Origin of the sequence: uncultured Bradyrhizobium sp. (assembly GCF_936928535.1) — a bacterium.
In the GTDB taxonomy this organism is placed as follows: domain Bacteria; phylum Pseudomonadota; class Alphaproteobacteria; order Rhizobiales; family Xanthobacteraceae; genus Bradyrhizobium.
The window spans coordinates 1-56,994 of sequence record NZ_CAKZHY010000165.1 but is presented as its reverse complement, the minus strand read 5'-3'; the positions used below and the strand labels follow the sequence as shown (position 1 = coordinate 56,994).

The window sequence follows — 56,994 nt, the reverse complement described above, 5'->3', positions numbered from 1 at the left end:
CGCTCAGCAGGAACGAGAAGGTGCTGGCCGAGGACACCAGCGTGCCGGGCCAGCCATGGGCGCGCTGCAGCTCGGCGAGATACACGCCCTGGCCGTAGAGGCCAAAGCCGAACATGAAGAAGGCCATCAGGAAACAGGCCAGCACCACGCGCCAGCCGCGGTAGCGCAGCGAGGACTCGTCAACCCCAGTTGCGGCAATCATCGTCAAATATCGGCCTAATAGAAACGAGACGGCTGATCGTGACGTACAACCACCGGTTTTTCAAATGAAACGTTGTAGCCAATTGTTGCAATGCGCAAATCGCCGCAGGAGACGAGACACAGCCTTTACGCTGTTTGTTCCATCGACCAGTGCGGCCGCCTGGCGGGTGTCATGCAACCACTCAACGGCGTCATGGCCGAAATGATTGGGCCTGCAGGATTGGCACGCCTGCGGGATCATGTAGGCTGAGCTGTGCCAGGACTCGCCGACGGCAGGCGCCGCGGCGACCGCAGGGAGTACTTATGCCGAACGGCAATATCATCGTCGCCGACGAGCGCGGCACGCGCGTCATCACCCTGCGCCGTCCCGGAAAGAAGAACGCGATCACGCAGCACATGTATCGCGAGATGAGCCGCGCGATCGACACCGCGCAGAACAATCCCGATATCCGCTGCATGATTATCACCGGCGGCTCCGGCGTTTTCACCGCCGGGGACGACATCGACGACTTCATGCACGCCGATGCGGCGCGTCCCGAGACGTTGTCGGACGGTGCCAAATTCCTCTATTCGCTGGCACTCAACGTCAAGCCGATCATCGCAGCCGTGGACGGCGCCTCGATCGGCATGGGCACCGTGATGCTGTTTCACTGCGACTATGTGCTCGCCTCCAACGCTGCGACCTTCTCGGCGCCCTACATCAATCTCGGGCTCGTTCCGGTCGGTGCCGCCAGCCTCTTGATGCCGAGCACAATGGGTTACCAACGTGCCTTCGCCATGCTGGTGATGGGACGCAGCTTCAGCGCCACAGAGGCCCATGCCGCCGGCTTCGTCAACACCGTGGTGTCGCCGGGACACACCGAGGTCGAGGCCCGCAAGGTCGCGCGCGATATCTGCCGCCTGCCGGCCGAGGCCGTCGCGACCTCGCGCAAATTGCTGCGCACATCGCCGGAAGAGCTCACCCGCCGCATCGACCAGGAGAGCCATCTGTTCGGCGAACGGCTGAAATCGGACGAGGCGATCGCCGCGTTCAACGCGTTTGCGAACAGGAAGAAGAGGTGAGTCCTCCCCTCTCCCCTTGTGGGAGAGGGTGGCTCGTCGCGAAGCGGCGAGACGGGTGAGGGGTTTCTCTCCTCGCGCTCACACGTCTCCAGCGGATAGATACCCCTCAACCGGCGCTTCGCGCCATCTTCTCCCACAAGGGGAGAAGGAAGAAAGCTTCGTGAAATCTTCGCGCGGAGCGACTAGTCTGGTTCCATGCGATACCAATCCATCCTTGCCGCACTCGCACTTGCATGCGCCCTTCCCGCCGCGGCCGAGACTACAGCGCCCGTCCAGCTGCGGATTCTCGCGATCAACGATTTCCACGGCAACCTGCGTCCGCCGCCGGGCGGCATCCGCATCAATGACCCCGAAGACCAGACCAGGAAGGTGATGGTGGCCGCCGGCGGCGCCGAGTACATGGCGACGCTGGTCAAGCAACTCCGCGAGGGGCACAAGAACACCATCTTCGTCGCCGCCGGCGATCTGATCGGGGCGAGCCCATTCCTGTCGGCGATGTTTCACGACGAACCCTCGATCGAATCGCTTTCGATGATGGGGCTTGCGATCACCTCGGTCGGCAACCACGAATTCGACGAAGGCAAGACCGAGCTGCTCCGGATGCAGAATGGCGGCTGCCATCCGGAAGACGGCTGCCAGGGACCGCATGTGTTCACTGGCGCCAAATTCCACTATCTCGCGGCGTCTACCATCGAGACCGCGACCGGCAAGAGCGTGCTGCCGCCCTACGAGATCCGCGAGTTCGAGGGCATCCCGGTCGCCTTCATCGGGCTGACCTTGAAGGAGACATCAGGCATCGTCTCGCCCAAGGGCATTGCGGGACTGGAATTTCGCGATGAGGCCGAGACGGTGAATGCGCTGGTGCCGCAACTGAAGGCGAAGGGCGTGGAGGCGATCGTGGTGCTGATCCACCAGGGTGGCGAGCCCGCGGGCGACTACAACGAATGTCCGGCGATCACAGGCCCCATCGTCGACATCGTGAAGAAATTCGACCGCGCCGTCGACGTCGTCGTCAGCGGCCACACGCACCGTGCCTATGTCTGCGATATCGACGGGCGGCTCGTCACGAGCGGCGACAAATACGGCACGCTGGTCACTGCGATCGACCTCAAGCTCGATCCTGTGACCCGCGACATCATCGGTGCCAAGGCCGAGAACGTCATCGTCGCCGACGCCTCGCTCGCCAGGGATCCCGAGCAGACCGCGCTGATCGAGGCCTATGACAAGCTCTCGGCGCCGATCGCCAACCGGCCGGCCGGATCGGTGACACAGACGCTGTCGCGCGTCCCGAATGACGCCGGCGAAAGCGCACTCGGCGATATCATCGCCGATGCACAGCTCGCCGCGACCAAGGATGCAAAAGATGGCAGCGCTGTCATCGCACTCACCAATCCCGGCGGCATCCGCACCGATCTCGTCCCGAAGGAGAACGGCGCGGTGTCCTATGGCGATCTGTTCGCAAGCCAGCCGTTCCGCAACCGCCTCGTCACCATGACGCTCACAGGCAGGCAGCTCAAGGACATGCTGGAGCAGCAATGGCTCGATCCGAAGCGGCCGCGGATCCTCCAGGTCTCGATCGGATTCAGCTACAGCTGGGACGGGTCAAAGCCATTCGGCGAGCACGTCACGCCCGACAAGATGACGCTCAACGGCAGACCGATCGAGCCGGCCACCTTCTACCGCGTGACCGTCAACGACTATCTGGCGGTCGGCGGCGACGGTTTCACGATCGCGAAACAGGGCGCATCGGCGCAATATGGCGGCTACGATTCCGAGGCGCTGTTTGCCTTCTTTAGGGCGCATGGTCCGATCGGCCCGTTGCCGCCTACCCGCATCCTGCGCGTGAATTGATCTGGATCAAACGAGCCCGAACGGGCGGCCCTTTGCCATTCCCCCGAGAACGCCTAGATTGGGTTTTACATTGCGTTTTGGCGCCGGATGCGCCAAGCGACGCCGAGAGTTCGCATCTCACTGAGGCCGACCTGATGAGCACGCTTCTCCTTTCCCACAAGGCCTGCCTCGACCATGTCACGCCGCCGGGTCACCCCGAGCGCCCGGATCGCCTGCGTGCGGTGGAAGAAGCGCTGTCGGTCGAGCGCTTTCAGTTCCTGGCGCGCGATCTGGCGCCCGAGGGCGATCTCGATCTCGTCACGCTGTGCCACAACGAGCATTACGTCACCGAGCTGCGCCACATCGCGCCGAGCAGCGGTCAGGTCTATCTCGACGGCGACACCTCGATGTCCCCCGGCACCTGGGAGGCGGTGATGCGCGGCGTCGGCGGCGCGGTGGCGGCGACCGAAGCCGTGATGAACGGCGAGCACCGCAACGCCTTCGTGGCGGTGCGCCCGCCCGGCCATCACGCCGAGATCGGCAAGCCGATGGGCTTCTGCTTCTTCGACAATGTCGCGATCGCCGCGCGCCATGCGCAGCGCAAATACGGCATCGAGCGCGCGGCCATCGTCGATTTCGACGTCCATCACGGCAACGGCACCCAGGACATCTTCTGGTCGGATCCCACCGTGATGTACTGCTCGACCCACCAGATGCCGCTGTTTCCAGGCACCGGCGCCAAGGGCGAGCGCGGCGATCACGACACCATCGTCAACGCGCCGCTGGCGTCCGAAGACGGCGGGCCCGAATTCCGCAGCGCGTTCGAAAATCTGATCCTGCCGCGCCTGACCGAGTTCAGCCCCGAGCTGCTGATCATCTCGGCCGGCTTCGATGCGCATTTCCGCGATCCGCTGGCCTCGCTGAATTTGCGCGCGGAGGATTATGCCTGGGTGACGCGCAAGCTGATGGATCTCGCCGACAAGTCCGCCGGGGGACGCGTTGTTTCTGTGCTCGAGGGCGGCTACGACCTGCAAGGACTGAAAGAATCTGTTACGGCGCATGTCGGTGCCCTGATGGGCGCCTGAGACACCCGCCACATTACGCCCGCAAAACTCTGCTGTTTTGCAGCAGCAGCGAATCGGGCAATCGGAAACGGATATGGCCGAAAACACTCAAGTCGATGTCAGCAGGCTCACCTTCGAGCGCGCGATCGAGGAACTCGAAACGATCGTGAAGCGGCTCGAGGACGGCAAGGTGCCGCTCGAGGAATCTGTCACGATCTACGAGCGCGGCGAAGCGCTGAAGCGGCGTTGCGAGGAGCTGTTGCGTCAGGCCGAGGCGCGCGTCGACAAGATCACCACCGATGCCAGTGGCCAGGCCGCCGGCACGGCGCCGCTGGACGTGCAGTAAGGGCGCGCAGCCACCCGCCTCGCGCATCGGCCGCCTGCAATTTTTCAGAATCGCACGCTCTCATTTTCACCCGCGGGGGCAGGCATCGGGGCACCGCCGCTGAAAAGTTCCCGCGTCGACGTTTTCCGTCCCGGAAATCCCCACAAAAACGCTGTCTTTCCGCACAAAATCCTGCCATGGAACCGGGCAGGATTGGAACTTTTGCTCCGGCGCCGGGATTAACCAAATTGGCCCGCCGGTTGCACCTGCATACCCGCAATCGGTCCGCCGGGTTGGCTTTGGCCCAAGCTTTGGTGTAAAGCTGCGCGGAGTGTGGCTTTTTGTTAGCCTTGACGTGGGGGCCGATTTCCGACGACAAGCGCCTCAAATCGCTGATGAAATTGGCTGGGACGGACGAAGCCGATCTAAGTGACAGGGATCACAGAGACTGAACCGGAGCGCACTTAAGCTCACCTAAGCTTGAAGACGGGGCTTTGCCCCATGCAGGTGGCTCCGACGGTTTAAGGACTCGCGCTGCGCCGATATTATGCAAACCCATCGCGCACCGGAATGACTTTCCGGCGCTGACAAATTGGAAATCGCCGTGAACGCATACAGTAAAACGCCGCTGCTCGACACCATCAAGACGCCGGAAGACCTGCGCAAGCTCAAGATCGAGCAAGTTCGCCAGGTCGCCGACGAGCTGCGTCAGGAGACCATCGATGCCGTCTCGGTGACCGGTGGTCACTTCGGCGCGGGCCTCGGCGTGGTCGAGCTCACCACCGCGATCCATTACGTTTTCGACACGCCGCGCGACCGGCTGATCTGGGATGTCGGCCATCAGGCCTATCCGCACAAGATCCTCACCGGACGCCGCGACCGCATCCGCACGCTGCGCACCGGCGGTGGCCTGTCCGGCTTCACCAAGCGCAGCGAGAGCGATTACGATCCGTTCGGTGCCGCGCATTCATCGACCTCGATCTCCGCCGGTCTCGGCATGGCCGTCGCCCGCGACCTCGCCGGCGGCAAGAACAACGTTATCGCCGTGATCGGTGACGGTGCGATGTCGGCTGGCATGGCCTATGAAGCCATGAACAATGCCGGCGCCATGAACTCGCGCCTGATCGTGATCCTCAACGACAACGACATGTCGATCGCGCCTCCGGTCGGCGCCATGAGCGCCTATCTGTCGCGGCTCTACTCGGGCAAGACCTACCGCACGCTGCGCGAGGCGGCCAAGCAGATCAACAAGCGCCTTCCCAAGATCCTTGCCAACCGCGCCAACCGCGTCGAGGAATATTCCCGCGGCTTCATGATGGACGGCGGCACGCTGTTCGAGGAGCTCGGCTTCTATTACGTCGGCCCGATCGACGGCCATAATCTCGACCATCTGCTGCCCGTGCTGAAGAACGTGCGCGACATGGAGACCGGCCCGATCCTGGTCCACGTCGTGACGCAGAAGGGCAAGGGCTACGGCCCGGCGGAAGCCTCCGCCGACAAGTACCACGCCGTCGTCAAGTTCGACGTCGCCACCGGCACGCAAGCCAAGGCCAAGCCGAATGCGCCGGCCTACCAGAACGTGTTCGGCCAGAGCCTCGTCAAGGAAGCGCAGAAGGACGACAAGATCGTCGCCATCACCGCGGCGATGCCGTCGGGCACCGGCGTCGACATCTTCAACAAGGCCTTCCCCGACCGCACCTTCGACGTCGGCATCGCCGAGCAGCACGCGGTGACCTTCGCCGCCGGTCTTGCGACCGAAGGCTACAAGCCGTTCTGCGCGATCTACTCGACCTTCCTGCAGCGCGGCTACGACCAGATCGTCCACGACGTCGCGATCCAGAACCTGCCCGTGCGCTTCGCCATCGACCGCGCCGGCCTCGTCGGCGCCGACGGTGCGACGCATGCCGGCTCGTTCGACAACGCCTATCTCGGCTGTCTGCCGAACATGGTGATCATGGCGGCTGCCGATGAAGCCGAGCTCGTGCACATGGTGGCGACCCAGGTTGCCATCAATGACCGTCCGAGCTCGCTGCGCTATCCGCGCGGCGAAGGCCGCGGCATCGAGATGCCCGAGATCGGCATCCCGCTCGAGATCGGCAAGGGCCGCATGATCCGCCAGGGCAACAAGATCGCCCTGCTCTCGTTCGGCACGCGTCTGGCCGAATGCGAGAAGGCGGCCGACGAGCTCGCCGCCCACGGTCTCTCGACCTCGATTGCCGACGCGCGCTTCATGAAGCCGCTCGACACCGAGCTGGTGCTCAAGCTGGCCCGCGACCACGACGTGCTGATCACGGTGGAAGAAGGCTCGGTCGGCGGCTTCGGCTCGCATGTCGCGCAGTTCCTGACCGATCAGGGCGTGCTCGACACCGGCATGGTCAAGTTCCGCACGATGGTGCTGCCCGACGTGTTCCAGGATCACGACACGCCGGCCGCGATGTACGCCCGCGCCGGTCTCGACGCCAAGGGCATCGTCGCCAAGGTGTTCGAAGCCCTCGGCAAGGACGTGAAGACCGAGACAGTCAAGCTGGCCTGATAGTGAGTTCACCTCTCCCGCTTGCGGGAGAGGTCGACGCGAAGCGTCGGGTGAGGGTTTTCTCCTCTTGGGGGTTCTCGCCTGCGGAGACACCCCCTCCCCGACCCTCCCCCGCAAGCGGGAGAGGGAGCGCAGCTTTCGCCGCGGCTGGTAGCTCACCCAATTTCTCTGAAGCAATCACCCATGAGAATCTATCTGGCAGGTCCCGACGTGTTCCTGCCGGATGCCGTCGAGATCGGCCGCTGCAAGGCCGCGATCTGCGCGGCGCACGGGCTCACCGGCCTCTATCCCCTCGACAACACGGTCGACCTCACCGCCTCCGACGCCTCGCGGCAGATTTTTTGCGGCAATGAGGCCATGATGGACGGGGCCGACGCCATCATCGCCAATCTCACTCCGTTCCGCGGCGCCGGCGCCGACCCCGGTACCGTCTACGAGCTCGGCTACATGGCTGGCCGCCGCAAACTCTGCCTCGCTTACTCCAACGATCCCGCCATCTATGCCGACCGCGTCAGCCGCTTCATGACCGTCACCTCCGAAGATGGCCGGCTGGTCGATGCGCAGGGCCTGACGGTCGAGGATTTCGGTCTCGTCGACAACCTCATGATGATCCACGCGCTGGAGCTGCATGGCTGCCCGCTGGTGACGCCGGCCGCACAGCCGATCGACGTCTGGCACGATCTCGCCGCGTTCGAGACTTGCGTCCGGATGGCGGCCGCGCGATTGATCGCTACATAGAGCATGGTCCGGACCCGCAGGGCCGCGTTAGCGCAAAGTGTGCAGCGGTTTTCCGATAAGATCATGCTCACTTAAGAAGATCGTCTTTCGGAGAGATCATGTCCCCTGCCCGCAAGCGCGCGGATGTTCTGCTGGTCGAACGCGGCCTGTTCGAGAGCCGGGCGCGGGCGCGCGCGGCGATCGAGGCCGGGCTCGTCACGGCCGATGACAAGCAGGTTTCAAAGCCATCGGAGACGATAGCCGAGGACGCGGTGATCCAGGCCGAGCCGGCCCATCCCTACGTTTCGCGTGGCGGCGTCAAGCTTGCCGGCGCGCTGGAGCGTTATCCGATCGACATCGAAGATCACGTTTGCCTCGATGTCGGCGCCTCTACCGGTGGCTTCACCGAGGTGCTGCTGGCAAACGGCGCGAGCCTGGTCTTCGCCGTCGATGTCGGCACCAGCCAGTTGCACACCTCGCTGCGCGGTCATCCCAAGATCGTGTCGATGGAGGAGACCGACATTCGCGCCTATGAAGGCAAGCGCCTGCCGGCGCGGCCCGACGTCGTCGTGATCGACGTCAGTTTCATCTCGCTGAAGACCGTGCTGCCGGTCGCGCTGTCGCTCGCGGCCGCACCGATGAGCCTGCTTGCGCTGATCAAGCCGCAATTCGAAGCTGACAGGAAGCACAACAAGAAGGGCATCATCCGCGACGCCGCGGTGCATCGGGAGGTCTACGACGACATCTCGGCATTTGCAGCCTCGCTTGGCTGCACGGATATCGAGGTGTTTCCCTCCCCGATCGCGGGCGGTGACGGCAATATCGAATTCTTCCTGGGCGCGCGCCGTGGTTGAACGGCTCACGATCGATCATGTCGGCCATCGCGGCGACGGCGTCTCGCTTGGGACGGGCGATGCGGTCTATGTGCCCTACACGCTTGGCGGCGAGAGCGTCGAGGTCGATCACGTCGCCGGCCATCATCCGGATCGTCGCAAGCTGCTGGCCGTGGATGTCGCGAGTCCGGAGCGCATCGAACCGTTCTGCCCGCATTTCGGCGTCTGCGGCGGCTGTGCGATCCAGCATTGGGCGGCGGAGCCCTATCAGGCCTGGAAACGCAACATCGTAGTCGAGACGCTGGCGCAGGCCGGCATCGAGTGCGAGGTGGCACCGCTGGTCGACGCGCATGGCGCCGGGCGCAGGCGCGTCACGCTGCACGCCCGCTTCGGCACGCACGACGTGCTCAAGGTCGGCTTCTCCGCGACAAGCTCGCATGACGTCATCCCGATCGACCGTTGCCCGATCCTCGATCCCGCGCTGGAAGGCGCGCTCGATGCCGCCTGGGCGCTCGCCGAGCCGCTGACGTCGAAAATGCCGGTGACCAAGCCGCTCGATATCCAGGTCACGGCCACCGCCAACGGCCTCGACATCGACGTGCGCGGCTCCGGCCCGCTGCCGACACCCCTGGTCACGGCACTGTCACGCATCGCCGAGGAACATCGTCTGGCGCGGCTGACGCGGCATGGCGAGCTGGTGCTGCAACGCATGCCGCCGATGGTGAAGATGGGCCGCGCGGAGGTGACGCTGCCGCCGGGCTCGTTCCTGCAGGCCACGGTGGCCGGTGAAGAGACGCTTGCTTCACTCGTCGCCGAGCGCGTCGGCAAGGCGAAGGAGGTCCTCGACCTCTTCTGCGGTGTCGGCCCGTTTGCGCTCAGGCTTGCCGAAAAGGCCCGCCTCACCGCCTATGACAGCGATGCCGGCGCCGTCGCCGCGCTCGCCAAAGCCGCACGCACGCCGGGCCTGAAGCCGATCAAGGCCGAGCCGCGTGACCTGTTCCGCCGTCCGCTGGTGCCACCGGAGCTGCGCGATTTCGATGCCGTGGTGTTCGATCCGCCGCGCCAGGGCGCACAGGCCCAGGCGGTGAAGCTCGCCGCGAGCAAGGTGCCCGTGGTGATCGCAGTCTCCTGCAACGTCGCCACCTTCGCGCGCGACGCACGACTGCTGATCGATGGCGGTTACAGGATCGAGGGTGTCGTTCCGGTCGATCAATTCCGCCACACACCCCATGTCGAGATCGTCGCGCGCTTTACCCGGTAGGGCGCGACTTCGGGATCGAGCCAGCACGTTCCATTGTTGATTCTGCTCAATCGCCCTGTTCCTTGCCGGCGCTAGAAGCGTCCTTGGCTTGGTCTTGGGCTTTCGGACTGCCGAGCAGATATTTGTGGTTGATCGACGACAGTTCATCGCGGCCGCGCTCGGGCTTTCTGCGGCGACCGCCTGCGGCCTTCCTGCCGGTGCGGCCGGCATGACTTACGACGAGGCCGTCGAGACGTCACGCGCCCCGCTGAGACCGGCGCCGCGGGACCGCGAGCTCGTGCGTTTTGCGACGCTTGCGGCCAACAGCCACAACACGCAGCCCTGGATGTTTTCCGCTGACGGCAACGAGATCGCGATTGCGCCCGACTTCAAGCGCCGCTGTCCGGCCGTCGACCCCGACGATCATCACCTCTACGTCAGTCTCGGATGCGCCGCCGAAAATCTCAGCCTCGCCGCTTCAGCGCTGGGCTGGCGCGCCAGCTCCTTATTCGATGGCGAGCGGATCGTGGTCGCGCTCGAGCAAGCTCCGCCGGCAGCATCGGCGCTGGCTGACGCAATTCCGGTCAGGCAATGCACACGCGCGGTGTTCGACGGCAGGCCGGCCGCGCCCGAAATCCTGCATCAGCTCGAGAACGCCTGCCGCGAACCCGGCGTCGCCGCGATCCTGATGACCGACCGCAACGCAATCAAGAAGGTGACCGACTATGTGCTCGAAGGCAATTCGGTACAGATGCGTGATCCGGCCTTCATGCGCGAGCTCGTGAGCTGGATGCGGTTCAATGAGACCGATGCGCTTGCAACGATGGACGGTCTGTTCTCGCGTGTCTCGGGAAATCCATCGCTGCCCGCATGGATTGCCCGGCCGCTGCTGAGGCTTTTCTTCACCGAGGACGGGGAAAACAAGAAGTACCGCGATGAGCTCGACAGCTCTGCGGGCGTTGTCGTGCTCGCAGCCGATCGCAGCGACAAGGCGGACTGGATCGCGGTCGGCCGCGCCTGCCAGCGTTTCGGTTTGCAGGCAACCGCGCTCGGCCTCAAATATTCCTTCGTCAACCAACCGGTCGAGGTGACGGCGCTGCGAGGGCAATTCGCGGCATCACTCGGGCTGGGCGAACGGCGCCCCGACATCGTGATGCGCCTCGGAACCGGGCCGGATTTGCCGAGGTCGCTCCGGCGTCCCCCGGAGTTGGTGATACAGCACTAGCGCCGTAGCTGGCCGAGCGCCGGCGACTCGCCGGGCAGCATGTCGGACCTGATATCGCTGTCCATGCGGCCCGAATCCCGCTGGGTGAAGCCGGCGCCGAACGACAGGCTGAGGTTGGACGTCGGCCTGAACTCGACGCCCCCAAATGCGCCATAGCCGGGCCCGGCGGCGGAGGTCAGCGGCGCAACCGAGCTGCCGATGCCGTTGCCGTATTTCAGCGTGTCGAAACCGGCAAAGAACGTCACGGGCGAACCGCCCGCGGTCTTCATGTTGTAGCCGAACTGCGTGCTGTCATAGGAGAGCGCGCTGAAATTGCTCGCCGGTCCCGCCTGGCTGAAACCGCTGAGACCGAGATTGCCGCGCTGGCCTCCGACGAAGAAGCCGGGGCGGAAATCATAGCCGCCGTTGGCATCGCTGCTGTTGAAGTTCGGAAAGTTGCGGTAGCTGTCGGCACCGCCGCCATAGCCGAAAGCCCCGCCCGGAAGCCAATATTGCAGAGGCGCGACCTGGGCATGGACAGGCGCGCCACCGAGGCAGAGCACCGCGAAGAGAGTTGCAAGAGCGTAGAAACGAGCAAATCCGGGCATTCGGCTAACCGTCAGAAAGGTGCGTAAATTATACGCAACGCACGCCGGAAACACCAGCGGAGCCGGGGCGGGCATCAAGCGGTTCCAGTAACGCCCGTCCCGAACGTGACCTGATTGCCGTCGGCATCGACCGCGCCGAAGGCGCGCTTGCCATGATCGAAGCAGCCGTCGGCGGCTACGCCGTCCGGTCCACCGAGGATGACGAATCCGCCGGCGGATATTTCGTCACGGGCACCATGAAGGATTTGGTGCCGACCTGGTAGATGACCTTGCCGTTCTGCCCGTCGTCCGTCGCGATCTGCGACTGCCCGAACATGATGACGTTCTTGTAGACGATGCCGGTGCCCTGGCGGGTGATGCCGTCGGTGGTGACGCTAACCTGCGCTTCGTTGCCGTTGACGGAGAGCACCTTAAAGCTCGCGCTCTTGCCGTTGTCGCTGGAATAGCCGCCCCAGCTTCCCATGAGGCGGCTGTCGGACGCCGGTGGCGCCTGCTTCTCGAGATTCGCTGTCTGCTTGCCGGCGCCCCCGAACGAGAACAGCAGCACCATGTTCTTGCCGTCCTTGGTGCCGACCGTGACGCCGCCAAAGGTGATCAGCGTGCCCTGGACCTGGGCAAAGCCGCGCTCGGTGTGTCCGTTATGGGTGTACTCGACCTGCGCCCGGGCACCCCTGATGTTCACGACCTTGAACTCGACGGGCTGGTTGTTGCCCACCCAATTGCCCTTCCAGTCGCCGACCAGAGCGCTCTGGTGATACAGGCGCTCGTTGGCTGGCGAAATCTGGCTGGTGCTCGAGGAGATGACGGCCATTGGATTGCTCGCAGGCGGGATCTGACAGCCCGCTTTCCCTCACTTCGGGCGGCAATGTCAGGACACCGGAAACAGATTGAAACAATCCAATTAGGGCCATGCGGCGGTTAACGAGGGGTTAATTCAACCGCTGGGCGCGACGGGCAAATGGTCTCATCGCGGATGCGTTTCAGCGGCCCCAGCGATCCGACCAGATCTTCTCGCCGATCAAGCAGCTCACGCGCGGCTCCTTGTCCTTGTCCGCAACGCGCACCACCGGACGCTCGGGGGTACGGCCCGCGACCTCCTGCAAGAGCTTGGCGTGGATCGCCTCCTTGAACTTGTCGCGATCCTTGATCGCAATCACGAAGGAGCCGGGCCCGCCGATCACGCAATCCTCGTAATAGAAATCGAGATTGTCGATATCCATCGTCGAATAGGACGGCTCCTTCACCATGATCGGCAGGCCGTTGATGATGATGCCCTTCTCGAGCGCGAGATCGCGCGCCACCGTGACAGGGCCGCCATTGTTGTTGGGACCGTCGCCCGAGATGTCGATGACGCGGCGAAGGCCGTGATATGGATCCTCGTCGAACAGCGGCATCGCAAATCCGATCGCACCCGAGATCGAGGTGCGCGAGGCGCGCCGGATCGGCGTCCTCATGATCTCGGCCGAGACCGCATCCGCCGTCTCGGGTCCGTCAATGAGGCGCCAGGGGATGATGATCTTCTGGTCGTTGGATGCGGCCCATTCGAAATAGGTCACCGCGATCCTGCCGTTGGGGCCGGCCTTGAGCGCCTGCAAGAACTCCTTGGACTGGATCGCCTGGGCGTAGCCCTCGCGCTGGATCGCAAGCTCGTCCATGTCCATGGAGTAGGAGACATCGACCGCGAGGATCAGCTCGATATCGACCGACTGCGCATCACCGTCGGCCGCCTGCCGCTGCTGTCGTTCGAGTTTTGGCGATCCGAATTTCGGCGGTTCAAGTTTAGAACTTGGTGCCGCGATGCCCGCGACGTCCCCTCCGGCAAGCACGCCGGCCACCAGCACAGCCCCGATCGAGAACAGCAAGCGCATCGCAGTCTCCCGTCGTATGACGCGATGGTGACATGCAAACGCCTTGCCGCAAAGCGCGAAGATCGGCCGTGCTTCACATTCAGGTTAGGATTTTCAAGCGCCTGCGCGAAAGCGCCGTCACGTCGCCACGCTTACGCGGCCACGTGCTTGCGCCGCCCATTTGTTCCCCGTCATTTCCATGCTAGGCTGACCGGACAGATGGGGATGGAGTCCCCCGACAACCGCCCGGCGGTCGCGTGACTGTAATGGGCTGATGACTCCTGCTCGAGGTGAGGCAATCAGCCTCTGCCTTTGGCGGGAGCATGGACAAACCCGCCGCTGGCGGGTTTTTTGTTGCCTGAAGCGAAGGCCAAGGAGACGTCGACGACGTGACGACGACCACACCGAATGCTGCCCACGCCAAGCTGCCCAGGGGGATCTGGGTGCTCGGCTTCGTCTCGATGCTGATGGACATCTCCTCCGAGATGATTCATGCGCTGCTGCCGGTCTATCTCGTTACCGTACTCGGCGCCTCCACCCTCACCGTCGGTTTCATCGAGGGCATCGCGGAGGCCACCGCCGCGATCACGAAGATCTTTTCCGGAGCCCTGTCCGACTGGCTCGGCCGCCGCAAGCTGCTCGCGGCCCTGGGCTATGGCCTCGCCGCGCTGACAAAGCCGTTGTTCCCACTTGCACCCAGCGTGGGCTGGCTGGTGGCAGCGCGCTTCATCGATCGCGTCGGCAAGGGCATTCGCGGCGCACCGCGCGATGCACTGATCGCCGATATCTCGCCGAAGGGCCTGCGCGGCGCGAGCTTCGGCCTGCGGCAGTCGCTCGACACGATCGGCGCCTTCGTCGGACCGCTCGCAGCGATCGGCCTGATGTGGTGGACATCAGATCATTTCGTCGCCGTGTTCTGGGTGGCGGTGGTGCCGGCCTTCCTGTCGTTCGGCCTGATCGCGTTTGCGGTGGAGGAGCCGGAGCCGGATGCGAGCCGCGAGCCAGCGAAGAATCCGCTGAACTCCGCCGCGATGCGGCAGCTCGGAGCGGTCTACTGGCGGGTCGTCGCCGTCGGCGTCGTCTTCACACTGGCACGTTTCAGCGAGGCCTTCCTGATCCTGCGGGCGCAAAACATCGGGCTCAACGCGATGTGGGTGCCCGCGGTGCTGGTGCTGATGAACATCATTTACGCGCTCTCGGCCTATCCGGCTGGCGTGCTGTCGGACCGGATCAACCGGACCGCCCTGCTCGCGCTCGGCCTCGTCTGTCTCGCCGGCGCGGACCTCGCACTGGCGCTGCTGCCGAACCTTCTCGGCCTCGGGCTCGGCGTCGCGCTGTGGGGCCTGCATATGGGATTGACACAAGGCTTGCTCTCGGCGCTCGTCGCCGATACTGCACCGCCAAGCCTGCGTGGCACCGCGTTCGGCTATTTCAACCTGTTCACGGGTGTTGCGATGCTGGCCGCAAGCGTGATCGCGGGCGCGCTGTGGGATGCCTATGGCCCGGTCGGCACATTCCTTGCCGGGCTCGGCTTCGCACTGGCCGCACTGGTGGGACTGCTGACCGTCGGCAATGGTTTGACCGCGGAGGAGAAGCAATGACGGGGGACTGTTCATCGTGCTGAGCGGAATGATCGCCATCGTGGTCGGCAGCGTGCTGGGCGGCTGCACCCGCTATTTCGTCTCCGGCGCGATCGCGCGGCGGCTGGGCGAGACCTTCCCCTGGGGCACCATGACCATCAACGTCACCGGTGCCTTCCTGATCGGCATTCTCGGCGCGCTGGCGACCCATCCCGGCTCGGTGTTCGCGACGCCCAATCCGTGGCTGTTCGCGGTGACCGGCTTCCTCGGCTGCTACACCACGGTGTCCTCGTTCAGCCTGCAAACGCTGACCCTGGCGCGCAACGGCGAGCCGGTGCACGCGCTCGGCAATGTCGTGTTCTCGGTCGGACTGTGCCTTGCGGCCGTGAGCTGCGGCTTCCTCCTTGCAGACAGTCTCGGAGGATAGAGGTCGATGAACTCTTCCTCCGCCGAGCGCTGGCGCATCGCGATGCTTTATGCCTGGGTTTCGGCCGGCAGCATCGTCGGTGGGCTGACGCGCTATCTGGTCGGGCTCGCCCTCGATACCGGCCCGGGCTTTCCCTTCGCCACATTGTTCATCAACGCCACTGGCTCGCTGATCATCGGCTTCTATGCGACGCTGACCGGCCCCGATGGCCGCATGCTGGCGCGGCCGGAGCACCGGCAGTTCGTCATGACCGGCTTCTGCGGCGGCTACACGACGTTCTCGACCTTCAGCCTCGAGACCTTCCGCCTGTTCCACGGCGGCATGAAATATACCGCCATCACCTATATCGCTGCGTCCATCGTCTGCTGGCTGGTGTCGGTATGGGCTGGGCATATGATAGCAAGCCGCTACAACCGCTTGACGAGGAGTTGACCATGCAAATCCCCAATCAGGCTGTTTCGCTGCGGATCTTCATCGGCGAGAGCGACCATTACGACGGCAAGCCGCTCTATGAAGCGATCGTGACGACTGCGCGCGAGCGGCACCTCGCCGGCGCCACCGTGCTGCGCGGTCCCATGGGCTTCGGCAAGTCGAGCCGGCTGCACACCTCGAAAATCCTGCGGCTATCGGAGGATTTGCCGCTGCTGATCGAGATCGTCGACAGCGAGGACAACATCAACGCATTCCTGCCCATCCTGGATGGCATGATGTCGAGCGGCTTGATCACCTTGGAGAAGGTGCAGGTGCTACAATATGGTGCAAAGACCGCGAGCTGATCGCTCCGGCTGGGAACCCAAGCCCGCCGTGTCCAGGAGGCGGAATGAACGACACCGTTACGACGCCGAAAACCAGGACGAAGACCAAGGTCGAGCGGCCAAAGCTGCACAAGGTCATTCTGATCAACGACGACTACACCCCGCGTGAATTCGTCACGATGATCCTGAAGGCCGAATTCCGCATGACCGAGGATCAGGCCTATAAGGTCATGATCACCGCGCACAAGCTGGGCGCCTGCGTCGTCGCCGTCTTCACCAAGGACGTCGCCGAAACCAAGGCCACCCGTGCCACCGATGCCGGACGAGCCAAGGGCTATCCGCTGCTGTTCACGACCGAGCCGGAGGAATAAGCGGCGCCTCTCGCGACTCTCGGGGATCGTTGCCTCACGCCATCACCACAGGCGTCTCCTCGCCAAGCCCATACACACGCTGCGCCTTGGAAAATCCTGCGATCGGAAATTCGCCGAGATTGCGCCAGTCGTGCTGGCAGACCTTGGCGAAGCCCTCCGACACCACGATGGTGCGCCCCAGCCGGCCGGCGATCTTCTCGAGCCGTGCGGCGAGATTGATGGCGGGGCCGATGCAGGTGAAGTCGAGGCGGTTGCCGCCGCCGATATTGCCGTAGAGGATCTGGCCGACATGCAGCGCGACGCCGAAGCGGAAGCGCTCGACGACGTCTCCAACCGGATGCGCCAAGGCCTCGACGCTGGCGCGGGATTCGCGCGCGGCCTCCAGCACGCGCGAACAGACATGCGCGGCATCGCCGACATATTCGTCGATCGGGAACACCGCGAGCAGGCCGTCGCCCATGAACTTCAGCACCTCGCCGCCATGACCGCGGATCGCGGTCACCTGACAGTCGAAATAACGATTCAGGATCTCGACGACCGTCTCCGCCGGCAGCCGGTCGGACAGCGCGGTGAAGCCACGCAGGTCCGACAGCCAGATGCCGGCCTGCATGGTATCGTTGTGGCCGCGGCGGATCTGGCCGGCGAGGATACGTTCGCCCGCGCGGTTACCGACGTAAGTGTCGAGCAGCGTCGCGGCAGTCCGGCGCAGGGTGACGATCTCGCTGACGCGCGCGAGCGGCGCCACGATGGAGCGGATCGTCGCGATGTCGTCATCGCTGAAACCGCCTGGATGCCTGGTGGTCCAGCTGATGGCGTGGACCGAACCGTCGAGAAATCGCATCGGCGTCGCGATGTAATCGGTGACGCCTTCGGCACGCATGTCGTCCAGAAAGGGAAAGCGCTTGCTGTCGGGGTCGTCCATGCGTCCCCTCACCTCCAGGCCTTCCTCGAACACGATGCGTAGCGGGCTCCTGGCGAATTCAGGCGTGGCGAGGATCTCGAAATCGACGGTGCCGATCTCGACCTCCTCGCCCTGCCGCCAGATGAAGTTGCGGCCGAAGATTTCAGGATGCAGGGTGCGGATGAAAACGCCGAACCGCCACAGCGGCAGGCCAGCCGCAACCATCTGCTCGCAGGCATCCGAGATCATCTCGGCCGACCCGCGCGACGAGCGGGCGCCGTCGATCAGCCAATTGATGATGCGTTGGAGTTCGGAGCTTTCCATGCCCCGCATTTGCGGACGAAGCTGTGCGATCGTCAAGCCGCGCGGTGGATTAGTCTCATGTTCGCCGCGTTGGAGAGTCACGCAGCTCCGTTGATTTTGCCGGATCCAGGCCCGGGCTCGATCGCGCTTGTGGCGCATCGTTCCACTGATTTTGCTGCAAACTGGTACGAACAGGATTCGTTGTTGAGACTCCCTGATTGAAGGTCGCTGAAAGGCAGGCCCCGGGGTGGGCTTCACGCCGACCGGGCGGCTGTGCCCAATAAGCTGCACGCCAGTCTCGGCCTTCGCCCGGGGCCCTGGAGGGCCTGATCGAGCCCGGAGCGCTGGTGTCATGTCCACGCTTGTGGCAAGCTCGGAGCGGACGCCGAGGAAGACACCATGCCTTCGTGACTCTTGTGGGGGCGATCCGATGTTGAACCATCGTTTCGAGCGGCATGATTAGCAGCTTCGAAGTGCTATTGGGCGACGTGCTATGGGGCGATGACGACCACGTCTTTTGCCATGCCTCGCGCGATGACTCCGATGGCGCCCGCGATGCTCTCCTGGCAGTGCTTCCCGCAGCGAAGAACGCCTCTTACGCCACCATCGATCGGCTGGCTCACGAATACGCGCTGAAGGACCAATTGGACGGGGCTTGGGCCGTGCGGCCGCTCGAACTGGTGCATGATCGCGGCCGCCCCGTGCTGCTGCTTGAGGACCCGGGCGGCGAACCGCTGGAGGGACTCGTTGGCGAGCCAATGGGAATCGGGCCGTTCCTACGGCTCGCGATCGGGATCGCGACGGCTCTGGGCAAGGTGCAGCAGCGCGGTCTCGTCCACAAGGACCTGAAGCCGGCGCACATCCTCGTGAATTGTAAGGACGGACAGGTCCGATTCACCGGATTTGGTATCGCCTCGCGCTTGATCCGCGAGCGCCGTCCCCCCGCACCGCCCGAGTTCATCGAGGGCACGCTGCCCTACATGTCGCCCGAGCAGACCGGGTGGATGAACCGCTCGCTCGATTTCCGCAGCGATCTCTATTCGCTGGGCGTCACCTTCTATCAGATGCTGACCGGCTGCTTGCCGTTTGCCGCGGCGCACCCGATGGAGTGGGTGCATTGCCATATTGCCAGAAGGCCAGCCACACCCAGCGAGCGGGAGAGCACCGTACCCGCTGCGATCTCGAACCTCGTCCTCAAGCTGCTCGCTAAGTCCGCCGAACAACGCTACCAGAGTGCCGCGGGCCTCGAGCGTGACCTGCGCCACTGCCTCAGCGAATGGGAAACCTCGGGTCACATCGAAGAGTTTCCGCTGGGTCAACACGATACGGCCGATCGTCTGCTGATTCCTGAGAAGCTCTACGGACGAGAGAGCGAGATTGAAACTCTGCTCGCTGCATTCAACCGCGTGATCAAGAGCGGCTCGCCGGAGTTGGTGCTGGTCTCCGGCTATTCGGGCATTGGCAAGTCTTCGGTGGTGAACGAACTGCATCGTGTACTCGCCATGTCGCACGGTCTGTTCGCATCAGGAAAATTCGACCAGTACAAGCGGGATATCCCCTATGCGACGCTGGTGCAGGCCTTTCAGGGCCTGGTGCGGTCCCTTCTGAGCAAGAACGACGAAGAGCTGACCGTCTGGCGGCGCGCGCTCCAGGAAGCACTCGGTTCAAACGGACGGCTCGTCGTCGACCTCATCCCCAAGCTGCAATTGATCATAGGCGAGCAGCCGCCGGTCCCCGAGCTTCCGCCGCAAGAGGCACAAAAGCGCTTCCATCTGCTGTTCCGACGAATCGTCGGCGTATTCGCACGACCGAACCATCCGTTGACACTGTTCCTCGACGATCTCCAGTGGTTCGACGCAGCGACGCTCGATCTGATCGAGGACCTGCTCACCCAATCGGATCTGCACCACCTGATGCTTGTCGGCGCCTATCGCGACAACGAGATCGACAGCGCTCATCCCTTGAAGCGGAAGCTTGAGGCGATAAGAAACGCCGGCGCAAAGATCGAGCAGATTACTCTTGCGCCCCTGACGAGCGAACACATTGCCCGCTTGATTGCCGATACTCTTCGTTGCGAAATAGGCAGCGTCGCGCCCCTGGCGCAGCTGATACATGACAAGACGGCCGGCAACCCGTTCTTTGTGGTTCAGTTCCTTTACGCGCTGGCCGAAGAGGGCATGGTCCGCTTCGACTACGACACCGGCTGCTGGTGCTGGGACCTCAATCGCATTCAGGCAAAGGCTCATACTGACAACGTCGTGGATCTGATGGTCAGCAAGCTGACTCGTCTGCGGCCGGAAACGCAGTGTGCTCTGCAGCAACTGGCCTGTCTCGGCAACATCGCCGAAATACCGACACTCTCGATCGTACTCGGGCGTCAGGAGCAGCAGGTTCACACGGCATTGTGGGAGGCCGTCCGTCAGGAGTTGATCGAGCACCCGACGGGGGCCTACAGGTTTGTCCACGACCGAGTGCAGGAAGCCGCATACTCGTTGATCGCGGATGAACATCGCGCGGGGCTTCATCTGCGGATCGGTCGAAAGCTGCTGGCACACACGCCCCCCGAGAAACGCGATGAGACGATCTTCGACATTGTCAATCAGCTCAATCGCGCCGCCGCCTTGATCAAGGCGCCGGAAGGACGCGTCGAACTCGCCGAGCTCAACCTTACGGCCGGCTTGCGCGCGAGGACGTCGGCGGCCTACGCATCGGCGCTTAATTATATGTCCGCTGGTGCGGCATTGCTGCCGGCCGACTGCTGGGAACACCAGCATCAGCTCGCCTTTTCCTTGGAATTGCATCTGGCCGAATGCGAATTCGTCACCGGCGCCGTGACGCAAGCGGAACGACGTTTGTCGGATTTGGCAGAACGCTCCGCGAATGTCAGTGAGCAGGGTTTTGTCGCGCGCCTGCAAGTGGACGCGTATATGGCGCTCAGTCAGCGTGACCGCGCGGTCAGTGTCGGTCTCGACTACTTGCGACGGCTCGGAATTTCCTGGTCGGTCCACCCGGACGCAGACGACGTGCGACGTCAATATGAGAAGGTATGGTCTCGAATCGGCGATCGGACGATCGAGGATTTGTTCGACCTGCCGCTGATGACTGATGCAGTTGCGCTGGCGACCCTGGATCTTTTGACGGCGCTGATGCCGCCGGCGTTCTATACAGATGCCAATCTTCGTTCGCTCGTGGTCCTCAAGGCTGTAGAACTCAGTCTGGAATGGGGCCACAGCGAAGCATCGTGTGTGCATTACGTCATGTTCGGCGCGATCGTCGGCTCGCTTTTCGGCGACTATCAAGCAGGGGCTCGATTCAGCAATGTCGGCATCAGGCTCGTGGAACGGCGCGGACTTTCCCGCTTCAGGGCGCGGACATATCTGAACTATGGCAATCTCGTCCTGACATGGACCGAGCATCATCGCCGCGCGCGCGAAGCATTTCGTCTCGCGTTCGAGGTCGCGAATGCCAGTGGCGAGATCACGTTCGCGGCCTTCAGCTGTTCCAGCCTGAACGCGAATTTTCTTGCGGCGGGCGATCCGCTTTCCGAATCGCAGCGCGAGGCGGAGTACGGCCTGCGATTCGCCCAGAAAGCGAATTTCGCGTTGCTCGTCGACATCGTGAGGCCGCAGATCGGCCTGATCCGGATGTTGCGGGGCTTGACGCAACGGTTCGGCAGTTTCGACGATGCTCAATTTGACGAGCGCGCGTTCGAACGCCGTCTCTCTGCCGATCCGGCCTTCGCGGTGCCTGAGAGCTGGTACTGGATTCGCAAACTGCAGGCCTTGTTCTTTTCAGGTGACTATGCGCTGGCGATCGAAGCCGCATCGAAGGCGAGACGTTTGCGCTGGTCACCACCGCAGCTGTTCGAGACGGCAGAGTACGAATTTTACGCTGCGCTGTCCCACGGCGCATGCTGGAGTGCGGCCACGGGCGACGAGCGCGATCAACATGTCGAGGCAATGTTGGCCCATCACAGCCAGCTCGATGCGTGGGCGCAGAACTGCCTCCAGAATTTTGCGGACCGATCCGCCCTGATCGGCGCCGAGATTGCTCGCATTCAAGGTTGGGAACTTGAAGCCGAACGTCTTTATGAGAACGCCATCCGCTTGGCCCGGGAAAGCGGTTTCATACACAACGAGGCTATTGCTTATGAACTCGCCTCCCGCTTCTACGCAGCGCGCGGCCTCGAAGAGTTCGGCCGCGTCTATCTGAGACATGCTCGCGACAATTATGCTTGTTGGGGAGCCGACGGAAAAGTGCGGCAACTTGAGAACACATTCGCTCATCTAAGGAAGGAGAGATCGGAGTCCGGCACGATCAGTACGATTGGGGCCTCGGTCGAGCAACTCGACTTCGCGACCGTCGTCAAGGTGTCTGAAGCGGTGTCGGGTGAGATGGTGCTGGACAAGCTCATCGACGCACTGATGCGCACCGCCATGGAACAGGCAGGGGCAGAGCGAGCTCTGCTGATTCTATCGCACGACACCGAGCCCCGCATCCGCGCAGAAGCCACGACCCATGGCGAGGAGGTGAGCGTGTCGCTGCAAGACCTGGCGATATCCGCCGCGGAGCTTCCGGAATCGGTGTTCCAATACGTCATGCGAACCCGGGAGTGCATCATTATTGACGATGCGGCCGTCCAGGTTCCGTTCGTCGCGGACCCATATGTCAGCCAGCGGCACGCTCGGTCCATTCTCTGCCTGCCCTTGCTCAACCGCGCCAAGCTCATCGGCGCGCTCTACCTCGAGAATACGTTGACACCGCACGTTTTCGCGCCGACGCGAATTCCGGTGCTCAAGCTTCTGGCCGCGCAGGCCGCGATCGCGTTGGAGAACGCCCGGCTGTATGCCGATCTGCAGCGGGAGAACAGCGAGCGCAAGCGCGTGGAGCAGGCTCTACGACAAAGCGAGCAGCGCTTTCGGGACTACGCTGAGACGGCCTCCGACTGGCTTTGGGAGACCGGGCCGGACCACCTCTTCACCTATATTTCGGAGCAGTTGAGTGCCTTCGGCATCGATCCGGCGGGATTGATCGGAAAACGCCGTTTCGATACGGCCTCCGACCGGGAGGCCCGGCTGCAGAAATGGCATGAGCATACGGCGCTGCGGGAGCGACACGAGCCCTTCCGAAATTTCGGGCACACATGCCGCGACCTCGCCGGGAATCAACGCCATCTCAGGGTCAACGGTCGTCCCGTCTTTGCCGCCGACGGGCGCTTCATGGGGTATCGCGGAACGACCACCGACCTGACCAGCCAGCACGAGGCCGAGGAGCGGTTGCGCCAATCGCAGAAGATGGACGCCATTGGGCAGCTCACGGGCGGTGTCGCGCACGACTTCAACAACGTTCTCACCGTCATCACGGGAACCATCGAGATCCTCAAGGAAGGCGTCCCGGATCGACCGGAACTTGCCACCATTGCCCAACTCATCGACGACGCTGCGACGCGCGGGGCGGAGATCACATCTCAGCTTCTCACCTTTGCGCGCCGCCAACCGCTTGAGCCGCGCAAGATTGACGTCAACAATTTTCTGATCGAAACGGCGCGGTTGCTCAAGCCCACTTTGGGGGAGCACATCGAGCTTAAACTGGCGCTGGCGGAGGATGGGTGGTTTGCGCTCGCCGATTCCTCGCAGCTTTCAGCGGCGGTGATCAATCTCGCGGTGAATGCGCGGGATGCTATGCCCGGTGGCGGCGCGATCACGATCGGGACCGCCAATGTCGCCGTCGATGAGGCAGAGGGGGCAGCTATCAGTGAGGTGGACCCCGGAGACTTCGTGATGATCTCGGTCAGCGACACGGGAGAGGGTATCCCGGCCGATATCCGCGAGCGCGTGTTCGAGCCGTTCTTCACGACCAAGGGAATAGGCCGCGGCACTGGCCTTGGACTGAGTATGGTCTACGGCTTCGCCAAACAGAGCGGAGGCACGGTCAAGGTCGACAGCGAGCAAGGCCGCGGCACTACCATCAGGCTGTATCTGCCACGAGCGGAAGGGACGGCACCGGTAAAGGCTGCGCCTGCGCATGCATATGCGCTAGCGCCTGCTCACGAGACGATCCTGGTCGTCGAGGACGATCCACTCGTCAGGGGGTACGTGATCGCCCAGCTTGGCAGCATAGGGTACCAGACGCTTGCGTCCGCCGACGGGCCGGCGGCCCTCGCCCTGGTCGAACAAGGCGCTGCGTTCGATCTCCTGTTCACCGACGTCATCATGCCGGGAGGAATGAATGGTCGCGAATTGGCTGAAGCCGTGCTCAAGCGGCGCCCTGGTGTGCGCGTGCTCTACACCTCCGGTTACACCGAGACCACACTCCTCCAGGGAGATCGACTCGATCCCGACATAGTGCTTCTCAGGAAGCCTTACCGGAAATCCGATCTGTCGCGGAAAATCCGCGAGGTACTGGAAGGTGCGCCCGCGTCCCCAGTCACAGGTTCGTAATGATGGATCCGCATCGGATTGGTGTCGCTGTTCTAACGAGCGCGGTGAACAGCGAGGGTGTCTTCGATAGCGGTCTAGCGACTGGTAACCGCGACTCAAAGACCTGGCGCTAGCGCCGCCCGACCTGGCCGCGGTCGCGCAGGAAGTGGTCGGCGAGCACGCAGGCCATCATGGCCTCGCCGACCGGGACGGCGCGGATGCCGACGCAGGGGTCGTGGCGACCCTTGGTGAATATCTCGGTGTCGGCACCCTTGCGGTCGACGGTGAGGCGCGGCTGGAGGATCGACGAGGTCGGCTTCACCGCGAAACGCACCACGATCGGCTGGCCCGTGGAGATGCCGCCGAGAATGCCGCCGGCATGGTTGGACAGGAAGCGGGTGCCGTCATTGCCGGTGCGCATCTCGTCGGCGTTCTCTTCGCCGGTCAGCTCGGCGGCACCGAAGCCGGCACCGATCTCGACGCCCTTCACCGCGTTGATGGTCATCATCGCGCCGGCGAGATCGGAATCGAGCTTGGCGTAGATCGGCGCGCCGAGGCCAGCCGGCACGCCCTCGGCAACAATCTCGAGCACCGCGCCGATCGAGGAGCCGCTCTTGCGGATGCCGTCGAGATAGGTCTCGAAGAAGGCGGCCTTGTCCTTGTCGGGACAGAAGAACGGATTCCTCGCGATCTCGTCCCAGTCCCACTTCTCGCGATCGATCTTGTGCGGCCCGATCTGCACCAGCGCGCCGCGCACCTTCACGTCGGGCAGCACCTTGCGCGCGATCGCACCGGCGGCGACGCGCATTGCGGTCTCGCGCGCCGAGGAGCGGCCGCCGCCGCGATAGTCGCGCAGGCCGTACTTGGCTTCGTAGGTGAAGTCGGCATGTCCAGGACGAAACTTGTCCTTGATCTCCGAATAGTCCTTGGAGCGCTGATCGGTGTTCTCGATCAGCAGCCCGATCGGCGTCCCCGTCGTGACCTGCACGCCGGTCTCCGGATGGGCCATCACGCCGGACAGGATCTTCACCTGGTCCGGTTCCTGGCGCTGGGTCGTGAAGCGCGACTGGCCCGGCTTGCGGCGATCGAGATCCTGCTGGATGTCGGCCTCGGTCAGCGGGATCATCGGCGGGCAACCGTCGACCACGCAGCCGATCGCCACCCCGTGGCTCTCGCCAAAGGTGGTGACGCGGAACATATGGCCGAAGGTGTTGAAGGACATTGCGAACTGCCGCCTATTTCTGACGTCTTACACAAACGTTGGATGTCAACGTCGTAGCGCCGAGGGCCATTGGGTTCAACCCTAGTTCCGTCATTCCGGGGCGCCCCAAAGGGCGAACCCGGAATCTCGAGATTCCGGGTTCGATGCTTCGCATCGCCCCGGAATGACGGGCTTGGGCTTAACTATGCTTCTCCAGCCGGCCGTCGCGGAACACGTAGACGGCGCCCTGCTCGATATAGAGCTCGGCGGCGCTGGCCGGTGTTTCCAGGCCGAGCGAGACCATCAGGGCCCGACAGGTGCCGCCATGGGCGACCGCGACCGTGTCGGCCTTGAGCTCATCGTACCAGGCCCGGACGCGGACCTGCACGTCGGCATAGGTCTCGGCGCCTTCGGGCCCCACGGTCCATTTGTCGGCAAGGCGCCTGGCATAGATCTCGGGATCTCTCGCCTCGCTCTCGGCCAGCGTCAGCCCTTCCCAGACGCCGTAGCCGATCTCGCGCAGGCGATCGTCGAGCGCATAGTCCGCAACAGGCAAGTCGAGCCTGCCGCGCGCGAGCTCCATGGTCTGGCGTGCACGACCGAGCGGGCTCGACACATAGGGCAGATCAGCCTTGTCGCGACCGTCGCGTCTGAGAAGATCGGCCAGAATGAGGCCTGCCTGCGCGGCCTGATCGCGGCCGCGCGCATTCAGCGGAATGTCCCTGGTGCCCTGAAGCCTGCCGAGCGCATTCCACTCGGTCTCGCCGTGGCGAAGATAATAGATCGTGGGCACGGGCATTTCGGCTGGCGATTAGTCCTTCGACGTGTCCGACGCTTCGGGCCGCATCATGCCGAGCACGTTGTAACCGGAATCGACGTGATGGATTTCGCCGGTGACGCCGCGCGACATGTCGGACAGGAAATACACCGCGCTGTCGCCGACCTCCTCGATCGTCACGTTACGCCGCAGCGGCGCGTTGAGCTCGTTGTACTTCAGCAGCAGGCGTGAATCGGCGATGCCTGCGAAGGCCAGCGTCTTGATCGGCCCCGCCGAGATCGCGTTGACGCGGATCTGCTTCACACCGAGATCGGCGGCGAGATACCGCACGCTTGCCTCCAGCGCCGCCTTGGCAACGCCCATGACGTTGTAGTTCGGCATCCACTTCTCGGAGCCGTAATAGCTCAGGGTGACGATCGAGCCGCCGTCGGTCATCAGCTTCTCGGCGCGCTGCGCGATCGCGGTCAGCGAGTAGCAGGAGATCAGCATCGACTTGGAGAAATTGTCCGCGGTGGTGTCGACGTAGCGGCCCTCGAGCTCGTCCTTGTCGGCGAACGCGATCGCGTGCACGACGAAATCGATCTTGCCCCACTTCTCCTTCAGCACGTCGAACACCGCATCGATGGTCGCGGCATCGGTGACGTCGCAATGGCCGAGTATGAGGGCGCCGAGCTCTGCCGCGAGCGGCTCGACCCGCTTCTTCAGCGCATCGCCCTGATAGGTGAGCGCGATCTCGGCACCGGCCGCCTGGCATGCCTTGGCGATGCCCCAGGCGATCGAGCGGTTGTTGGCAACGCCGAGGATGACCCCGCGCTTGCCCTGCATCAGACCTGAATTCTGCGCCATTTGCTCACGTCCTGTAGCTCTCGTTGAGGTCTGGAGGTACACCAGCCCTCCCCTGCGGTACAGTCCTAATCCGGGGCGTTAACGCTGTTTCCCGCCGCCGGAATAGCCGTTCCGTTCGGGTGTTATCATCGCTATGGGCGCTCGCGCCTGATGTGAAGGACGTCAAGACGGCATGAGCGCGTTTCGCCAAAGCGTGGAAGCCATGATCCCGGCGTTGCGCCGCTACGCCCGCGCGCTGACGCGCGATGCGGATGCGGCCGACGATCTGGTGCAGGACACGCTGGTGCGTGCGCTGCGTTCGGAGCGATTGTTTCTAGGAGGCGACGTCAGGAGCTGGCTCTATACGATCCTGACCAACCTCAACAAGAACCGGCGGCGCTCGCTGGCAAGGCGGCCGCAATTCATGCAGCTGACGGAGAACAACCCGGATGCCAGCGGGACGGAGGCCGAAGGACGCGACATCGAACGTGCGCTCTCGACGCTCGTCGAGGAGCAACGCTCGGTGCTGCTGCTGGTGATGCTGGAGGGCATGAGCTACCGGGAGGTCGCCGACATCCAGGGCGTGCCGATCGGCACCGTGATGTCCCGCCTGGCGCGCGCCCGCGCCCACGTCAAAGCGTCGCTGGAAGGTGAGCGCCCGGCGCTCAGGCGGGTGAAATAATGGCAGGATTGATGCATCGCGCGTGCCGCGTCCCCCGCACGCAGAGAGAAGCAGCGCAGTTGAACCGCGTCGGATATTTTGGGCCGCAGAGCCAGAGACGATCGATATGAACGACCACAATATTCCAGTGACCGAAGACGAATTGCACGCCTTTGTCGATGGCGAGTTGCCGCCCGAGCGCCGCGCCGACGTCGAGGCCTGGCTTGCCGCCCATCCCGACGATGCCGAGCGGGTCCAGTCCTGGCGGACCATGGCCGAGATGCTGCACGCCCGTTACGACGGCGTCGCCCAGGAGCCGGTACCCGCCCGGCTGGAGCTCGAGCGGCTGGAGCGCCGCCCGCGGCAATGGCTCTATGGCGCCATCGCGGCCACGCTGGTTGCCTTCGTCGCCGGCGGCACGGCCGGCTGGGTCGCGCATGGCGCCGCCAATGCGCCCTCGACCTTCCAGAGCTTCACCGAGGACGCACTCGATGCCCACCGCCTCTATGTCGTCGAGGTCCGCCATCCCGTTGAAGTGCCCGGCAACGAGCGCGACCATCTCCAGGCCTGGCTGACCAAGCGCTGCGGCTGGACGGTATTCGCGCCGAACCTGGAGGCCAGCGGGCTGAAGCTCGTCGGCGGCCGGCTGCTGCCGGGACCGAACGGCCCGGCGTCGTTCCTGATGTATGAGGGCGCCTCGGGCGAGCGTTTCACGATCTACACCGCCAAGACCGAGAGTGGTGCGACCCAGATGCGCTACGCCAAGGAGGACAAGGACGGATCGCTGTTCTGGGCCGATCGCGGCGTCGGCTATGTCGTCACCGGCGGCGCCGACCGCGATCGCCTGACCAGGGTGGCGCAGGCCGTGTACGACCAGGCCGAGAAAAACGGCGGCTAGACAACCGCGCAAACGCCGTGCCCTGATTCCGTCATTGAAAATTTGGAATCAAGACATGGGCGCGTCTCATTATCGCACCGGATGCTCACGCGAAAATGAGCAGCGTTCGATCCGCCGATCGACGCGGGCGGCCTCGATTGGGGTTTTTGGTACCGCGCTGGTCCCCCTCTCGAGGCCGCACCTATTTATCGACTGCCCCGCCGGACAGCCGACACGTCGAGCAACGAAGCGCTACCACGCCTCGCGTGTATGATGAGCATCATCTCCCGGATGATGCTCTAGGCCTTTAGGAGAAAACCCCTTCAGTTCCGAAATTAGCCAAGCCCGCTACGAGGATTGTAGGGGTGCTGGTCCCGCCACTTTTCCATCAATGCTTCAAGCTCGGCGTCGTTCCCGTCCGGTAGCATAATCCTGATGGTGACGAAGAGATCCCCGGTTCCGCCAGATTTTGGCAGTCCCTTGCCTTTGAGGCGGAAGGTCCGGCCACTCGACGTGTTCTTCGGGACTGACAATTCCACGGCATTGCCTAGCGTAGGCACGCGGACCTTGCCGCCGAGCACAGCCTCGTAAAGCGTGACCGGAAGGTCGATCCGGAGGTCGGAGCCCTCGATCTTGAAGAACGGATGGGCTGCGATGGTGATGGTGATCAGGAGGTCGCCGGGCGGATGGCCTTGCGCGGTCTCACCCTGTCCCCGCAGACGGATCTGCTGGCCCTCGATGACGCCAGCCGGAATCTTGACGTTGAGCTCCTTGCCGTTCGGCAACCGGACGCGCTTCTCGCCGCCCTTGACCGACTCTTCCAGAGAGACGGACATGGCGACATTGACGTCGAGATCGAGCCCGATCCCACCGGTGTCGAAGTCGAACTGGGCACCGCCGCCGGCTCCGGGTCGCGCACCGCGCACCCCGCCGCCGAACATGCTGTTGAGGATGTCCTCGAACGCGCCTGCGCCCTGGCCGGGGCCTGCGCCGCCACGGAACGTATAGCTCTCGAAGCCGCCGGGACCTGCGCCGGCGCGCCCGCGCGGCCCGCCGCCACCCGGAAAGCCCTGGAAGCGCGGCTTGCCCTCGGCGTCGATCTCGCCGCGATCGAACTGCTTGCGCTTGTCCTCGTCGCCGATGATCTCATTGGCCGAATTGATCTCGGAGAAGCGCTCGGCGGCCTTGGGATCATCCTTGTTGCTGTCAGGATGATGCTTCTTGGCCAGCTTGCGATAGGCGCTCTTGATCGCGGCAGCGGTCGCGCTCCGCGGCACCCCCAAGACCTCATAGGGGTCGCGCATCCGTCACGTCTCCTCTCGGGAAATCGAAATGTCTAAAGGGCTCCCCGCCCCACCTGAGCCTCATGTGGGGGGCGAGTGGCATTTTTGCAACTAGTCGATGGAGCTGATTCCTAGCTCCGCCATGGCTTTAGCGTATGAATTTCCCAACGGCCACGGCTGCTTTGGCAACCGGCGCCCTGCAGCCAGGTTTCCGTGGTGCCGTTGACGTAGCTTGCCAGGAAATCGCGGCACTTGCGGCCGTCCTCGGCCGCGTAGGATTGCGCGATCGGCGTCACCGAGCCGCGCGCGCCGGTTTCCGGATTCTCCCAGTGCTGGCTGGCGTCCTTGTCGCCGATGCTGAGCACGTCGGAGGCGGCGTTGCGGGCAAAGGCGAGATCGGTCTCGGTCGGTGCGGCGTCCTTCGGCCGCGTGATCGAACCGGTGAGATCGCTGTCGTCAGCCTTGGCGTAGGCTTTGGTGTCGGTGCGGGACATGCTGCAGCCGCCAGCGCCGAGCCCGATTAGAATCATTGTCAGCGCGAGGCCCGAGGGCCGCATCACCGATAGGCCAACGCGTCCCCATGCCCTATATAGGGCAGTAGCAGACAACAGCGCGCTTTTGGCCGCGGGACGCAATTCGGACTCCAGACATGACCGACACGACCTCGATGAAACACCAGACACCCTTAACATCCGGTGATTTCACCGCCGCCGACGAGCCGTTCGCGCTGTTCGAGGCCTGGTTGAACGAGGCGATCAAGAGCGAGCCGAACGATCCGAACGCCATGGCGCTCGCGACCGTCGATCCTGACGGCCTGCCCGACGTGCGCATGGTCCTGATGAAGGGCTTCGATACCGAGGGTTTCGTTTTCTACAGCCACATCGCGAGCCAGAAAGGCCGCGAACTCGCCGCAAATCCTAAAGCGGCTTTACTTTTTCACTGGAAGTCGCTGCGCCGTCAGGTCCGCATCCGCGGCAACGTGACGCCGGTGACGGATGCCGAGGCGGACGCCTATTTCGCGACACGACCGAAGCAGGCGCAGATCGGCGCCTGGGCCAGCAAACAGTCGCAAGAGCTGGAGAGCCGCTTTGCCTTCGAGCAGGCCATCGCCAAAGTCGCGGCCAAGCACGTCATCGGCGAGGTGCCGCGGCCGCCGGGCTGGAGCGGCTGGCGCATCACGCCCTCGCGCATCGAGTTCTGGCACGACCGCCCATTCCGCCTGCATGACCGCATCGAATTTCGTCGTGACGCAGCCGGCCAGCCGTGGTCCAAGACGCGGATGTATCCCTAGAGCCTTATCTCGATCTTTGGGCCGACCTGAAAGATGTCCATGCCGCATTCGTCCAATGCGCCGCGCCGCACGCTGCTCCTGACCGGAGCAAGCCGCGGTATCGGCCACGCCACCGTGATCCGCTTCTCGTCGGCGGGCTGGCGCGTCATCACCTGTTCGCGGCATGCCTTCCCGGAGGATTGCCCGTGGGACGCAGGCCCCGAGGATCACATCCAGGTCGACCTCGGCGATCCCCAGGACACCGCACGCGCCATCAACGAGATCCGCAGCCGGCTCGAAGGCGGCATGCTGCACGCCCTCGTCAACAACGCCGCGATCTCGCCCAAGGGCCCGGGCGGCTCAAGGCTCGGGTCGGTCGACACCGATCTGGACACCTGGACACATGTCTTTCACGTCAACTTCTTCGCGCCGATCATGATCGCGCGCGGATTGATCGAGGAATTGAAGGCGGCCAAGGGCTCGGTCGTGAACGTCACCTCGATCGCGGGCTCGCGCGTGCACCCCTTCGCAGGCGCGGCGTATGCGACCTCGAAGGCCGCGCTCGCATCGCTGACGCGCGAGATGGCCTCCGACTTCGGCCGCGTCGGCGTGCGCGTCAATGCCATCGCACCGGGCGAGATCGACACCTCGATCCTGTCGCCGGGCACCGAGAAGATCGTCGAGCAGCAGATTCCGATGCACCGCCTCGGCACGCCCGACGAGGTCGCCAAGATCATCTATGTGCTGTGCACGGACACCAGCTCCTACGTCAACGGCGCCGAGATCCACATCAACGGCGGCCAGCACGTCTAGGCCAGCTGAAGCACCAAGGGTGAAGCATTGAGGTGACGCATGGGCCGGTTTGCGAGCACGGCGTCACTTTACGAGCATTTGCGGCCGCCTTACCCGCGCGAGTTTTTCCGCACCGTTGCAGAACAGCTCGATCTCACCAGAAAGAGCAGCCTCATTGATCTCGGCACCGGACCGGGCCTGCTGGCGCTGGGCTTCGGCCCTTATGTCGGCCGTGTCGTCGGAGTCGATCCGGAACCTGCGATGCTCGACGCCGCGCGGCTTGCCGCATCTGGGCGACATCTCACGCTGATCGAAGGCAAGGCGGAGACGCTCCCTCTCGGCATCGGCACGTTCGACATCGTCACGATCGGCCGTGCGCTGCATTGGATGGACCGCGAGGCGACACTTGCGCGGCTCGAGGAGCTGGTCGCGCGCGACGGTGCGATCCTGATCTGCGCCTCGTTCTCTGTCACCGACGGCCGCAACCCCTGGCTTGACCGCTACAACGAGATTCGCCGCCGCTGGTCACCGGAGAAGCTCTGGGAGGAAGCCGGTAAAGGTGCGCGTACCCATCGCAACTTGGCAGAGTTCTTTCGCGGCAGCGCGTTTGCCCCGACCGAGCTCGTCGCCGTCGAGACCAGCCACGCGGTCAGCGTGCAGGACCTGACGCAACGCGTGCTGACTTACTCGTCGTCTTCACCGGAGGCATTGGGCGACAATGTCGAAGCGGCGCTGCGCGATGCCGAGACCCATCTGGCCTCGTTCGCCCGCGACGGCGTCATCGCCGAGACCATCGTCTCGACCGCCGAGGTCGTGAAGCGCTAGGGGATTTGCCGCGAAAGGCGGGAAGCAAGGCGATCCAGACAACGCCGCCGCAAGACTGGATCGCCCGCCCTTCCTTCCGCTTCTCAGTCCAGGCGAATCCGACGCGACCGTTCGCGCAACCTTGGAGCAGCGGCTGCGTTGAATGCGGTCGAGCAATCGTCATCGTTCTCGCCATCGAGCAGCGGAGCACCACAGTGCCGGCACATGCGTGCCGACAACGACGGCGCCTTGCCGCTCGCCATTACCTGACGATAGCTCGTCAGATCGATGACGTTGGGGGGCGTCGTTATGTGTTTTTCAACCATGGTTCTTCCTCGCGGCTAACCCGCTGCTTATCGCAGACAAGTTTCGCGCAACCGTTCAGCCCAATGCTCAAATTTTACCGGAGGAATTGGGGCACGGCACACACATCACGGCGCAGCCGCAATGACGCTCTATTCTGCGACACCATCAGCCCTGTCTCGACGACCGGCGTAAGGTCTCGGTCACTATTTCGAAAGCGCGCGCCGGATCAGAGCCACTTCTTCCACTTGAAGATCCAGTACGGGACGATCGCGGCAAATACCATCAGCACCAGCGCGAACGGATAGCCGTGTGTCCATTCCAGCTCCGGCATCGACTTGAAGTTCATGCCGTAGATCGAGGCGATCAGCGTCGGCGGCATCAGGACAACAGCCATGACCGAAAACAGCTTGATGATGTTGTTCTGCTCGAGGTTGACGACGCCGAGCATGGCGTCGAGCACGAAGGTGATCTTGCTGGAGAGATACGAGGCGTGGTCGGTCAGTGAGGCGACGTCACGCTGCATGGTCTTGAGCTGCTCGCGCATGTCCTTGGACCATTTCACCCCCTCGACCACCGCCGACAGGAAGGTGACGACGCGGCCGATCGAGACCAGGCTCTCACGGACCTTGGAGGTCAAATCGCCCTTGCGACCGATCGAGATCAGAATCTGCGAGTACTGCTTGGCGTGGCCGTGGCGCTCGCTCTCCGGCTCGAAGATGTCGTGGCTGACCTGGTCGATCTCCATGCCGCAGCGTTCCAGAATGTCCGCGCAGCGGTCGATCACGGCGTCCAGCAGCTCCATCAGCACCATCTCGCCTGTGATCGCAGGGGTGCAGGACCGCGCCAGCTTGTTCTCGACCAGGGCGAAAGGCTTGGGCTGGTCGTAGCGCACGGTGACCAGGCGGTGGTCGCCGAGAATGAAGGTGACCGCCGTGGTCCGGGGCATGTCGGTGTCGGAGTGGCACATCAGCGTCGCGGTCATGTAGCGCGCGCTATTTTCGATATAGAGGCGGCTGGAGATCTCGATCTCCTGCATGTCTTCGCGGGTCGGGATCGCGATCCCCAGCAGCCGTTCCACGGCCTTGTCCTCGGCCGCGGTCGGATTGACCAGGTCGACCCACACGGCGTGATCAGGCACCGCCTCCAGATCGTTGACGACGGCCTTCTTCAGGGAGGAGTCGGTGGGAACGAACACAGAAAACATGAACAACTCCAGGAGAGGGCCTGCGACAGAATGACTGCCCTTAACGCGATTCTGACAAGTTCATGATGACAACCACATTAACGGAGCATTTGCATTTGTGGCGGCCGCATGGCCCAACTGTGGCACGGAATCGACAGCTGAGCTTTTCGCGCCAGAAACCCAGCCTGGCGACCCAAAACTTGCGGCAAAAAAGCCACAGGTTGGGTCTCGCAGCGCGGGATAAGCCCCGAAACGCTGGAATTGTGGCAGATTTCAACGATAATGAAATCAACGGAGTCGAAGGCCTTGGGTGCTACGCTTAAGGACCTGCGCGGTATTTGTTTGATTGGAACCAAACCATGTCGTCGCTGAAAGTTATGTTGGGGGTTGTCGCTGCCGGCTTCATGCTGTCGGGCTGCATGCAGGCCACCCATTACGAGGCCACCAATACCCAGAATTTCAAGCCGAAGGACAAGGAACTCCTTGCCAAGATTCGGTACGAGAATACGCCGGTGGCAGAGCCGTTCCGTCGTGCCATTGTCGATTACCATCGCAAGGAATCGCCCGGCTCGATCGTGGTCGATTCAGACAACCATTACCTTTATTATGTGATGGATGGCGGCAAGGCGATCCGTTACGGCATCACCGTCGGCGAAGAGGCCATGGCCTGGTCCGGCATCGCCAAGGTCGGCAGCATGACCGAATGGCCGGCGTGGCACCCGACCCCGGGTGAGATCTCGCGTCTGGGCGTTCCGACCTATGTCGCCCCTGGCCCGGACAATCCGATGGGCTCGCGCGCGATGTACCTGTACTCGGGCGGCAAGGACACGCTGTTCCGTATTCACGGCACCAATCAGCCCGAATATATCGGCGCCTCGATCTCGTCGGGCTGCATCCGCATGACCAACGAGGACGCGATCGACCTCTACAGCCGCGTCAAGATCGGCACCATCGTCGTGGTGCTCGAGCCGAAGCATGGCGACTCGCCCTATAATTCGCGCCTCGCGCTTCAGGGCGGCGGTGTTTCGACCCCCAACTAACCTTCGACTGATCGGAAGGTTTTCGAAAGGCGCCGGTTTTACCGGCGCTTTTTTGTTGCCGGCTTGCTCTTGCCGGCTGTCGGATGGTCCGCCGACGCGGCGGGGTTCTGCGGATCGTCGGTCCCATCCTTGGCGCCCTCCGACTTGGTGCCTTCCGATTTAGTACCATCAGACTTGCCATCTTCCGACTTGGCCGCGACCTCGCGTGGCGGCGCCTCCTCGGGACGCTCGGCTGGCAGCAGGGGGGCGACGTGGGGCAACGGATCCCAGACGTTCCATTGGCAGATCCGGTAGTCGTTGCGCCGCTGTGCCAGATCGAGGTGGATGTGATCCTCGTGGTACCAGTCCGATCCCGGGCCGAGCACCGTGGAAAAGCGCGAGCAGACCGAATGCAGCACGCGCTCGCGCACATCGCGCGACACGGTGCGGTCGGTCAGAGCGATCGACTGCCCGTTGGCCAGCTTGAGCGAACGGACGTCGAGCGCGTTGGCCTTGCCATGCTCGGACAGCATCGCGCCGACGACGCGGTTACGACCGCGGCACTCAAAACTGTCGAAATTGTCGAGGTCGGTGATGGTCGAGCCGAGGCTCGCGGCCAGCGGCACCATGTCGGTGCGCACCCAATCCGCAATCGCCGATGCCATGGTGCAGCGGAGGATCGCCGCCGGCTTGACCGCGACCTTGCGCTGGTCCGGCAGCACAATGGCCTCCAGCCGCACCAGATCGTCGCCGCCACAGGCGCCGGGGCCGTGGATGTCAGGAATGGACGGCGCGACCGCGATCTCCTCGGTCAGGGCAAGTCGGCATGCCGACAGCCGCTTCTCGGGAGGTGGCGCAGCCTCGGCCGGCTTGTTGCCGCCAGGCTTGTCTGCAGTCGACTTGTCCTGGGAAGCCTTGTCGTCGGCCTCCGGCGCGGCCTCGTCGGTTGCCTTGCCTGTTCCTTTGGGAGCCTCCTCGGGGCGAGGCTTTGGTAGCGGTATCTTGGTGGACCGAACATGCCTGTGCGGCCGTGGCGTGCCAAAACCGAAGATATCGAGCGGTGCAGCATAGTTTCGTGCATCCACAGGCTCAGGCAGTACAAGGGATAGCCCAAGCGCAGCGGTAACCATTGCCGCGCCGGCGGACATATTGCCGCGATAAGACCATTTGCGGCGAAAGTCCGGCAGGCTAAAACTCATGTCAATTCTTTGGCCCTGCGCTGAGAGCGGTAATACGCCCAGCGATTTCTCGGAGGAACGTCTGAATGCTCGGTTTGATGCAAGATTGGCCCCTGCTCTGCCACCGGATCATCGAACACGCCGCCAAGATTCACGGCAAGCAGGAGGTCGTCACGCGATCGGTCGAGGGGCCGATCCATCGCACCACCTACGCCGAAATCCACAAGCGTGCGCTCAAGGTCTCGCAGATGCTGGATCGCAACGGCATCAAGCTCGGCGACCGCGTCGCCACGATCGCCTGGAACACCTGGCGCCATCTCGAAGTCTGGTACGGCATCATGGGCATCGGCGCCATCTGCCATACCGTCAATCCCCGCCTTTTCCCCGAGCAGATCGCCTGGATCATCAACCATGCGCAGGACCGCATCGTGATGGTCGACCTCACCTTCGTGCCGGTCGTCGAGAAGCTCGCCGACAAGCTGCCGAGCGTCGAATGGTACGTCATCCTCACCGACAAGGCGCATCTGCCCGAGACCAATTTGAAGAACGTCGTGGCCTACGAGGACTGGATCGCCGAGGCCGACGGCAAATTCAAATGGAAGGACTTTGACGAGAACACGGCGGCCGCAATGTGCTACACGTCGGGCACGACGGGCGATCCGAAGGGTGTGCTGTATTCGCACCGCTCCAACGTGCTGCACGCGCTGATGGCCAACAATGTCGATGCGCTCGGCACCAGCGCCTCCGAGACCATGCTGCCGGTGGTTCCACTGTTCCATGCCAACAGCTGGGGCATCGCCTTCTCCGCACCCTCGCAGGGCACCAAGCTCGTCATGCCCGGGCCCAAGCTCGACGGCGCCTCGGTCTACGAGTTGCTCTCAACCGAAAAGGTGACGCACACCGCTGGCGTGCCGACGGTGTGGCTCATGCTGCTCCAGCACATGACCGCCAATAATCTGAAGCTGCCGGACCTGAAGATGGTGATCTGCGGCGGCTCGGCGATGCCGCGCTCGATGATCAAGGCCTTTCTCAACATGGGCTCGAACGTGCGCCACGCCTGGGGCATGACCGAGATGAGCCCGATCGGCAGCGTCTCGGCCCTGAAGCCGCCGTTCCACAACGCGACCGGCGAGGCCCGGCTCGACGTGCTGCAGATGCAGGGCTATGCGCCCTTCGCGGTCGAGATGAAGATCACCGACGATGCCGGCAAGGAGCTGCCCTGGGACGGCAAGACCTTTGGCCGCCTCAAGGTGTCGGGCCCCGCGGTCGCGAAGGCCTATTTCCGCCTCGACAACAACATCCTCGACGAGGAGGGCTTCTTCGACACCGGCGACGTCGCGACCATCGACGAGGACGGCTTCATGCGGATCACTGACCGTTCCAAGGACGTGATCAAGTCCGGCGGCGAGTGGATCTCCTCGATCGACCTCGAGAACCTCGCGGTCGGTCATCCGGCCGTGGCGGAGGCCGCCGTGATCGGCGTGTTCCATCCGAAATGGGACGAGCGCCCGCTCTTGATCGTGCAGCTCAAGCAGGGCCAGCAGGCCACACGCGAAGACATCCTGAAATACATGGACGGCAAGATCGCCAAATGGTGGATGCCCGACGATGTCGCCTTCGTCGAGGGCATCCCGCATACCGCGACCGGCAAGATCCTGAAGACTGCGCTGCGCGACCAGTTCAAGGACTATCGCTTCCCGAACGCGGCGGCGTAGAGCCCGCCGACGGCACCACCGAAATCGGGCCCCTGCCCCTAGCAGGGGCCTTTTTCGTTGGTGGTGTCGCGACCAAAGACGAATTGGAGCCGGGCTGGCAGCTCCCTAACGTCGCACCGCACTTCAAGCCAATAAGAGGAACACTCAAGATGAAATTGTTTGCGCTGCGAATGCTGCCGTGGCTGCTGGCCGCATCGATGACAGCCATCACCGCCGCGAAGGCGGCCGATAACAAGGTCGTGATCGGCGATATCGACGATATGTCCGGCCTGTACGCCGACGTGATCGGCCCTGGCGGCGTCGAAGCGGCCAAGATGGCGATCGAGGATTTCGGCGGCAGCGTCCTTGGCAACAAGATCGAGTTCATGGTCTCGGACCACCAGAACAAGCCCGATGTCGGTGCGCAGAAATTCCGCGAATGGGCCGACCGCGACGGCGTCACCATGATCCTCGGCGGCTCCAACACCGGCGTCAGCCTGGCGATGAACAATGTCGCCAAGGAGAAGAAGATCCCGTTCATTGCGATCGGTGCCGCTGGCGCATCGCTGACCGGCAAGGACTGCACGCCCTACACCGTGCACTACGTCTACGACACCACGGCGCTCGGCAACGGTACCGCCAAGACCATGGTGAAACAGGGCGGCAAGACCTGGTTCTTCCTGACGGCGGACTATGCCTTCGGCACGCAGTTGCAGGAAGCCGCCTCGAAGGTCGTCGAGGCCAATGGCGGCAAGGTCGTCGGCGCGGTGCGCGTGCCGCTCTCGACCTCCGACTTCTCCAGCTACCTGCTTCAGGCCCAGAACTCGGGCGCGCAGGTGCTGGGCCTCGCCAACGCCGGCAACGACTTTACTAATTCGATCAAATCCGCCGACGAATTCGGCATCGGCAAGACGATGAAGCCGGCCGCGTTGCTCGCCTTCATCAGCGACATCCACAGCCTCGGCCTCAAGACCGCGCAGGGGCTCTATCTCACGACCGGCTGGTACTGGGACCTCAACGACAAGACCCGCACCTTCGCCAAGCGCTATTACGAGAAGACGAAGCGCGAGCCCACCATGAATCAGGCGGGCTACTATTCGGCCACCATGACCTACCTCAACGCGGTCAAGGCGGCAGGCACGACCGATTCCGACAAGGTGATGGCCGAGCTCAAGAAGATGAAGATCGACGACATGTTCACCAGCAACGGCAAGATCCGCGCCGACGGGCTGATGGAGCATGAGATGTACATCATGCAGGTAAAGAAGCCCGAGGAATCCAAGCAGCCTTGGGACTACTACAAGCTGGTGCAGACCATGTCCGGCGAGGAGGCATTCGGCAAGCTGTCAGACTCGGCCTGCCCACTGGTCACGCACTGACGCGGGGTCCAAAATCAAGCACGGATTCGATGCAATGCGGCCCCCTGAAGGGGCCGCATTTGTTTTGGGCCGCTCACAATTGCGAGCAGCGGAAGCCAACCTCCGGGCTGCTGAAGAACAGGCGTTGCTCCTTCACCACGAGCACGAGCTGGTTGCCGTCGCGCAAGGCGCGGCACAGATCTCCGGCAATGGTCTTGAAAACGCGCGTTTCCGCGTAGGGCGTGACGTTGAGATCCTCGATCGCCCAGCGCTGGAGATTGATTACGTTGGTATTCTCCGAGGTATGAACCAGGTACGGGCGGACGGTGCCCGGCGTCGAGGCCGCGCCGAGATCGCTGAGATAGATCTGCGCCTCCGTGAGGTTGCCGGAATAGAGCGCCGAGGAAAGATAGGAATCCCAGAGATTGAAGAAGCTCAGCACCGGCAGCACCACGAACAGCGCCACTGCCGCGCCATGACGAAGGCCCCGCACGTTCCAGACGATATCGCGCCAGTTGAACTCGCCCGCGCCTGAAAACAGCAGCACGTCGAACACCGCCATGGCCGCGGTCCATGGCCAGACGATGTCGTTCCAGTTCAACCCCAGAGGACCGAACATGGCCAGAATGAAGACGTGCATGCCGACAGCCGCGGTCAGCGAGGCGCGACGGAAACGCCGGGTCAAGAGACCGACCCCGAACGCCACCTGAACGAAGGGGACCAAAAAACCGAGAGCATCGAGAGGCGTCGTCATCGCCGGAAGCAGGCTGGTGATCGGCGTGATGATCCAGGAAAACTCGTGCTCCATGAAGTTGAGATTGATCTTCTGAAGCCCCGAGAAGACGTAGGTAAAGACGATGACCAGACGGGCCAGATTGAGCGTCTGGAGATCGTCGACCGGCGTAGCGTGGCCGCCGCCCGAGAGCCCGACGACCAAAAGAAGGAAGCTGTACTGAAACACCCAAGGCTGCCATCGCGTCTGGTCGGCAAGGCAGAACGCAATCATGATGACGAGGAAAATCGCGATCGGCCAACTTGCGCGGGGATAGACCAGAGCAAGCCCCGCCAGCACGAACAGCGCGCCATAGAGTGTCAAAGCCACGGCGCCCTCGATTGGCGGGAGCAGCGACCAGGCCGGCACCTGTGGATAAGACCGCGGCCCTATCCATAGTCCCGACGACATCACCAACCCGATGCAGAATGCGACGAGGATGGTCAGTCGCAGCAGAAACAGCCGCTGCGGGAGAGCCGTGCCGCTATTGTCCGCCCTGCCCTGCTGCCATGTCCCTGGCCTTCCCATGGCCCCTCCGCGAACCGCCATACACAACTATGTGGCGCGCGGCGGGGCGTTGGTTCGATCGCCTTGACCCCAGCCTCTCACCGGCCAAAACGGCGGATAAACCGCTTCCCAGCCAAGCAAAAAATGCGCTAGGTCAGCCTGCTCCCGTCGCCCGTGCCCTCAACCGGCGACTCACATCGGTGATGGAACGACATGGCCCGCAGGTTTTCCGCTCCCTATCAGACGGAGCCCGTGTCCAGCCTCGCCACCTGGGCGCGCAATCTGGCCGTGTTCGCGGTGGTGGCGGTGGTGGTGTCGATCATCATCGTCCGGTTCGACTTCCTGGAGATGAAACCGGCGCTGGCCACTTTCTTCGGCGGGCTCGTCATCGCCGGACTGTCCATCCTGTTCGGCCTCGCCGGCTTTGCCGCGATCTGGCAGAACGGCTCGCGCGGCATGGCGCGCATCCTGTTCGCCTTTCTGATCGACGGGACGATCCTCGCCTATCCCGCCTATCAGGCCCTGCTGTACCGCAAGCTGCCTCACATCTACGACATCACCACCGACCCGATCGACCCGCCACGTTTCGACGCGCTGTCGCGCCTGCGCACCGGCGACGGCACCAACACTGCCGTCTATGCCGGCCTCTATTCGGCCGAGCAGCAGCGCCAGTTCTATCCTGACATCGAGCCGATCGAGCTTGAGATCCCCGTCGACCGCGCCTATGCGATCGCGCGCCAGCTCGTCATCAAGCGAAAATGGACCGTCATCGACGAACGCGAGCCGCAGCCGCCGCGCCGCATGGGACGCATCGAGGCGGTGGCGCGCACGCCGATCATGGGCTTTCGCGAGGATATCTCGATCAGGGTCGTGCCTGACGGCGACGATTCCCGCGTCGATATCCGCTCCGCCTCGCGCTATTTCGACAGCGATCTCGGAAGCAACGCCGCGCGCGTGACCAAATTCATCGACGATCTCAACACCGCAGCCGATGCCGACGCGCTGAAGCCGGCGAAGAAGACCCCGGTGGCGCCGCCACCGAAGGCACCGGCGAAGACGGTGAAGAAGTGACAGAGAGCTAGGCGTTCGCCATCCGGTAGGTCCCGCCAATCACGGGATCGCCATCCGTCGCGACGATGCCGCGCGCGACGAGATCTTCCAGGTGCGCAAGCACGGAATAGCCGGCGGCCGTCGTCAGGCGCGGGTCGATGCCGATATAGATCGCGCGGACCATGGTCGGGATGTCAGTCTCGCCCTTGGCGAGGCGGTGCAGGATCGAGGCCTCGCGCGCCTTGCGGTGCCGGATCAGGAAGCGCACGAAGCGCTGGCCCTCCGGGATCTCCGGGCCGTGGCCCGAGAAATACACACCCTCCTCGCGCGCAGCGAGCCGGTCGAGCGATTCCATGTAATCGATCATCGAGCCGTCGGGCGGCGCCACTATCGAGGTCGACCAGCCCATCACGTGATCGCCGACGAAGTTGAACTTCCGGTCGGGCCAGGCAAAGGCAAGATGGTTGGCCGTGTGACCGGGTGTCGCCACGGCCTCGAGCCGCCAGCCGGCGCCTTCGACAACGTCACCATGGGTGATCCTGATATCGGGCACGAAGTCGCGGTCGGACCCGGATTCCGGATTGTGCTTCTCGCTCTCGAAGCGCGGCCGCGAGGCCCGGTGCGGGCCCTCGGCATAAACAGGCGCGCCGGTCGCCTGCTTGATCCGCGCCGTGTTCGGCGAGTGATCGCGGTGGGTGTGGGTGACGAAGATATGGCTCACCGTCTCGCCCCTGACTGCATCGAGCAGTGCGGCCGCATGGGCCTCATCATCAGGACCGGGATCGATGATCGCGACGTTGCCGGTGCCGACGATGTAGCTAACGGTTCCGGTGAAGGTGAACGGGCTCGGATTATTACAGAGCACGCGCCTCACGCCGGGGCGGACTTCCTCGACGACACCCGCCTTCAGCGGAAAGTTGCGGTTGAACGGGACGTCGTCGTTGTCGGACATGGCTTCTTCTTTGTTCTTTGACGTCACTCCGGGGCGCTAAAAAAGCGCGCCCCGGAAAGCTCGGAGAACGCTATCAGAAAAACGCCTGAATGCCCGTGATCGCACGGCCCAGGATCAGGGCATGGACGTCGTGGGTGCCCTCGTAGGTGTTGACAGTCTCAAGGTTGTGGACGTGGCGCATCACGTGGAATTCGGCGGAGATGCCGTTGCCGCCATGCATGTCGCGGGCGACGCGGGCGATGTCGAGGGCCTTGCCGCAATTGTTGCGCTTCATGATCGAGATCATCTCGGGCGCGAACTTGCCCTCGTCCATCAGGCGGCCGACGCGCAAGCTACCCTGCAGGCCCAGCGCGATCTCCGTCTCCATGTCGGCGAGCTTCTTCTGCACCAGCTGGGTCGCGGCCAGCGGCTTGCCGAACTGCTTGCGGTCGAGCGTGTACTGGCGGGCGCGATGCATGCAGTCCTCGGCGGCACCGAGCGCGCCCCAGGAGATGCCGTAGCGGGCGCGGTTGAGGCAGCCGAACGGGCCCTTGAGGCCGGAGACGTTGGGCAGCAGCGCGCTTTCGGGCACCACGACGCCGTCCATCACGACCTCACCGGTGATTGAGGCGCGCAAGCTAAGCTTGCTGCCGATCTTCGGCGCCGACAGGCCCTTCATGCCCTTTTCCAGCACGAAGCCGCGGATCTGGTTGTCGTGCTCGGCCGACTTGGCCCAGATCACGAACACGTCGGCGATCGGCGCATTCGAGATCCACATCTTGCTGCCGGTCAGGCGATAGCCGTCCGAGACCTTTTCCGCGCGGGTTTTCATCCCGGCGGGATCGGAGCCGGCATCGGGCTCGGTCAAGCCGAAGCAGCCGACCCACTCGCCGCTGGCGAGCTTCGGCAAATACTTCTTGCGCTGGTTCTCATCGCCATAGGCGTAGATCGGATACATCACCAGCGAGGACTGCACCGAGTTCATCGAACGATAGCCGGAATCGACCCGCTCGATCTCGCGCGCGACGAGGCCGTAAGCCACATAGCTCGCATTGGCGCAGCCATATTCCTCAGGCAGCGTGATGCCGATCAGGCCGAGCTCGCCCATCTCGTTGAAGATCTCGCGATCGGTCTTCTCTTCCAGATAGGCCTTGGTGACGCGCGGCTGCAGCTTGTCCTGGGCGTAGGCACGCGCCGTGTCACGTACCATACGCTCGTCTTCGGTCAGCTGCTCGTCGAGCAGGAACGGATCGTCCCACTGGAAGGAAGCCGCAGCCGGCTTGTCCTTGGTCTGAGGGCGCACGCTCATGAAACGTCCTTTCGGGTCTGGTTCCGTCGAAAAATTGCCGGACAAACTAGAGCGCCGCGGCAACAAGTGCAATTGCATTGCAGATGTGGGGTCTTGCGTGGATCCCGGGGATGCACTTCGCGCACCCCGGGGATGCGAAGCGCGACCCGGGATGACAGCGCTAGCTTTCGAGCTGCTCGTTGGCGACGATCTCGATACCGAAGCCCGAGAGGCCCTTGTAATCGTGCACCGACGAGGTGAGATGGCGGATCGAGGTGACGCCGAGGTCGCGCAGGATCTGCGCGCCGACGCCGACCTCGCGCCACTGGCGGTTGCGGTCGGCCTCCGTTGCCGTCTCATCCGGCAGCGGCGACACGGGAACGCCGGCCGCGCCATCGCGCAAATACACCAATACGCCGCGACCGGACTTCTTGAAGTGCTCGAGGACGACGGCCATGCGCTTGTGGCCGGTAAAGGTGTCCTTGACGATGTTCGGCTTGTGGAAGCGCGTTAGCACATTCTTGCCATCGCCGACGCCGTTGTAAACGAAGGCAACGTGGGCGATGGAATCGAACGGCGAACGGTAGGCATAGCCCTGCAGCGGCCCGATCGGGCTTTCGGTGGTGAAGGTCGAGACCCGCTCGATCAGCTTTTCGCGCGCCTGCCGGTAAGCGATCATGTCGGCGATAGTGACGTGCTTCAGCTTGTGCTTGACGGCGAACTGGGCGACTTGCTCGCCCTTCATCACGCTGCCGTCGTCGTTCATCAATTCGCTGATGACACCGACCGGCGGGAGCCCTGAGAGCTTGCAGAGATCGACCGCGGCCTCGGTGTGGCCGGAGCGCAGCAGCACGCCGCCGTCCTTGGCGATCAGCGGGAAGATGTGGCCCGGGCGGGCGAAGTCATTGGCGCCGACATTGGGATTGGACAGCGCGCGGCAGCAGGAGGCGCGCTCCTCGGCCGAGATGCCGGTGCCGCCGTCGGGCTTGTAGTCGATCGAGACCGTGAAGGCGGTGGTGTGCGCGGAATCGTTGTGGGCGACCATCGGGTCGAGCCGCAGCCGGCGCGCATCCTCGGTGGTAACAGGCGCGCAAACGATGCCGGAGGTGTGGCGGATGATGAAGGCCATCTTTTCCGCCGTGCAGAATGAGGCGGCGACGATCAGATCGCCCTCGCCCTCGCGGTCTTCGTCATCGGTCACGACGACGAGCTCGCCCTTCGCAAAGGCCTGCAAGACTTCCTGGACGGTATCGGGCATGTCCCAATCTCTATCGGTTATGGGCCGGAGTTTACGGACGCCTTAGCTGGACTTGGACCCCAGCGCTAGTGTCCTGGATGCAACCGCATATGCCCGAAGGCCGCTCCCGGGCGGGCTTGCACCGAGATACCAGCGATATAGGCGCATCTCGGCCGGGTGGAAGACGGCTGGCAGCCGTCAGGGCAGCACTTCGCGCCGCTCGCCAAGCCGAGCATCGAGCTCTGCGCGCTTATCGGCCAGCAGGCCGGCCTGGGCCGCCTCGATCACCGTAAACAATTCATGAGCGTCGCTGAGCCGGGTCACGGTGACGTAGCTGGCGCCGGCCGCATAGAGTTCGCCGACATCGGACAGCAGATCGGCCGTGCCGACGATCAGGGCATTCGGGTTGAGGGTGCGGACGTGGCGGACCAGCTTCTCGTTGCTGGCGCCCTTCAGAAGCGCGTCCGGCACGCTGAGGATGATCATCTCGGACTTGCCGATCCCGGCATGCAGCAGCGTGTCGACGTTGCTGATATCGCCATAGATCACGTGCAGGCCGCGCGAGAGCAGGGTCTGGTACACATTGGGGTTGAAGTCGATCACCGTGATCTGCTCCAGCAGCACCGGGGCCTGCCGCTCGATCTCGGCAAGCAGCGCGCTCGCCGCACGGAAAAAGCCGAGGATGACGATGCGGCGCGCTTCGCCGTGGCCGCCCTCGTGTCCCTCATCAGGGTGGCCGTTGCCATGGTCGAGATCGCGCAGGCCGATCCGCTTGAGCGGGCCGATCGCCCAGCGGGTGATCTCGTCGCTGCGCGTCATGACGAAGGTCGACAGCACCGCCAGCACCACGAAGGCGAACGAGGCCGCATTCGCCGTTTCCGGCGCGATGTGGTTGTCGGCGACGCCGGTCTGGATCACCACCAGCGAGAACTCGGAGATCTGCGCCAGATTGATCGCCGGCAGCAGGCTCGCGCGCAGGCCCTGCTTCATCAGGTAGAGCGGCGTGAAGGTGGTGACGAGGCGGCTCACCACCGTGAACGCAGCGATCATCAAGGCCAGCCCGATTACCGAAAGACCGGGCACCGGAATGGTCATGCCGAGCGCCACGAAGAACAGCGTGATGAAGAAGTCGCGCAGCGTCGTGACCTTGGCCGTGACGTCGAGCGCGTAGGGAAAGGTCGAGAGCGAGACGCCTGATATCAGCGCGCCCATCTCGCGGGAGAGCGACAGCTGCTCGGCGGTCTCGGCGACGAGAAAGCACCAGGCCAGCGCGCCGAGCAGGATCAGCTCGGGCCGCCGCGCGATCTGGTGGAACAGGCGCGGCAGCACATAGCGGCTGACCAGCAGGGCGGCCGCGACCAGCACCGCGACGCGGCCGATCGAGACCAGGATGACGCTGACCTGCAAATCCGCAAGGCTCGGCTGCACCGCCAGGAATAGGATCGCGAAGATGTCCTGCAGCACCAGCACGCCGAGGGTGATGCGGCCGGGCAAGGTGTCGAGCTCGCGCTTCTCGTAGAGCACCTTGACGATGATGACGGTCGAGGACAGCGCACAGGCGATGCAGAGATAGAGCGCATCGAAATGGCCGCCGCCGAGCGAGAGCCCGAGACCCGCAAAGAACAGGATGCCGAGCAGGCAGCCGCCGATGAGCTGGCCGCCGGCCGCGAACAGGATCACCTTGCCGGCCCGCACGATCTTCTTCAGGTCGATCTCGAGGCCGATCATGAACAGCATGAAGATCAGGCCGAGCTCGGAGATGACGCTGATCGATTCCTGCGACTTGACCCAGCCGGCGCCGAATGGACCTATGCAGAAGCCGGCGATAAGGTAGGCCAGGATCAGCGGTTGCCGGGAGAAATGGGCAACGAGGCCCAGCATCCAGGCAAACAGGATACAGAGAGTGATGTCGCGAATGAGTTCGTGCATGCCAGATCAGTCCGTTTTGCCGCACCCTAGAGACCGGGTGCAGCGCGGCAAACGAGCAATTCGTCACATGCGGGCGGGCCTCGCCGCTGCAATGCTGCTATGCCCCCTCGCCTTCGCCGGACCGGCCTCCGCGCAGCCCAAGGTAAACCTCGAGCAGACCTTCGCCGATTCGCTGACGGCAATGCCGAAGGAGGAACTCGCCGTCACCGGTGGATTCTACGTGCCGGCCTATTCCAGCGTGGCGATGAGCCAGGGCAAGCTGCGGGTGGATTTCTCGGTGACGCTGAGCGTCCACAATGCCTCCGAGACGCAAGCCCTCGTGGTCAGGCGCATCGCCTATTTCGACACCGCGGGCAAGCAGATCGAGAGCTATCTGAAGGCGCCTGTCGCCGTGAAGCCGCTCGCCACGATCTCGATCGTCATTCCGACCGACGACGTGCGTGGCGGGACAGGGGCGAACTTCATCGTGGACTGGGCCGCGACGGGGGAGATCGCCGAGCCTGTCGTCGAAGCCTTGATGGTTGGCGGCGTCGCCAATGCGCATTACGCTTTCATCAGCCAGGGCCGTCCGACCAGGACGGTGGGCAAGAAGTAAGGCACAAGCCCGAAAACAACCCCATGCACAGTAGCCCAATCCGCAAAATCATTGGCTTATTCGCTCCACGCGACAAATTTCGCATTTTACGAATTATGTTTGACCCGTCGGGCAAAACACTGGCATGATGGCATCATCGAAATCGCAGTCGGCACCAGACCGGCGGCTCAATAAGAAACCAACGAGGAACACCCCATGACGTCCAGCTTCGATTTCGCGCCTCTGTTTCCCGCAGGGCTGCCGGCCCCTTCTGCGCGCTGGACGGGCCTTGCCAAATACAGCTTCGTCGGCGGCAACAACGATTCCGAACAGCTGCCGCTCGACGCGCTGATCGAGGCCGCCACTCAAGCCCTGCAACGCGAGGGCCGGTCGCTCTCCACCTACGGGCTGGCGCATGGCCCGCAGGGTTACCTACCCTTGCGCGAATTCCTGGTGACAAAGCTGAAGCGCGATGCCGGTATCAGCTGCACGGCCAACGATCTCATGATCGTGTCCGGCTCGCTGCAGGCGCTCGACCTCGTCAACACCACGCTGCTGTCGCGCGGCGACACCGTGATCGTCGAGCAGGAAACGTATCAAGGCGCGCTGCAGCGGCTGACGCGGCTCGGCGTCAACACCGTCGGCATTCCCCTCGACGACGACGGCATGCGGATGGATGCGCTGGCCTCGACGCTCGCCGAGCTGAAGGGCCGCGGCATCCGGCCGAAATACATCTACACCATTCCGACCGTGCAGAATCCGACCGGCAGCATCATGCCGGAGAGCCGCCGCGCCGAATTGCTGCGCCTGTCGGCCGAATATGGCGTGCCAGTCTTCGAGGACGATTGCTATGCCGACCTGGTCTGGTCCGGACAGCGGCCGCCGGCGATCTACGCGATGAGCGGGAATGGCGGGGTGATCCATGTCGGCTCGTTCTCGAAGTCGATCGCGCCGGCGCTGCGGGTCGGCTTCATCGTGGCGCCCTGGGATGTGATGTCGCGGATGCTGGCGCTGAAGACGGATGCCGGCTCCGGCGCGCTGGAGCAGATGGTGCTCGCCACCTATTGCAAGCCGCATTTCGCGAGCCACGTGCCGGCGTTGACCAAGGCACTTCGCACCAAGCTCGACACGCTGATGGAAGCCCTGAACGAGCAATTCGGGACCGCGGCCGAGTTCGAGGCTCCCAAGGGCGGCATCTTCCTGTGGGTGAAGCTGCCCGACCAGGTCGATACGCTCAAGCTCTACCAGGCGGCGCTCGCCGCCGGCGTTGCGATCAATCCGGGGCCGGAATGGTCGACCAATAAGGGCTACTCCGGCTCGCGGCTGCGGCTGTGCTTTGCCAGCCCCTCGCACCAGCAGATCCGCGAGGGCGTCGCGGTACTGGCAGAAGTCTGCCGCAAGGAGTTCGGCGTGCCCGCTCGCAGCGCCAATGTGGAGAAGCGGGCGTGAGGTCCGCTTAAAGCGGGATGTGCTTAGGTCGATCGGACGGCCGCGAGTTCGGTGCACCTCTCCCGCTTGCGGGAGAGGTCGGCGCGCAGCGCCGGGTGAGGGTTCTTTCCTCTGGGGGATTGTCCCGTTGCAGATATACCCTCTCCCTAACCCTTCCCCGCAAGCGGGGGAAGGAGCGCACCTCCCTTGGCGCGACATTCGAATCTAATCTCATCATGCCCTAGGCAGCCTGGGGCTGGCTACCATGGATCGCGGAGGCAAGCCGCAGCAGCAGGACGATCGAGACGTTGCCCTTGCCGGCCTCGATCTGGGCGATGTAGCGCTCCGAAATCCCGGAGCGACGGGCCAGCTCCCTGCGGGACAGCTCGCAGCGGGCGCGCGACGACTTCAACCGCTCGCCCAACTCGGCCAGAAACGCGGTCTCGGAACTGGGCGGCGCGGCACGGCTTCCCGGCAGCACCTCGCCCGCGAAATCCATCACTTGATTCAGCATCGCTCTCACCACGTTCGCCTTCGGGAGCGCCATCCTACCCCTGATAGCTCCGGTCTCATTGACGCGGATCAAATTCGCGCGCGGTGGAGGGCTGCCGTGGACGATCCGCCGCGGGATGCTACAATTTGGAATTCTTCGAGGCGGGGCCTTTCAGGACATGACGCGTTGTTTGAGCCGCTGGACCACGGCGGCGATGCTTTGGATTGCGTTCGCGCCCCTCGCGCATGCCGAAACGCTCGCCGCGACGGTCGAACAATGGGGCCTGCTCGGCTCATGGGCGATCGACTGCACGGCCCGACCGAACCGCGACCAGGGCGCGCTGCTCACTTACGAAATCCGCGGGGATGGCCGGGTGATGTACCGCCGCAACTTCGGCGACGCCAAGGACGAGAACGAGGTCGTGTCCGCCACCGTCAACGCCGAAGGCCTGCTCGCCCTGACGGTGTACTTCCCGTCGCTGCGCCAGACGCGCGAATTCGGAGTGATGCTTGCGAAGGACGGCAGCCTGCGCGCCATCTACAATCGCAGCGAGCGGGGCGAATACACGATCAGGGACGGCAAATACGTCAAGACCGGCGCGCCGACGCCTCCGCAGCAACGCTGCACTCAGCAATCGTCCTGATGCTGAACATCCATTCAGAATTCTCTTCCCGTTCCTGCGGAACGTTCACGCGAATGCGCAGTTTAATTTTGCATTCGATTGGAGGAGGACATCATGAAGAAGCTTGGTTATGTCGTTGCCGCTCTGGGTGCGCTCGCGGTTGCGGCGCCCACGCTGGCAAGTGCTGAGACTGTGATCGTCAAGCACGGCCATCACGGCATGTACGGCGCCCGCGCCGAGTTCCGCGAGCATCGTGACAATGGCTGGCATCGCGGCTGGCACCATCACGACCGCGTTGTGGTGATCAAGCGCGGTCATCGCCACTGGGACTAATGCGCTGACGCGATATGGAAATGGCCCCCTTTTCGGGGCCATTTCTGTGCGTACGTTCTCCCCTGCGAGAAGGACATCGCAATAGCATTTAGCGCGATCTGAGCGCGCGCCTCGTCCTTCGAGACGACCGCTTCGCGGTCTCCTCAGGATGAGGCTAAGCAGCATCGGAGCTCCTCAAAATCAGAGCCGCACATTGGATCCTCATCCTGAGGGCCCGCCAGCGGCGGGCGTCTCGAAGGATGGCCACAGCGAATCGCTCCCATATGCGATCGCGCTTCCACAGGGGAAAAGGATGACAGCGACTAATCCCATGCCGGTCCGAAGCCCGGATTGACGCAGCGCTTGTCCTTCGGCAGCGCGGCGATCTTCTGGCGATCGGCATCATCCAGCTTGATCTTCAGCGCATCGAGATTGGTCTGTTGGCTCTCGCGGCGTGATGCCTTCGGGATCGCGGCGACGCCGTCCTGGTCGAGCAGCCATTTCAATGCGACCTGTGCCGCGCTCGCATTGTGCCTGGCGCCGATCTCGGCGAGCACGGGGTCGGTGGCAAAGCGTCCCTGCGCCAGCGGGCAATAGGCGACGAGCGGGATCGATTTCGCCTTGAGATAGGCCAGCACCTTCGATTGATCCAGCATCGCATGATATTCGATCTGGTTGCAGGCGATCGGCGCCTTGACGTCCTCGACGGCAATCTTGAGCAGCGCGGTGGTGAAATTGGCGACGCCGATCGCCCGCGTCCGCCCCTCCTCTTTCAGCTTCATCAAGGTCTCGAACACAGCGCCCCAGTTCGCCGATCTCGACGGCCAGTGCACGAGATAGAGGTCGACATGGTCGAGCCTGAGCTTCTTCAAGCTGGCGTCGAAGGCGCGGCGGATCGCGTCCGGCGCCAGGTTCTCGTGCCAGACTTTCGTCGTGACGTGCAGTTCGCCGCGCGGCACGGAGGCCGCCGCGAGCGCGGCACCGATCGCCTCCTCGTTGCCATACATTTCGGCAGTATCGATATGCCGGTAGCCGATCGACAGCGCGCTCTCGACTGCGGCGCGGCAGACATCGCCCTGCATGCGGAAGGTGCCGAGGCCGAGCTTGGGCATGCTGATGCCCTGCGTTTTCAGATTGTCCATTGAACAGGCTCCCTGAGGTATTTCAGCCCGCCGGATGCGCGCGGCGATGCCGCGTGAGCAGACTCTTCGGTGATGGAAAAGAGGTGGCGGGAACGGCCATCATAGCGCGGCCGGCGCGGGGGAGCCAATCAAGATCGGGTTAGGCGCTGGGGCGCGCAATGCTTCCTCATCGTCATGGCCGGGCCTGTCCCGGCCATCCACGCCTTGCGGCACGAAGAACGTGGATGGCCGGGACAAGCCCGGGCATGACGACTGGGGCTGAGAGTGGCCCGCCCTCACTAATGCTGCGCCACAATCGCGGGACGAGCCTGCGGCTGCGGCTGGATATCAACCGACCAGAGATCGCGGTTGTCGACGTCCTTCAGGGTCACCGTCATCACGCCGCTTCGGCCGTCGATGTCGACGCGGCCGAAGAACTGCAGGCCGAAGCACGGTGCGAGATTGTCGCCCTGGGCTTCGCTGCAACCATTCCGGTACATCGCCACGGGACCGAACGTGTTGTCGAGCTCGCCTGGGCCCCAGGTGCCGGCATGGAGCGGGCCGGAGACGAACTCCCAGAACGGCACGAATTCCCTAAACTGCGCCTTGTTGGGATCGTAGTAATGCGCGGCGGTGTAGTGCATGTCGGCGGTGAGCCAGACAATGTTGCTGATACCAGCGCGCTTGATGAATGCGAGCAGACCGGCGATCTCGTGCTCGCGTCTATCGGGCGGGCCGTCGCCGAGCGCGACGGCATCGAGGCTGATCAGCCCGATCGGCAGATCGGCCGCGATCACTTTCCAGGTCGCGCGCGAGGCGGCAAGCTCGCGCTTCAGCCAGGCGAGCTGCTCGGCACCGAGGATCCAGCCGCGATGATCGTCGCCCTTGTTCCAGAGGTCGTCGCGGTAGCTGCGCATGTCGATCATGAAGACATCGAGCAGCGGGCCGTAAGCGATCTTGCGATAGACCCGCCCCTGCCGCGCGCCGATGTCCCGGATCGGCATGAAGTCGAAGAAGGCACGGCGCGCCCGCGCGACCAGGCGCGGCGTGCCGTCGTCCTCATAACCGGCCTCGTCATAGCTGCCGGTCGGCGACCAGTCGTTGGTGACCTCGTGATCGTCCCATTGCGCGAACATCGGCACCTCGGCGTGGAAGGCGCGAAAATGTTCGTCGAGGTGATTGTATTTGTAGTTGCCGCGGAACTGCGCCAGCGTGTGCGCCACCTCGGATTTCTCCTCGGTCACGAGGTTGCGCCAGATCTCGCCGTTCGGCAGCTTCTGCTCGGACGGAATGGTGCAGTCGGCATAGATGTGATCGCCGGAGTGGATGAAGAAATTCGGGCGGTTGTCCAGCATCGTACGATAGCAGCGATAGCCGCCGCGCGCGATGTCGATACCCCAGCCCTGCCCCGCGACGTCGCCCGACCACAGGAACGAGATCGACTGCCCAGCTGCCGGCGCGGTGCGGAAATGACCGTTGCGGCTTTCGCCAGCGATGCCGGTCGCGATGTCGTCGAAGCGGACGCGATAGAAGATGTCTTGCCCGGGCGGCAGATCGTCGAGCAGAAGTTTCGCGGTGAAGTCTGCGTCAGGCAGAGCGTCGCGCGAGGCGGACGCGATGATGGTTTTAAAACTTTCGACAGTCGAGCATTCGACTTGCATCCGCGCGGGCCGGTCCGCGCGCGCCCAGATTATCGCCGAGCCGTCCGAGACGTCGCCCGACTGGATGCCGCCCGCGATCTGCGGGCGGTCGGCGGCGCGGCTGATGCGGGGCGTTGCGAGCGAGGCGATGGCGAGAGCGGAGGTGGAGCGGACCAGAAACTGTCGCCGGGTCCATGCGCGCGAGGCGCGGAGCGTTGCCATCAGGGAAACCTTCGTCGAATCGCGACGGAAGGTGCCTGCGCCGTTTGACGGCTGGCTTACGGTTTCTTGACTCCGAACCTACGGTTTTGCGACGTGGGGATGACGGTGTTGGGCTGCTTCAGCGCAGCCACGATGCATACGCGCTTTTGAGCGACCTGCGCAAACGCCTCGTCCTTCGAGACGACCGCTCCGCGGTCTCCTCAGGATGAGGCTAAGCGGCATCGGCGCCACTGAAACAGCTGCCGCACACTCGGCCCTCATCCTGAGGGCCCGCCGAAAGGCGGGCGTCTCGAAGGATGGCCACAAGCGAGTCTCGGACTAGTGCTTCCAGTTGCAGATGCCGCCGGAGCGACACGGCCAGGTCTGGATGCGCGTGTCCATCGCCTGCGCGTCGAGCGGATTGCCGTGGCGATGCGCGAGCTTGGTGCGGGCTGCGCCGCGCGGCTGTGCGCTCCTGGTGTGAGCGATCTTCGGCTCGGACACGCGCACGCGTTCGGCCGCGACCTTCTTCGGCACGTCGACCGGCTCAGCGCGGGCCTGCGCCTCATTGCCGTCCTTCGCCTCCAACGCAACGGGAGCGAACTGCGTCTCGGGCCCGAGCCGCTTCGGCGACAGCACGGCCTTGGAGAGATCGAGACCGAGATATTCGTCAGGCTTGTAGTCGTCAGCGCGCGCGATACCGCCCCATGCGACCACGAGGGCAAAGGCAACCGCAAAAGGAACGCTTTTCAGGACCACGGACGCCTCCTGAAATTGATGAGTTAAGGAGTAATTTACTCCTATTTAGGAGGCGTCGCGGGCAATTCCAGCGGCCAAGTGCCGCCGTGGTTAAGAAGTTTGGCGGTGTCAGGCGACCTTTCGCGTCGCACCCGTCCCATCCAGGAACCCCATCAGCCTGTTGCGGATGATCTGTTCCGCCTCGCTCATGATGCGATCGACGAGTTCCTTGCAGGAGGGGATGTCGTGGATGAGGCCCGCGACCATGCCGCAGCTCCAGGCGCCGGCATCCATCTGCCCGTCCAGCATGATCTTGGGATAGACGCCCGCGACCTGGTCGTGGATGTCGTCGATGGTCAGCTTGGCGCCCTTCTCACGCTCGATATCGAGCAGGCGATCGACGTTGGCATTCTTGAGCACGCGCTCGGTGTTGCGCAAGCTTCGCATGATCAGGCGGGTGTCGAGCTCGGTTGCCGCGACCAGCGCGTTCTTCACATTCTGATGCACAGGGGCTTCCTTGGTCGCAATGAAACGCGTGCCCATGTTCATGCCGGACGCGCCCAACGACAGGGCCGCGACGAGGCTGCGCCCGTCCGCCATGCCGCCGGAGGCCACGAACGGGATCTTCAATTCCTCCGCCGCGCGCGGCAGCAGGATCATGTTGGGAATGTCGTCCTCGCCGGGATGGCCGCCGCACTCGAAGCCGTCGACGCTGACGGCGTCGCAGCCGATCCGCTCGGCCTTCAGCGAATGACGCACCGAGGTGCATTTGTGGATGACCTTGATGCCGGCCGCTTTCAGCGCCGGCATGTATTGCTCGGGGCTGCGGCCGGCGGTCTCCACGACCTTGATGCCGCCCTCGACGATGGCCGCGATGTATTCCGGGTAAGGCGGTGTCGCGAAGGTCGGCAGGAAGGTGAGGTTCACGCCGAACGGCTTGTCGGTCATGTCGCGGCAGCGCGCGATCTCCTTGGCCAGCAGCTCCGGTGTCTTCTGGGTGAGGCCGGTGATGATGCCGAGCCCGCCGGCATTGGAGACGGCGGCAGCCAGTTCGGCAAAGCCGACGAAATGCATGCCGCCCTGGATGATGGGATGCTCGATGCCGAACAGTTCGGTGATCGCGGTCTTCACTAAAGTACCTCCCGGAATTTTGCTTGGGTTGGGTTCAGTCTAGCCGGACTCTTGCGCCGCGGTCACCATTTCTCGCCGAACGGGCGGATCTCCATCTCGAAGGTCCAGGCGCTCCTGGGCTGCTGATAGAGCTGCCAATAGGAGTCCGCCACCGCCGACGGCGGCATCAAGAGATCAGGATTGTCGAGCGCGTTGGGGCCGAGCGCCTCGAGCCGGCGCTGCCGCACCCATTCGGTGTCGACACCGGAATCGATGATGAGATGAGCGACGTGGATGTTCTTCGGGCCGAGCTCGCGCGCCATTGCCTGCGCCACGGCGCGCAAGCCGAACTTGGCGCTGGCAAACGCGGCAAAGCCGCTGCCACCGCGCAACGACGCGGTCGCGCCGGTGAAGAAGATCTTGCCGCCGCCGCGCGCCAGCATCAGCCGCGCCGCCTCGCGCCCGGCGAGGAAGCCGGAATAGCAGGCCATCTCCCAGACCTTGCGAAACACCCGCTCGGTGGTGTCGAGGATGGGGAAATTGACGTTGGCGCCGACATTGAAGATGCAGACCTCCAGCGGCGCATGCTTGTCGGCATCGCCAAGGAAGGAGATGACCTCCTCCTCCTTCCGCGCATCGAGCGAACGCGCGTGGATCTCGCCGCCGGCGGCTTCGATGTCCTTGACCAGCGGCGCCAGCTTGTCGCCGTTGCGGCGGCCTGCGTAGATCGAGAAGCCTTCGGCAGCGAACTTCTTGGCGATCTCGGAGCCGATGAAATCGCCGGCCCCGATCACGGCAGCTGTCGCGTTTCGCTTGGGCAAGGTTGCCTCCTCCGGTGAGAGTATCTGATTGGAGCCGAGGCTATAGTTCTAAAATAGAACTGTCAAATATCGCAGCTAAATGCTAGCCTTCTCAAGAAATAGTACTGATCGTTCAAGTCAGTTCCTTTTTCAGACTTAGATCGGAGACGGGATCATGAAGTGGGACACGCTGGACGAGGAGCAATGCTCGCTCTCCCGCACTGTGGCCGCGGTCGGCGACCGCTGGACGCTGTTGATCCTGCGCGAATGTTTTCTGCGCGTGCGTCGCTTCGAGGCGTTCCAGTCCTCGCTCCAGATCACGCGACACTTGCTCTCGGAGCGGCTGAAGAAGCTGGTCCGCTTCGGCATCCTGCGCCGCGTGCCCTATTCCGAAGCGCCGAAGCGCTACGAATACATCCTGACGCAGAAAGGCCTCGACCTCTATCCCGTCATCATGGCGATGGTGCATTGGGGCGACACCCACATGGGCGACGAGCGCGGCCGCCCGCTGCTGCACGAGCACAAGAGCTGCGGCAAGCTGTTCGACCCAGTCATGGTGTGCTCGGAATGCGGCGAGCCGCTCCATGCCAAGCAGGTGCATGTGCATGCGGGGCCGGGGCGGAAGGAAGCGGTGGGGTGAGTGGCGCCGAGTCCAGGCGGCGAGTTCCGTCATCCCCGCGCAATGGCGAAGCCATTGTCGCTGGAGGTGCGAGTGACGCGATGCAAAGCGTCGCGTCGGGAGCCTCGAAGGATGAACGGCCGAGATGCAGCCGGGCCGTCGCCCTTCGAGGC

52 protein-coding genes, 2 pseudogenes and 1 riboswitch (1 of these 55 only partly in view) are annotated in these 56,994 nt (G+C 63.7%); of the genes and pseudogenes, 30 read left to right on the top strand and 24 right to left on the bottom strand.

From position 1 onward, the window contains the following. A protein-coding gene (locus Q0687_RS30715; RefSeq protein WP_298885238.1) for an MFS transporter crosses the window boundary here: on the bottom strand, positions 1-202 show its 5' portion. It extends 1,028 nt beyond the left edge of the window; 202 of the gene's 1,230 nt are visible here — the first part of the coding sequence; its start codon is at positions 200-202; its stop codon lies off the left edge, out of view. Between the two features lie 302 nt (positions 203-504). Between Q0687_RS30715 and Q0687_RS30710 the strand changes: the two genes are divergently transcribed. From Q0687_RS30710 to Q0687_RS30670, 9 genes are all read left to right on the top strand, one after another. Beyond that, on the top strand, positions 505-1,263 hold the full coding sequence (locus Q0687_RS30710; protein WP_298885237.1) for an enoyl-CoA hydratase-related protein: 759 nt from the start codon (positions 505-507) through the stop codon (positions 1,261-1,263). Between the two features lie 195 nt (positions 1,264-1,458). Next, entirely contained in the window at positions 1,459-3,114 is a 1,656-nt protein-coding gene (locus Q0687_RS30705) for a bifunctional metallophosphatase/5'-nucleotidase (protein WP_298885235.1), read from the top strand. Between the two features lie 134 nt (positions 3,115-3,248). Continuing rightward, positions 3,249-4,178, top strand: coding sequence for a histone deacetylase family protein (locus tag Q0687_RS30700; RefSeq protein WP_298885233.1), 930 nt, complete (start codon positions 3,249-3,251; stop codon positions 4,176-4,178). Between the two features lie 73 nt (positions 4,179-4,251). Continuing rightward, positions 4,252-4,503 carry an exodeoxyribonuclease VII small subunit gene (locus Q0687_RS30695; protein WP_014497196.1) on the top strand — a complete coding sequence of 84 codons (252 nt, stop codon included), beginning with the start codon at positions 4,252-4,254 and terminating at the stop codon, positions 4,501-4,503. 583 nt (positions 4,504-5,086) lie between these two features. Beyond that, on the top strand, positions 5,087-7,015 hold the full coding sequence (gene dxs / locus Q0687_RS30690) for a 1-deoxy-D-xylulose-5-phosphate synthase (RefSeq protein WP_298885230.1): 1,929 nt from the start codon (positions 5,087-5,089) through the stop codon (positions 7,013-7,015). A gap of 183 nt (positions 7,016-7,198) precedes the next feature. Further along, entirely contained in the window at positions 7,199-7,753 is a 555-nt protein-coding gene (locus Q0687_RS30685) for a nucleoside 2-deoxyribosyltransferase (protein WP_298885228.1), read from the top strand. A 98-nt stretch (positions 7,754-7,851) separates the two neighbouring features. Next, positions 7,852-8,586: a TlyA family RNA methyltransferase gene (locus tag Q0687_RS30680; RefSeq protein ID WP_298885226.1), complete on the top strand. Its 735-nt coding sequence runs from the start codon at positions 7,852-7,854 to the stop codon at positions 8,584-8,586. Then, complete coding sequence (locus Q0687_RS30675) at positions 8,579-9,826, top strand: methyltransferase (RefSeq protein ID WP_298885224.1); 1,248 nt, start codon at positions 8,579-8,581, stop codon at positions 9,824-9,826. Before Q0687_RS30680 ends, Q0687_RS30675 begins: the two co-directional genes overlap by 8 nt. A gap of 124 nt (positions 9,827-9,950) precedes the next feature. Next, positions 9,951-11,030 (top strand): Tat pathway signal protein, encoded by a 1,080-nt coding sequence (locus Q0687_RS30670; protein WP_298885222.1) that lies wholly within the window; start codon positions 9,951-9,953, stop codon positions 11,028-11,030. On the opposite strand, the gene Q0687_RS30665 is transcribed toward Q0687_RS30670, so the two are convergent. The 3 genes from Q0687_RS30665 to Q0687_RS30655 form a co-directional block, all read right to left on the bottom strand. Beyond that, positions 11,027-11,617, bottom strand: a complete 591-nt coding sequence (locus Q0687_RS30665) for a hypothetical protein (RefSeq protein WP_298885221.1) — start codon at positions 11,615-11,617, stop codon at positions 11,027-11,029. The two genes, Q0687_RS30670 and Q0687_RS30665, sit on opposite strands and share 4 nt — an antisense overlap. 175 nt (positions 11,618-11,792) lie before the next feature. Beyond that, the gene (locus tag Q0687_RS30660) at positions 11,793-12,428 is read right to left on the bottom strand and encodes a hypothetical protein (protein ID WP_298885219.1); all 636 of its coding nucleotides are present in this window, start codon (positions 12,426-12,428) and stop codon (positions 11,793-11,795) included. Between the two features lie 169 nt (positions 12,429-12,597). Further along, positions 12,598-13,485, bottom strand: a complete 888-nt coding sequence (locus tag Q0687_RS30655) for a DUF1194 domain-containing protein (RefSeq protein WP_298885217.1) — start codon at positions 13,483-13,485, stop codon at positions 12,598-12,600. Between the two features lie 191 nt (positions 13,486-13,676). Then, positions 13,677-13,755: riboswitch (Fluoride riboswitch) on the top strand. Positions 13,756-13,853: 98 nt separating this feature from the next. On the opposite strand from Q0687_RS30655, the gene Q0687_RS30650 reads away from it, so the two are divergent. The 5 genes from Q0687_RS30650 to clpS are packed head-to-tail and all read left to right on the top strand — an operon-like array spanning position 13,854 to position 16,597. Next, a complete protein-coding gene (locus Q0687_RS30650) occupies positions 13,854-15,065 on the top strand; it encodes an MFS transporter (RefSeq protein WP_298885215.1) in 1,212 nt (403 codons plus the stop codon). 7 nt (positions 15,066-15,072) lie between these two features. Further along, on the top strand, positions 15,073-15,471 hold the full coding sequence (gene crcB / locus Q0687_RS30645) for a fluoride efflux transporter CrcB (protein WP_298885314.1): 399 nt from the start codon (positions 15,073-15,075) through the stop codon (positions 15,469-15,471). Positions 15,472-15,477: 6 nt separating this feature from the next. Continuing rightward, the gene (crcB, locus tag Q0687_RS30640; protein ID WP_298885213.1) at positions 15,478-15,903 is read left to right on the top strand and encodes a fluoride efflux transporter CrcB; all 426 of its coding nucleotides are present in this window, start codon (positions 15,478-15,480) and stop codon (positions 15,901-15,903) included. A gap of 2 nt (positions 15,904-15,905) precedes the next feature. Beyond that, the gene (locus Q0687_RS30635) at positions 15,906-16,247 is read left to right on the top strand and encodes a DUF190 domain-containing protein (RefSeq protein ID WP_298885211.1); all 342 of its coding nucleotides are present in this window, start codon (positions 15,906-15,908) and stop codon (positions 16,245-16,247) included. Between the two features lie 44 nt (positions 16,248-16,291). After that, positions 16,292-16,597 (top strand): ATP-dependent Clp protease adapter ClpS, encoded by a 306-nt coding sequence (gene clpS / locus Q0687_RS30630; protein ID WP_128967696.1) that lies wholly within the window; start codon positions 16,292-16,294, stop codon positions 16,595-16,597. 34 nt (positions 16,598-16,631) lie between these two features. On the opposite strand, the gene Q0687_RS30625 is transcribed toward clpS, so the two are convergent. Beyond that, on the bottom strand, positions 16,632-17,822 hold the full coding sequence (locus Q0687_RS30625) for an adenylate/guanylate cyclase domain-containing protein (RefSeq protein ID WP_298885201.1): 1,191 nt from the start codon (positions 17,820-17,822) through the stop codon (positions 16,632-16,634). A gap of 434 nt (positions 17,823-18,256) precedes the next feature. Between Q0687_RS30625 and Q0687_RS30620 the strand changes: the two are divergent. Further along, positions 18,257-22,624 (top strand): annotated as a pseudogene (locus Q0687_RS30620) (AAA family ATPase); the annotation flags it as partial. 51 nt (positions 22,625-22,675) lie between these two features. Then, positions 22,676-24,241: pseudogene (locus tag Q0687_RS30615) on the top strand (ATP-binding protein); the annotation flags it as partial. A 109-nt stretch (positions 24,242-24,350) separates the two neighbouring features. Here Q0687_RS30615 and aroC read toward each other — a convergent pair. The 3 genes from aroC to fabI all read right to left on the bottom strand — a co-directional run bounded on the left by aroC (position 24,351) and on the right by fabI (position 27,045). Continuing rightward, positions 24,351-25,442, bottom strand: a complete 1,092-nt coding sequence (gene aroC / locus Q0687_RS30610; RefSeq protein WP_298885199.1) for a chorismate synthase — start codon at positions 25,440-25,442, stop codon at positions 24,351-24,353. 178 nt (positions 25,443-25,620) lie between these two features. Beyond that, positions 25,621-26,220 (bottom strand): histidine phosphatase family protein, encoded by a 600-nt coding sequence (locus Q0687_RS30605; protein ID WP_298885197.1) that lies wholly within the window; start codon positions 26,218-26,220, stop codon positions 25,621-25,623. 12 nt (positions 26,221-26,232) lie between these two features. Beyond that, positions 26,233-27,045, bottom strand: coding sequence for an enoyl-ACP reductase FabI (fabI, locus tag Q0687_RS30600; RefSeq protein ID WP_298885195.1), 813 nt, complete (start codon positions 27,043-27,045; stop codon positions 26,233-26,235). Positions 27,046-27,217: 172 nt separating this feature from the next. Here fabI and Q0687_RS30595 point away from each other — a divergent pair, with 172 nt between their 5' ends. After that, a complete protein-coding gene (locus tag Q0687_RS30595) occupies positions 27,218-27,706 on the top strand; it encodes a sigma-70 family RNA polymerase sigma factor (RefSeq protein ID WP_128953175.1) in 489 nt (162 codons plus the stop codon). Positions 27,707-27,812: 106 nt separating this feature from the next. Further along, positions 27,813-28,583 (top strand): anti-sigma factor, encoded by a 771-nt coding sequence (locus Q0687_RS30590; protein ID WP_298885192.1) that lies wholly within the window; start codon positions 27,813-27,815, stop codon positions 28,581-28,583. 314 nt (positions 28,584-28,897) lie between these two features. On the opposite strand, the gene Q0687_RS30585 is transcribed toward Q0687_RS30590, so the two are convergent. Both Q0687_RS30585 and Q0687_RS30580 read right to left on the bottom strand, forming a co-directional pair. After that, a complete protein-coding gene (locus Q0687_RS30585; protein ID WP_298885190.1) occupies positions 28,898-29,866 on the bottom strand; it encodes a J domain-containing protein in 969 nt (322 codons plus the stop codon). A gap of 110 nt (positions 29,867-29,976) precedes the next feature. Then, positions 29,977-30,339, bottom strand: coding sequence for an RT0821/Lpp0805 family surface protein (locus Q0687_RS30580; protein ID WP_363324020.1), 363 nt, complete (start codon positions 30,337-30,339; stop codon positions 29,977-29,979). Positions 30,340-30,494: 155 nt separating this feature from the next. Here Q0687_RS30580 and pdxH point away from each other — a divergent pair, with 155 nt between their 5' ends. From pdxH to Q0687_RS30565, 3 genes are read left to right on the top strand one after another with little or no spacing between them, the layout of a single operon-like run. After that, positions 30,495-31,136 carry a pyridoxamine 5'-phosphate oxidase gene (gene pdxH / locus Q0687_RS30575; RefSeq protein ID WP_008141501.1) on the top strand — a complete coding sequence of 214 codons (642 nt, stop codon included), beginning with the start codon at positions 30,495-30,497 and terminating at the stop codon, positions 31,134-31,136. Positions 31,137-31,175: 39 nt separating this feature from the next. Further along, positions 31,176-31,928, top strand: a complete 753-nt coding sequence (locus tag Q0687_RS30570; protein WP_298885185.1) for an SDR family oxidoreductase — start codon at positions 31,176-31,178, stop codon at positions 31,926-31,928. A 39-nt stretch (positions 31,929-31,967) separates the two neighbouring features. Continuing rightward, complete coding sequence (locus Q0687_RS30565; protein ID WP_298885183.1) at positions 31,968-32,732, top strand: class I SAM-dependent methyltransferase; 765 nt, start codon at positions 31,968-31,970, stop codon at positions 32,730-32,732. Positions 32,733-32,815: 83 nt separating this feature from the next. On the opposite strand, the gene Q0687_RS30560 is transcribed toward Q0687_RS30565, so the two are convergent. Further along, the gene (locus tag Q0687_RS30560; protein ID WP_298885179.1) at positions 32,816-33,037 is read right to left on the bottom strand and encodes a hypothetical protein; all 222 of its coding nucleotides are present in this window, start codon (positions 33,035-33,037) and stop codon (positions 32,816-32,818) included. A gap of 206 nt (positions 33,038-33,243) precedes the next feature. After that, positions 33,244-34,221, bottom strand: a complete 978-nt coding sequence (locus Q0687_RS30555; RefSeq protein ID WP_298885177.1) for a magnesium transporter CorA family protein — start codon at positions 34,219-34,221, stop codon at positions 33,244-33,246. Between the two features lie 338 nt (positions 34,222-34,559). Here Q0687_RS30555 and Q0687_RS30550 point away from each other — a divergent pair, with 338 nt between their 5' ends. Next, positions 34,560-35,240 carry a L,D-transpeptidase gene (locus tag Q0687_RS30550; protein WP_298885175.1) on the top strand — a complete coding sequence of 227 codons (681 nt, stop codon included), beginning with the start codon at positions 34,560-34,562 and terminating at the stop codon, positions 35,238-35,240. A 38-nt stretch (positions 35,241-35,278) separates the two neighbouring features. On the opposite strand, the gene Q0687_RS30545 is transcribed toward Q0687_RS30550, so the two are convergent. Then, on the bottom strand, positions 35,279-36,418 hold the full coding sequence (locus tag Q0687_RS30545; protein WP_298885173.1) for an extensin family protein: 1,140 nt from the start codon (positions 36,416-36,418) through the stop codon (positions 35,279-35,281). Positions 36,419-36,483: 65 nt separating this feature from the next. Between Q0687_RS30545 and Q0687_RS30540 the strand changes: the two genes are divergently transcribed. Then, positions 36,484-38,112 (top strand): fatty-acid--CoA ligase, encoded by a 1,629-nt coding sequence (locus Q0687_RS30540; RefSeq protein WP_298885171.1) that lies wholly within the window; start codon positions 36,484-36,486, stop codon positions 38,110-38,112. Between the two features lie 170 nt (positions 38,113-38,282). Further along, positions 38,283-39,470, top strand: a complete 1,188-nt coding sequence (locus tag Q0687_RS30535; protein WP_298885309.1) for an ABC transporter substrate-binding protein — start codon at positions 38,283-38,285, stop codon at positions 39,468-39,470. 73 nt (positions 39,471-39,543) lie between these two features. Here the strand turns inward: Q0687_RS30535 and Q0687_RS30530 are convergent, their stop codons facing one another. Further along, positions 39,544-40,551: a hypothetical protein gene (locus Q0687_RS30530; protein ID WP_298885170.1), complete on the bottom strand. Its 1,008-nt coding sequence runs from the start codon at positions 40,549-40,551 to the stop codon at positions 39,544-39,546. A 390-nt stretch (positions 40,552-40,941) separates the two neighbouring features. Between Q0687_RS30530 and Q0687_RS30525 the strand changes: the two genes are divergently transcribed. Then, positions 40,942-41,799 carry a DUF1499 domain-containing protein gene (locus Q0687_RS30525; protein ID WP_298885168.1) on the top strand — a complete coding sequence of 286 codons (858 nt, stop codon included), beginning with the start codon at positions 40,942-40,944 and terminating at the stop codon, positions 41,797-41,799. A gap of 7 nt (positions 41,800-41,806) precedes the next feature. Here the strand turns inward: Q0687_RS30525 and Q0687_RS30520 are convergent, their stop codons facing one another. From Q0687_RS30520 to Q0687_RS30505, 4 genes are all read right to left on the bottom strand, one after another. Continuing rightward, positions 41,807-42,730: an MBL fold metallo-hydrolase gene (locus tag Q0687_RS30520; protein ID WP_298885166.1), complete on the bottom strand. Its 924-nt coding sequence runs from the start codon at positions 42,728-42,730 to the stop codon at positions 41,807-41,809. Between the two features lie 73 nt (positions 42,731-42,803). Next, the gene (locus Q0687_RS30515) at positions 42,804-44,018 is read right to left on the bottom strand and encodes an acyl-CoA dehydrogenase (RefSeq protein WP_298885164.1); all 1,215 of its coding nucleotides are present in this window, start codon (positions 44,016-44,018) and stop codon (positions 42,804-42,806) included. 160 nt (positions 44,019-44,178) lie between these two features. Next, a complete protein-coding gene (gene ribB / locus Q0687_RS30510; RefSeq protein ID WP_298885162.1) occupies positions 44,179-45,255 on the bottom strand; it encodes a 3,4-dihydroxy-2-butanone-4-phosphate synthase in 1,077 nt (358 codons plus the stop codon). 177 nt (positions 45,256-45,432) lie between these two features. Next, positions 45,433-47,163: a cation:proton antiporter gene (locus tag Q0687_RS30505; protein WP_298885160.1), complete on the bottom strand. Its 1,731-nt coding sequence runs from the start codon at positions 47,161-47,163 to the stop codon at positions 45,433-45,435. Positions 47,164-47,230: 67 nt separating this feature from the next. Between Q0687_RS30505 and Q0687_RS30500 the strand changes: the two genes are divergently transcribed. Further along, positions 47,231-47,758, top strand: a complete 528-nt coding sequence (locus Q0687_RS30500) for a DUF3124 domain-containing protein (RefSeq protein ID WP_298885158.1) — start codon at positions 47,231-47,233, stop codon at positions 47,756-47,758. A 195-nt stretch (positions 47,759-47,953) separates the two neighbouring features. Continuing rightward, on the top strand, positions 47,954-49,186 hold the full coding sequence (locus Q0687_RS30495) for a PLP-dependent aminotransferase family protein (protein WP_298885156.1): 1,233 nt from the start codon (positions 47,954-47,956) through the stop codon (positions 49,184-49,186). 220 nt (positions 49,187-49,406) lie between these two features. On the opposite strand, the gene Q0687_RS30490 is transcribed toward Q0687_RS30495, so the two are convergent. Next, complete coding sequence (locus tag Q0687_RS30490; protein WP_298885154.1) at positions 49,407-49,679, bottom strand: helix-turn-helix domain-containing protein; 273 nt, start codon at positions 49,677-49,679, stop codon at positions 49,407-49,409. Between the two features lie 157 nt (positions 49,680-49,836). On the opposite strand from Q0687_RS30490, the gene Q0687_RS30485 reads away from it, so the two are divergent. Next, the gene (locus tag Q0687_RS30485; RefSeq protein WP_298885152.1) at positions 49,837-50,301 is read left to right on the top strand and encodes a hypothetical protein; all 465 of its coding nucleotides are present in this window, start codon (positions 49,837-49,839) and stop codon (positions 50,299-50,301) included. A gap of 93 nt (positions 50,302-50,394) precedes the next feature. Beyond that, positions 50,395-50,613, top strand: a complete 219-nt coding sequence (locus tag Q0687_RS30480) for a hypothetical protein (RefSeq protein WP_298885150.1) — start codon at positions 50,395-50,397, stop codon at positions 50,611-50,613. A gap of 302 nt (positions 50,614-50,915) precedes the next feature. Here the strand turns inward: Q0687_RS30480 and Q0687_RS30475 are convergent, their stop codons facing one another. From Q0687_RS30475 to Q0687_RS30455, 5 genes are all read right to left on the bottom strand, one after another. Then, positions 50,916-51,734, bottom strand: coding sequence for an aldo/keto reductase (locus Q0687_RS30475; RefSeq protein WP_298885148.1), 819 nt, complete (start codon positions 51,732-51,734; stop codon positions 50,916-50,918). Positions 51,735-52,012: 278 nt separating this feature from the next. Then, a complete protein-coding gene (locus tag Q0687_RS30470) occupies positions 52,013-53,575 on the bottom strand; it encodes an alkaline phosphatase D family protein (protein ID WP_298885146.1) in 1,563 nt (520 codons plus the stop codon). A gap of 318 nt (positions 53,576-53,893) precedes the next feature. Then, entirely contained in the window at positions 53,894-54,313 is a 420-nt protein-coding gene (locus Q0687_RS30465) for a hypothetical protein (protein ID WP_298885135.1), read from the bottom strand. Between the two features lie 108 nt (positions 54,314-54,421). Next, complete coding sequence (locus Q0687_RS30460; protein WP_298885134.1) at positions 54,422-55,423, bottom strand: nitronate monooxygenase family protein; 1,002 nt, start codon at positions 55,421-55,423, stop codon at positions 54,422-54,424. Positions 55,424-55,485: 62 nt separating this feature from the next. Further along, on the bottom strand, positions 55,486-56,223 hold the full coding sequence (locus tag Q0687_RS30455; protein ID WP_298885133.1) for an SDR family oxidoreductase: 738 nt from the start codon (positions 56,221-56,223) through the stop codon (positions 55,486-55,488). Positions 56,224-56,377: 154 nt separating this feature from the next. On the opposite strand from Q0687_RS30455, the gene Q0687_RS30450 reads away from it, so the two are divergent. Beyond that, positions 56,378-56,842, top strand: a complete 465-nt coding sequence (locus tag Q0687_RS30450; protein WP_298885132.1) for a helix-turn-helix domain-containing protein — start codon at positions 56,378-56,380, stop codon at positions 56,840-56,842. Positions 56,843-56,994: the final 152 nt, after the last annotated feature.

What these genes read in the sequence shown, in the direction of transcription:
- Q0687_RS30485 (WP_298885152.1), top strand. Translation starts at nt 49,837, where the DNA reads ATGACGCGTTGTTTGAGCCGCTGGACCACGGCGGCGATGCTTTGGATT.
- ribB (WP_298885162.1), bottom strand. Translation starts at nt 45,255, where the DNA reads ATGCCCGATACCGTCCAGGAAGTCTTGCAGGCCTTTGCGAAGGGCGAG.
- Q0687_RS30550 (WP_298885175.1), top strand. Translation starts at nt 34,560, where the DNA reads ATGTCGTCGCTGAAAGTTATGTTGGGGGTTGTCGCTGCCGGCTTCATG.
- Q0687_RS30680 (WP_298885226.1), top strand. Translation starts at nt 7,852, where the DNA reads ATGTCCCCTGCCCGCAAGCGCGCGGATGTTCTGCTGGTCGAACGCGGC.
- Q0687_RS30700 (WP_298885233.1), top strand. Translation starts at nt 3,249, where the DNA reads ATGAGCACGCTTCTCCTTTCCCACAAGGCCTGCCTCGACCATGTCACG.
- crcB (WP_298885213.1), top strand. Translation starts at nt 15,478, where the DNA reads ATGAACTCTTCCTCCGCCGAGCGCTGGCGCATCGCGATGCTTTATGCC.
- Q0687_RS30475 (WP_298885148.1), bottom strand. Translation starts at nt 51,734, where the DNA reads ATGGACAATCTGAAAACGCAGGGCATCAGCATGCCCAAGCTCGGCCTC.
- Q0687_RS30710 (WP_298885237.1), top strand. Translation starts at nt 505, where the DNA reads ATGCCGAACGGCAATATCATCGTCGCCGACGAGCGCGGCACGCGCGTC.
- aroC (WP_298885199.1), bottom strand. Translation starts at nt 25,442, where the DNA reads ATGTCCTTCAACACCTTCGGCCATATGTTCCGCGTCACCACCTTTGGC.
- fabI (WP_298885195.1), bottom strand. Translation starts at nt 27,045, where the DNA reads ATGGCGCAGAATTCAGGTCTGATGCAGGGCAAGCGCGGGGTCATCCTC.
- Q0687_RS30585 (WP_298885190.1), bottom strand. Translation starts at nt 29,866, where the DNA reads ATGCGCGACCCCTATGAGGTCTTGGGGGTGCCGCGGAGCGCGACCGCT.
- Q0687_RS30635 (WP_298885211.1), top strand. Translation starts at nt 15,906, where the DNA reads ATGCAAATCCCCAATCAGGCTGTTTCGCTGCGGATCTTCATCGGCGAG.
- Q0687_RS30660 (WP_298885219.1), bottom strand. Translation starts at nt 12,428, where the DNA reads ATGGCCGTCATCTCCTCGAGCACCAGCCAGATTTCGCCAGCCAACGAG.
- Q0687_RS30590 (WP_298885192.1), top strand. Translation starts at nt 27,813, where the DNA reads ATGAACGACCACAATATTCCAGTGACCGAAGACGAATTGCACGCCTTT.
- Q0687_RS30480 (WP_298885150.1), top strand. Translation starts at nt 50,395, where the DNA reads ATGAAGAAGCTTGGTTATGTCGTTGCCGCTCTGGGTGCGCTCGCGGTT.
- Q0687_RS30520 (WP_298885166.1), bottom strand. Translation starts at nt 42,730, where the DNA reads ATGTCCGACAACGACGACGTCCCGTTCAACCGCAACTTTCCGCTGAAG.
- Q0687_RS30605 (WP_298885197.1), bottom strand. Translation starts at nt 26,220, where the DNA reads ATGCCCGTGCCCACGATCTATTATCTTCGCCACGGCGAGACCGAGTGG.
- Q0687_RS30495 (WP_298885156.1), top strand. Translation starts at nt 47,954, where the DNA reads ATGACGTCCAGCTTCGATTTCGCGCCTCTGTTTCCCGCAGGGCTGCCG.
- clpS (WP_128967696.1), top strand. Translation starts at nt 16,292, where the DNA reads ATGAACGACACCGTTACGACGCCGAAAACCAGGACGAAGACCAAGGTC.
- Q0687_RS30625 (WP_298885201.1), bottom strand. Translation starts at nt 17,822, where the DNA reads ATGGAAAGCTCCGAACTCCAACGCATCATCAATTGGCTGATCGACGGC.
- Q0687_RS30490 (WP_298885154.1), bottom strand. Translation starts at nt 49,679, where the DNA reads ATGCTGAATCAAGTGATGGATTTCGCGGGCGAGGTGCTGCCGGGAAGC.
- Q0687_RS30685 (WP_298885228.1), top strand. Translation starts at nt 7,199, where the DNA reads ATGAGAATCTATCTGGCAGGTCCCGACGTGTTCCTGCCGGATGCCGTC.
- Q0687_RS30515 (WP_298885164.1), bottom strand. Translation starts at nt 44,018, where the DNA reads ATGAGCGTGCGCCCTCAGACCAAGGACAAGCCGGCTGCGGCTTCCTTC.
- Q0687_RS30655 (WP_298885217.1), bottom strand. Translation starts at nt 13,485, where the DNA reads ATGCGCTTGCTGTTCTCGATCGGGGCTGTGCTGGTGGCCGGCGTGCTT.
- Q0687_RS30505 (WP_298885160.1), bottom strand. Translation starts at nt 47,163, where the DNA reads ATGCACGAACTCATTCGCGACATCACTCTCTGTATCCTGTTTGCCTGG.
- Q0687_RS30500 (WP_298885158.1), top strand. Translation starts at nt 47,231, where the DNA reads ATGCGGGCGGGCCTCGCCGCTGCAATGCTGCTATGCCCCCTCGCCTTC.
- Q0687_RS30705 (WP_298885235.1), top strand. Translation starts at nt 1,459, where the DNA reads ATGCGATACCAATCCATCCTTGCCGCACTCGCACTTGCATGCGCCCTT.
- Q0687_RS30560 (WP_298885179.1), bottom strand. Translation starts at nt 33,037, where the DNA reads ATGGTTGAAAAACACATAACGACGCCCCCCAACGTCATCGATCTGACG.
- Q0687_RS30665 (WP_298885221.1), bottom strand. Translation starts at nt 11,617, where the DNA reads ATGCCCGGATTTGCTCGTTTCTACGCTCTTGCAACTCTCTTCGCGGTG.
- Q0687_RS30525 (WP_298885168.1), top strand. Translation starts at nt 40,942, where the DNA reads ATGGCCCGCAGGTTTTCCGCTCCCTATCAGACGGAGCCCGTGTCCAGC.
- Q0687_RS30570 (WP_298885185.1), top strand. Translation starts at nt 31,176, where the DNA reads ATGCCGCATTCGTCCAATGCGCCGCGCCGCACGCTGCTCCTGACCGGA.
- Q0687_RS30595 (WP_128953175.1), top strand. Translation starts at nt 27,218, where the DNA reads ATGAGCGCGTTTCGCCAAAGCGTGGAAGCCATGATCCCGGCGTTGCGC.
- Q0687_RS30540 (WP_298885171.1), top strand. Translation starts at nt 36,484, where the DNA reads ATGCTCGGTTTGATGCAAGATTGGCCCCTGCTCTGCCACCGGATCATC.
- Q0687_RS30695 (WP_014497196.1), top strand. Translation starts at nt 4,252, where the DNA reads ATGGCCGAAAACACTCAAGTCGATGTCAGCAGGCTCACCTTCGAGCGC.
- Q0687_RS30555 (WP_298885177.1), bottom strand. Translation starts at nt 34,221, where the DNA reads ATGTTTTCTGTGTTCGTTCCCACCGACTCCTCCCTGAAGAAGGCCGTC.
- Q0687_RS30450 (WP_298885132.1), top strand. Translation starts at nt 56,378, where the DNA reads ATGAAGTGGGACACGCTGGACGAGGAGCAATGCTCGCTCTCCCGCACT.
- Q0687_RS30535 (WP_298885309.1), top strand. Translation starts at nt 38,283, where the DNA reads ATGCTGCCGTGGCTGCTGGCCGCATCGATGACAGCCATCACCGCCGCG.
- Q0687_RS30545 (WP_298885173.1), bottom strand. Translation starts at nt 36,418, where the DNA reads ATGAGTTTTAGCCTGCCGGACTTTCGCCGCAAATGGTCTTATCGCGGC.
- pdxH (WP_008141501.1), top strand. Translation starts at nt 30,495, where the DNA reads ATGACCGACACGACCTCGATGAAACACCAGACACCCTTAACATCCGGT.
- Q0687_RS30565 (WP_298885183.1), top strand. Translation starts at nt 31,968, where the DNA reads ATGGGCCGGTTTGCGAGCACGGCGTCACTTTACGAGCATTTGCGGCCG.
- Q0687_RS30580 (WP_363324020.1), bottom strand. Translation starts at nt 30,339, where the DNA reads ATGTCCCGCACCGACACCAAAGCCTACGCCAAGGCTGACGACAGCGAT.
- Q0687_RS30470 (WP_298885146.1), bottom strand. Translation starts at nt 53,575, where the DNA reads ATGGCAACGCTCCGCGCCTCGCGCGCATGGACCCGGCGACAGTTTCTG.